Source organism: Gallintestinimicrobium sp. (assembly GCF_046968865.1).
GTDB lineage: Bacteria > Bacillota > Clostridia > Lachnospirales > Lachnospiraceae > Gallintestinimicrobium > Gallintestinimicrobium propionicum.
In genome coordinates, this window is record NZ_JBKVPW010000011.1 from 56,764 (window position 1) to 114,434 (window position 57,671).

A 57,671-nucleotide genomic window follows, 5' to 3' on the forward strand; every position below is an offset into this window, starting at 1 on the left:
AGATTTATCTAGGTAGGAACCGGGGGTATGGAGATAAAAGCCAGGAGGTGCTGTACGTGCAATATGAAAGCGAACGTATTGAATATAAATCCCAGATGATCGATGATATTTATAAAGAAGTGATCGCTTTTGCAAATACAGAAGGCGGCGTAATTTATATTGGAGTTGACGATCAGGGAAATCCTACGGGAATTGAGAACATAGATGAAACTTATACCCGTTTGACAAATGGAGTCCGGGATGCCATTGCACCGGATGTGACCATGTTTGTGCGGTATGTCCTTCGGGAGAATAAATTTATTCAGATTGAAGTTGGAGAAGGCTCTTATAAACCATATTATCTGAAAGCAAAAGGAATCAAGCCGTCAGGCGTATATGTCCGTCAGGGTGCGTCCTGTGCACAAGCGTCTCCGGATCAGATTCGTCAGATGATTAAGGATTCTGACGGAGATGTGTTTGAAGAGATGCGCACCGTTGAGCAAGGATTGACATTTCAGGAAGCAGAAGAGGCATTTGCACGATATCATGTAAATTTCACAGAAGATAAATATATTGCATTGGGCCTGCGAAATATCCATGACGATCAGTATACAAACCTGGCGTTGATCTTATCAGACCAATGTAAGCATACGACCAAAATCGCGGTATTCGGAGACGATGCCAATACGGTATTCAAGGATGCGAAGGAGTTTGGCGGTTCTGTTTTCAAACAGCTGGAGGAAAGCTATGCGTATCTGTCCCTCTGTAACCGGACGACAGCGATTTTTAAAGGGCTGGAGCGGATCGAAAAATCGGATTATCCGGAGGAAGCTTTGAGAGAAGCGTTGCTGAATGCCCTTGTTCATCGGGATTACAGTTACAGTGGAAGCATTATTATCAATGTCAATAATTCCTGTATGGAATTTATTTCGATTGGAGGGCTGTTGCCGGGGTTGTCAGCGGAAGATATCCGGAGTGGAATTTCCCAACCGCGCAACCGGAGACTGGCGGAAATTTTTCACAGATTAAAACTGATAGAATCCTATGGGACTGGCATTCGAAAAATATTTGCACTCTATAAGGGCTGTGCGGTGCAACCTAAAATTGACGTGACGCAAAATACGTTTAAAATGATCTTGCCAAACAGAAATGCAGACATGCCAGAGCAGGAAGCTTTGACAGTTGCAGCAGAGAAACCTTCGACGGAAATTACGTCGCAGATGAAAATTGTGCTGGATTATCTGGCGGAGTATCAGGAAATGACGGAGGAAGAGCTGCAGGAGCTGCTGAATATCAAAAAAACGAGAGCATATTTGCTTGCACGTCAGATGAGTGAAAACGGATTGATCGATATTATCGGACGAGGAGCGGAAAAAAAGTATAAACTGAAATAATCAGGAGCAGCGCGCCCGGCATCATTTCATCCACCGGACGCGCCAATACTTTTCGTTTTCCGGTTGACAAATCCGGAGAATTTTTTTATCATCAATAACAGATAGAAAAGAAGCGCAGAAAAGGAATAGTAGAGATGGGAGCGCACTTCAGAGAGGCTGCAATGGTGGAAGCAGCTGTGCAGAACATTTTGAACCGACCCTTGGAGCTTTGCCCCAATAAGGCAGCGTAGGTCCGGCGTTAACGGATGCAGAGCGAACATGCAGAGTGCATGTTAATTGGGGTGGTACCGCCGGATATCCGGTCCCTTTGGGGATCAGGTATCTTTTTTTTATTCATGGCAATAAAGTGTCCGCAGAGTGTGCATTCTATTGTTTTTGAAAAAAAATGAGGAGCCGCCAGTTTAGATTTACAGGGAAAAGGAGGAAATAACATGGCAGACAAAAAGATGGTAGAACAGATTACGTCCATGGAAGAAGATTTTGCACAGTGGTATACCGATGTGGTTCTGAAGGCAGAGCTGATCGGCTATACCAGCGTAAAGGGCTGTATGGCGATCAAACCAGCCGGCTATGCGATTTGGGAGCTGATCCAGAAGCAGCTCGACGAGAGATTTAAAGCGGCAGGGGTACAGAATGTATATATGCCCATGTTCATTCCGGAGAGCCTTCTGGAAAAAGAAAAGGATCATGTAGAAGGATTCGCGCCCGAGGTTGCATGGGTAACCTATGGTGGTTTGCAGAAGCTTCAGGAGCGTCTGTGCGTTCGCCCGACTTCTGAGACACTGTTCTGTGATTTTTATAAAAATGATATCCAGTCCTACAGAGACCTTCCGAAGGTATATAATCAGTGGTGTAACGTTGTTCGCTGGGAAAAAGAAACCCGTCCGTTTTTGCGTTCCAGAGAGTTTTTGTGGCAGGAAGGCCATACGGCACATGCAACTGCTGAAGAAGCAGAAGAGCGTACGATCCAGATGCTGAATGAATATGCGGATTTTGCTGAGCAGGTACTTGCGATTCCGGTGATCAAGGGACGCAAAACGGAAAAAGAAAAGTTTGCGGGTGCAGAAGCAACCTATACAATTGAAGCGCTGATGCATGATGGCAAGGCATTGCAGTCCGGTACGAGCCACAACTTCGGCGACGGCTTTGCAAAAGCCTTCGGCATTCAGTTTACGGATAAGGACAATAAGCTGAAATATGTGCATCAGACCTCCTGGGGTGTGACGACCCGTCTGATCGGTGCGCTGATCATGGTACACGGTGATAATTCCGGTCTGGTTCTGCCTCCTAAGGTTGCTCCGACACAGGTTGTGATCATTCCGATCCAGCAGAGAAAAGAGGGCGTACTGGATAAGGCATATGAATTAAAAGATCGTCTTTCCAACTTCCGCGTAAAAGTGGACGATACCGATAAGAGCCCCGGCTGGAAATTTGCAGAGGCTGAAATGCGTGGTATTCCGGTTCGTGTTGAGATCGGACCGAAGGATATCGAAGCAGGCAAATGCGTTCTGGCACGCAGAGATACCGGTGAAAAGCTCGAATGCACATTAGACGAGCTGGAAGCAAAGATTGCAGAGCTGATGGAAACGATCCAGAAGGATATGCTGGAAAAAGCAAGAAAGCACAGAGAATCCCATACTTATGTTGCAAAGAATATGGAAGAAATGGGTAATATCTTAAATAACACTCCCGGATTTGTAAAGGCGATGTGGTGCGGATGTCAGGAGTGCGAGGACAAGATCAAAGAGCAGTTTGCAGCAACAAGCCGCTGCATGCCGTTCGAGCAGGAAACATTGTCCGATACCTGTGTATGCTGCGGAAAGCCTGCAAAGAAGATGGTTTACTGGGGCAAGGCATATTAAATTCAATCAAAAGACAGGCGCTGCGTGCAACGAAAAAGGCATGCAGCGCCTTTTTCAGCGGTGTCATCGCATGGAAAATTGTGCTATAATGTGGATGAGAAAAACAAGCGACGCCAAAGGCGGCATTTAGAAATACAAAGTGGGGACAGGGTATGATATACGAATTATCAGATCTGACCAGGACGATTATGAATTTGGGGTTTTCTCTGATAGGGATCTATTTTGCACATACGTTTCAAAAGTCAAAACGAAAGCTGTGGCAATGTATTTGCACGTGGCTTCTGGTGTATTTATTCTGGATCACAGCCGGTGCATTCCTGGATGCCTGCTTTTTAAACCATTCGGCGTTTCCGAATATGACGCATGAAAGGATCGACATGTTCATCGCACCGCTTGCGATCTTTGCATACCGGTTTCTATATCCGGAAGCACGACTGCCGGCGTGCATTTTCTACTATTATATGGCGGATAACGTGCTGATTTTGCAGATCCTGTTTTCCAGGACGTTGGCGATGCTGCTGGTACAGTTATTTGGACTGCCGGATCAGGAGACGATCCTGTGTGTTTATGTTCTGTCTCTGGCAGTGGTGGTGGTGCTGTATCGCACTTGGGCCCGGGGAAAAATGCGATGTGTCCTGCGCGACTTTCAGGACAGGATGGGACTGCTGGCGGCCTTTGCCTTTGTCAGCTATTATGGTTCGCTGCTCTTGGTGGATGCCTGGGCACCCTGGCAGCCGCTGACAGGTGTAAATGCAGCACGGAACTTTGCGGCGATCATCATTCCTGCGTGTGGCTACGGTGTCTCTTTCCTGGGCGCGGAGGAGCATGTGCGGGCGGAAGAGATGCGAAAAAAAGCATCCATGGATCCGCTGACTGGTTTGAAAAACCGGCGTGCTATGCTGAATGATATTCAGGAAATGCTGGAAACACTTTCGGATCCTTTATGGCTGGTCTGTCTGGATCTGGACAATTTCAAATCGATCAACGATCAGTATGGACATGATATCGGAGATCAGTATCTGCGGCGCTTTGGGACGATGCTGGAAGAAATGACAGAGCAAAATGGCCAGGCCTACCGAACGGGCGGTGATGAATTTGCGGTGTTGTACAGCGGAGGCCCGGCAGAGAAAATCGAAGCTCTTCGGGAATGCTATCTGCAGAGCTTCCGGGATGGAGAAAAGCCGGAGTTTCTGGGTGTTAGCATTGGCTATGAGCAGGTACAGGATTTCGAGTCCCTGGCAGAAGTTATGAAACGGGCAGATGAAATGATGTATGTAGAGAAACGGGCAAAACAATATGCCCGGGGATACGCAGCAGAGGATACAAAAGAAGTTCTTACGAAATAAGCACAATGGGAGATAGGAAATCGATCTGTATATGAAAAAGAAAAAAATATCGTTAAGGAAAATCATTCTTCTGCTGATGATACTCGGAAGTCTGACGAGTGCAGTTGCTATTATACTGACCTCTTATTCCTCCCTGCAGCTGATGAATCAGAATAATATCGAAGATAATATGAAAATGAATCTGTATCAGTTTACAAAAGAATCGGATGAAGCATGTTATAAGCTTCTTCGTGTACTGAATCAGATGAGCGCAGACGGTATGGTTGGAAGCGCTGTGGACAAGTATCTGACACAGGAGGAGCATTACGATCAGTATGTCAATAAGAAAAACCTCCGCGCACAGCTTGTGAGTCTGAACAGCAGCTCGCCGAGTCTCTTAATTGCATTTTATTATGATCCGTATCGGAACCGTGAGCTTGTGCCGAACTATGCAAATGTCAAAATTTCCATGGAATATAAAAGAGCACCGGTTTTATTTGAGGTAACGGTAAATACCTTTCAGGGGATCCACGGATCTGTGTTTTATCAGAATCAGATGCCGGTTTATTCTGCATATAGAAGGGAACGCTTCGGCGACGGAACCTTGCTGGACTGTTATGCGGAGGTAAAGTCGGAATATGAGATCAGTCCGGCAATGAACCGACAGGGTTATGATTACAGTATTTTACAGCTGAATGAAAACGGAGTTGTGACCTATAGCACAAACCCCAAAGTGATCAAGGGGCAGAAGCTGCTTGATACAGCAATAGAAAAAGAAACCAGCAAGGTAATTGAAAAAGACGGCTACCGTTTTCTGATTTACAGGAGCAAGCTGGGATATATGAATGCCCTGTCGCTGCCCAAAGGAACTTATACAGATGAAATTTATGCATGGCGTTTTAAAACGATCCTGGTTGTTCTGATCATTTTTAGTCTGTTTATGTCCTTTGTGCTGTATTTATATCATTTAATTGGAAAGCCTATTCAGGAGCTTGGGACCCAGATAGAACGGATCGGTCAGGGCTCTTTGCAGGATGAGGTGATCCCGGAATGCGGAATCGCAGAATTTGATCAGCTGCTGGGAGATGTAGAGGATATGAAGCAGCAGATTCGGGAGCTGATCCAACGGTCAAGAGAGCAGGAAAAGGAAGCACAGCAGATGGAATACGAAAAGCTGGTTTACCAGATCAATCCGCATTTTCTGCTGAATGTGTTGAATTCGATCCAGTGGATGGCACAGATGAGTCATCAGAAGGATATCGGAGAATACACAAGTGCACTGAAAAAGCTGCTGTCGTATAATCTCGGAAAAGAAGGAAGGGAAACGACGCTCCGAAAAGAGATCGAGATGGTAAAAAATTATATCTTTTTGCAGCAGAAGCGCTATGATTTTGAGGTAGATATTGCGGTGGAGGAAGGCGAGTACCTGAATGTACCGACTGTGCGAATGATGCTGCAGCCTCTGGTGGAGAATGCAATCCGATATGGTCTTGGGGAGGAAGGAAAAATTGCCATCCAGACGTTTTTTGACAAAAAACGGAACCTGGTCGCTGTGACGATCGAAGATTTCGGACATGGACTGAGTCAAAAAGAAATTGATGAAATTAACGAACCCTTCGGCTATCGGTGGAATACAGGAAAAGAGAACAGGGGAATCGGGATCCGCTATGTCAAGGCGATGCTGAGTACATTTTATCAGGGAAACGCGGATCTGTTTGTAAACAGCAAAAGGGGAACAGGAACAAAGATCACAATTATCTTACCTGCAGCTAAAGAGGTGGACGAACATGAATGTTTTGATCGTAGATGATGATAAGCTTGCCAGAAAGGGACTGATCGCAGTGATCGACTGGGAACAGTATGGACTTTGTGTTGTCGGCGATGCGCAAAATGGGAAAAAAGCGTTGGAGTTTTTGGAAAATCATCCGGTGGATCTGGTTTTTACAGATATTGATATGCCGGAGATGAACGGGCTGGAGCTGATGAAAATCTGTAAGGAGAACTATCCGGAAACAGATTTTGTCATATTTTCTGTATATGAGGATTTTTCCTTTGCCAGACAGGCACTGCGTCTGGGAGCACTGGATTATATTTCCAAAATTGAATTTGATCCGGAGGAATGTGATGCGATTCTGAAAAAGATCGTGGAGAAATATCAGAATAAAAGACGGGAAAAGGCAGAACGAAATCTGCGGACAGAGGAAGACTGGGAAGGAGAAAACGTTCGAAAGCTGGAAGAAGAGTTTAAATCGGGGCGATGGATCTTTGATGAAAACGAGCTGGAAAAAATGTCAGAGCAGCTTTCAGAGCTGCCGCTGCGCTATGCGGAACGGATCCTGGTAAGCAGCTTTAACCACCTGCAGCTGTCGCAGCGGGATAAAATTCCGGCATTTGAAACAATGTCGGAGTTGTTAAACTGGATCCACAGCTGGCTGCAGGACAGCTATTTAAACAGCAACAGTAAAACAGATGATATCAGTCTTTGTATCCGTGCAGTTCAATACATTCAGGAGCATGTAACGGAAAGTATACGGGCGGAAGCTGCGGCAGATGTAGTAGGAATGAGCCGCGGATATTTCAGCACCAAATTCCGGGAAGTGACGGGAGAAACGTTTCATAATTGTGTGATAAGATATAAAATGAAAACGGCGGCAAAGGAAATCCGAAAAGGAGAGAAGAGTATGACCGAGATCGCGTTGGAGCTTGGGTACGATAATTTTTACTACTTTTCCAAGCTGTTCCGAAAAGAGTACGGATGTACACCGGGAGAGTTTTAAAAAGGAAGATGAAAAAAATGAGTGTATGAGAAAATCTCTGTAAATAAGATTCTTCTATGATAATTAAGGGCAATAAGCTTACGGATTAGGCTTATCGCCCTTGTTTTATATATAACAGTTGCTTACAGGCATGTCAAGGGCAGGCGGTTTCCCGCCTGTCTTTTTAAGCTGTCTTTTGATTATTCAGGTAAGCGTCCTTCGTACATAATACTCAGTTCTCCATAGACCTGGCCCCAATCCCGGATTGTGGTAGTCCACTTTTTCGTAGCCTCAAAAGTGGCCAAATACAGGGCTTTTAACAGGGCGGTATCGCTTGGAAATACGCTCCTTTGGCGATTCAGCTTCCGGTAGGTGGAATTCAGTGATTCTATCGCATTTGTCGTGTAAATGACCTTTCTGACAGTGGTTGAGAACTTAAAAATAGGGGAAACAGCATCCCAGTTGTCCTTCCAACGCTTCATGGAATTCGGGTATTTGGGAGTCCATTTTTCAGTTACACGGTCTAAGGCAGCCAGAGCTTTCTGCTCGTCAGCAGCCTGATAGATGGTTTTTAAGTCTGTAGCAAAGGCTTTTCTATCCTTATCCGGAACGTATTTCAGAGTATTTCTTACCTGATGAACAATACCTCTCTGGTATTCTGTTTTTGGAAACGCTGTTGCAATCGCTTCCTTAATGCCTGTAAGGCCGTCGGCGCAGATGATCAGGATATCCTTAACTCCTCGATTTTTCAGTTCATTTAAGACTGAAAGCCAGTATTTCGCACTTTCATTGTCACCGATTGTAATGGTCAGGACTTCCTTTTTGCCCTCTGTATGAATACCCAGAATGACATAAGCTGCAAGTTTACGAATGATTCCATTATCCCGTACAGAATAATGGATTGCATCGATGTAAAGGATCGGATATACCTCATCCAGTGGACGGTTCTGCCAGTCTTCAATCTGAGGAAGTATTTTATCTGTCACGTCAGATATGAAACTTTCTGATGCTTCAAAACCATAGATATCTTCGATTGTTTCCGAGATCTGGCGAGTGGTCATTCCCTTTGCATACATAGAAATGATCTTCTGATCAATATCAGAAATATCTTTCTGACGCTTTTTCACAATCTGTGGTTCAAAGGTCGATTTTCGATCCTGTGGGACTTCGATTTCCATAGAACCATACCGACTGTTTACCTGCTTATGTTTATAGCCGTTGCGATAATCATCGTTGTCAGAACGCTCGGACTTTTCGTATCCAAGGTGATCATCCATTTCGGCCTCCATCATTTCTTTAATGGTGCCACCTAAGAGATCTTTGAGAGCATCCTGGATGTCTTCTGCAGTCTCGATATCGTATTCTTCGAGAAGCTGCCGAATGATGTTTCTTTTACCATCGGTCATTTGTACTCTGTGTACAGGTTTCTTTTGTCTTGCCATAATAAAAGGCCCTCCTAATGATAATTATTTTATCATAGAAGGACCTTGCCTAGATTATTTTACAGAAAAAGTATCACAGACTCGAAATGTTGGCATATTCAAGGTCAAGCAAATCCGTGATACTATTCATATAGCCTCCTTTGTAAAAAATATTTCCGCAAAAATATCATAAGAGAAGAAGGCTAGAAGGGCCAATAGCACTTCAAAAAAGAAACAGGATTAACCAGCTAATAACTGATTAACCCTGTTTCTTATTATGTTTATAATGTTTAGCCCCTCACGAAGAACCCTCAAACCAGCCCCTCATGAAAGCCTCTCACGACAACCCCTCAAGTTGTACCCTCACGAAACTAGCCCCTCAACAACTTTGAATACCAAAAAATGTTCGATTTGATTCGGACATTTTTTTAAATTAAAAAAAAGACTGTAAAATCAGAAACAATATCGTCTAGTGAAAAATATGATTACAGGATAAACTGTCTATAAAAGAAGGGAGGTTTACTCATGTACATTAAAAGGTTTGTGAAACATTATTACATAATGCTGGTACCGGCTTTCCTGTGGCTGTTCTTTTTCAGTATCGTGCCTATGTTTGGAATCGTGATGGCTTTTCAGGATTATAATCCGGGACAGGGCATCCTGCATTCCAAATTTGTTGGTCTGGCTAATTTTGAGTATATGTTTCAGATGAGTGACATTGCGCAGGTTTTGCGTAATACAGTCACTATTGCTGTGGGTAAGATCATTGGAAATATTATTTTCCCGCTGATCTTTGCATTATTATTAAATGAACTGGCATTGAAAAGACTGAAGCGTCCGATTCAGACAATCGTATACTTACCGTATTTTCTGTCCTGGGTTATTCTTGCAAAGATCGTGCTGAACATTTTCGGTTATACAGGACCGATAAATCAGCTGATACAGCTGTTTGGTGGTGACCCGATCAATTTCTTCGGGGAAGCAAAGCTGTTCCAGCCGCTGGTGATTGGTACGGACATCTGGAAAGGGTTCGGTTATAATACAGTAGTTTATCTTGCTGCTATCCTGGGTGTTGATAAATCATTGTATGAAGCGGCAGCAGTAGATGGTGCCGGCAGGTTTAAGAGGATATGGCATGTGACGCTGCCGGGTATAAGGACGACAGTAGCACTTCTGGCTATCCTGTCTCTTGGCAATATATTAAATGCAGGATTTGACCAGATATATAATCTGTATAACCCATTGGTATATTCAACAGGAGATGTTATTGATACATGGGTATACAGGGCTGGTTTACAGAATCTGCAGTATTCTCTGGCAACAGCAGTCGGATTATTCAAGTCTGTGATTAGTGTCATATTGATTGCCCTGGGTTACTGGCTTGCAGATAAATTTACCGGTTATAAACTGTTTTAGGAGGTGATATCTATGATTGAGAATAAAAGCCTCGGATCCAAGATTTTCGATGTTTTGAATGTGGTGTTCCTTGTTATAGTTACGTTGATCTGTATTATGCCTGTATGGTATGTCCTCTGTGTATCCTTGAGCAGCAAGGAAGCCGTTAATGCAGGAAAAGTTGCTTTCTGGCCGGTTGGCTTCAATCTGCTCTCCTACCAGAAGATTTTGGGAGAAGGTGAATTTTTTGGTTCGTTCCTGATATCTATAAAAAGAGTAGTACTGGGTACTGCTGTCAGCATGGTATGTGTTCTTATGGCAGCGTTCCCGTTGTCAAGAACGAAAAAGCAGTTCCCCCTTAAAGAAATCTTCATGTGGATTCTTGTATTTTGTATGTTATTCAACGGTGGTACTGTTCCATGGTATATCACTATGAGAAACTACCATCTGATGGACAGTATCTGGGGACTGGTGCTGGGAACAGGACTACAGGTGTTTAATGTAATCCTTGCAGTGAACTTTTTTAAAAATCTTCCATCAGAGCTGGAAGAAGCATGTTTTATTGATGGCGGCGGACCGTGGAGGAATCTGATATCCATATACATACCGCTGGCAAAACCGATGGTGGCAACCATTGCACTTTTTACCATGGTCATGTACTGGAATGAATTCTTCCAGGGAATGGTCCTGAGTACAAGACAAAGCAGTTATCCACTGCAGACCTATATCCAGCAGATGGTTGTAACACTGGATTATTCTACAATGAACGTAGAACAGATCGCACAGGCGATGAAATTAAATAATCTCTCATTGGATGCAGCAAAGATATTTATAGCTATGATACCGGTACTGATTGTATATCCATTCCTGCAAAGATATTTTGTAGATGGTATTACACTTGGATCAGTAAAAGGATAAAAAAAGGAGGAAGAAGTATGAAACAGAAACAGATTATCGCACTTGTAAGTGCGACAGCACTGGTTGCGACTGCGCTGGCAGGATGCGGCAAAACATCAGAAGAAAACACACAGACAACAGCAGTAAGCACACAGACAACAGCAGTAAGTGAGGCAGAAGGAACAGCCAAGGAAGATCTTCCATTTTCAAAATATGCAGAGACAGTAACTGTCCATCTGGGCGGTTCATTGAATCCAAATGCGAAGGTTCCTAACGGAATGAGCATTGAGGATAACCCCTATACACGCTTCTTGAAGGATGATCTTAATATCGAGGTCGTATACGACTGGGTTGCATCCTCATCTGACTTTGATGAGAAAATGAACCTGTGTATCGGAAGCGGTACGATCCCCGAGCTGATGAAAGTCAATGCGGCACAGTACAGGGCACTTCTGAAATATGATATGATCCAGCCGCTTGATCAGTATTTTGATGACTATGCTTCTGATACACTGAAAGGATATGTGGAATCCGGTGGAGAAGAGCTGAAAAAATGTATCTCCAATGATAAGGGAGAGATGATGGCAATCCCAGCCCCGAATATCACAGCTGGCGGCATCAATGAAATGTGGATCCGTCAGGACTGGCTGGATAATCTTGGACTGGAGGTCCCAAGAACCTGGGATGAGCTGGTAACAGTAGCAGAGGCATTCGTAACCCAGGATCCGGATGGCAACGGAGAAGCTGATACCATTGGAATTCTTGGACCAAGCAATTCAGATCATATGAATGCAATTGGAAATAACCAGTATGGACTGGATCCATTGTTCAGCAGCTTCCAGTCTTATCCACAGTACTGGCTGCAGGATGAGGATGGAACTGTAAAGTATGGTTCAATTCAGCCGGAGACCAGAACAGCCCTAGAAAAAATACAGAAATTGTATACAGATAAACTGATTGATGCGGAAATGCTTGTCAGAAATGACAGTAAGGAACCTCTTCTGGCTGGAAAGGTTGGAATTTTCTTTGGACCATGGTGGTGTGGCTATACAGTGGGAGATGCCACAATGGCAGGCGAAGCAGATTGGAGAGCATATTTTACACCATTGGCTGAGGACGGAGACTATTATACGCATATGGCAGAGCCTACATCGATATATGTAGTAGCAAGCAAGAGCTGCAAGAACCCGGAAGCTGCATTTAAGATTATTAGCTATCTGGTTGCTAATGAACAACGGTGGGTAGCAGAGGGCATTGCCACCACAGAAATGAATGCTGCGGATTTATATCCGTTATGGAATGTCTACGACAATGCAGATGAGATTGAAGTATCCACTGAGACTCTTGAAAAATATCTTGCAGGAGAGATTACAATGGATGATGTCGATTTCTCACGGCACAAATTGTTAAAGAATGATATGGAAGCGGTTACTGAACTGAAAAAGGAACCTTATGATGATTTCAGCCTGGATAAATGGAATCTGGACAGTGACCTTGTACATACTAATCTTCCGAGACTTGTGTCACTTCTGGTTGGCGGTTATCCATTGGTAAATGATAAATATATACCGGTTTACAATGCATATAATGGTCAGACAGAAACCATGGAGACCAAATGGGCAAACCTGAAAAAAATGGAAGAAGAAACATTTGCAAAAATTGTTATGGGAAAAGCAGATATCAGCGAATTTGATACTTTTGTTGAAAACTGGAAGAAACAGGGCGGTGACCAGATTCTCAAAGAAATCAACGATGAATTAAGTAAGTAAAAGAGACAGCGGCTGATGGTGTTCATTAGCCGCTGTTCCTTAATTGGAGGTATAAAATGCGGGAAAACAAAGTAAGTATAATCAAAGTTGTTGAGGGTTCTTCGTGAGGGGCTGAGAAGAGGGGCTTTCATGAGGGGCTAACTTGAGGGTATGAGATAGGGCCTGGTATAACACCAGCCCCTTAAATAATATTTAGTCTATTTCGTATTCTTCCGGATAAGGGATTCCGTGCTCATCCAGGAGATGTCGTAGCTCTTGGATATATTTGTACTTGTGTTCAATCTCAATCCAGTTTCCGTGGCACAACGTGTGGCATTCTTCTAATTCTTATCTTGTAATTTCATAATCGAGCCAGAGTATACATTTATGATCTTTGCTAAAAGCGCAATAGTTTTCCATAGAACCCTCCTTAAAATTCATCTTCTTCAAAATATGTGACAGGATTATAATCAGATACTCCATTTAGAACCGGAGCTGACCGTGTGGCATAGAGGAAGCGATTTCTGAAATGTTCAAAATTTCGAAAGCCTCGCCCTAACCGCTTAAGATCTTTCACTTTTCTGTTGATTGATTCAATTGGACCATTGGATAATCGGCTGTCATATATCTTTCCATTACCAACCTTTTCAACCATTATGAATGAATTGATGATAGGGTCTTTATATTTTTCTAATAAGTTGGCGAAATCTCTGAACATTTCATATGATGATTTTTGGTAGACGACTATTAATTCGTCAATTTCAGTACGTACAGCAATCGGATTGCCGCCATTTCGTGAGTTGAATAACACGTGCTGTTCCTTAAGGTTGCGGAAATCTTTAAGGTTAGAATCAATGCGAAAAAGCCAATCCTCATAATCGTAAGTGTTCATTAGAACGTGAAAGTGCTGGTCCATGCGAGGGTCTGAGTGATAGCGGATGTTTGACTGATTTGACAGGATAAGCCGGCGATATTTCTGAAGGATATATACCTCGTCAGAGATGGACAGCTGAACAGGATGCATGGGGTCAGTAGTTAACTGTTCTTGAAGTTCCCTGTCACGTTGTTTGTATTTCTTAAGTAACTGTCGCATGTAGTTATCGATAGAGCGGGTAACCCATTGAAGCACATGGAAAGAATCCACAACCGGAACAGCATTTGGAAAGTACTTATCTACATAAGAAATGTATGGATTATACATATCTGATATAAGATACTTTACAGAATTACGTTCCTCGGGTGGAATTGATGTAAAGTATGGTTCGGTGACATTCATTCGTCTGCTTCGTAAAAGATCAATGGGCTCTCCAGTATGAAAATCCTGAATGACCAAAGCATACTTGCAGTTATCGTCCATATCCAGAAATACTTCATCAACAGAAATAGCATCTGTAAGAGGAAGTCGATCAAGTTTTACATACCGGTCAAATACATCATGCGCATATGTATCCGACACATGGAATCTTTTGCTTATAGATGCTGACGATTCAGCCAGGTTTCGATATGCATCAACAATAAGCATATCTGTTGCGTTTGTTGTCCTTCTGTTTTTGCTTACAAACTTGAATGAATCACTGATGTCGTAAAGGTAATCAGGATTGGTGCAACGCCATCGACGCTGCTTCAGGATTAAAACAAGTTTGTAGTTATCCTGAAGTATTGGATGATTGATTTTTCTATTCTTGGTTCCTCTGGAATGCATTCTGAAACCACAACAAGGACAGAAGTGCGCATCCGGAGCTGTTTCAAGATAGATTGTTTTTTGTTTGACCTTCAATGTCGATAGAGCTGATAGAAATGTTGGCATCTTCAAGGTCAAGCAAAATAGCCTCTGTAATATGTGTTTCCCTGAGCAGCAAGGAAGCGGTCAATGCAGGTCTGGTATCCTTCTGGCCGGTTGGATTTAACCTGTTCTCTTACCAGAAGGTCCTTGGGGAGTCGGATTTCTTCCGCTCCTTCTGGGTATCGATCCAGAGAGTGCTGTTGGGAACCGGAGTCAGCATGTTCTGTATCCTGCTTGCGGCATATCCCCTGTCGAGAACCTCTAAGCAGTTTCCAAAGAGATCCATTTTTATGTGGATTCTGGTATTCTGCATGCTGTTTAACGGAGGAACCGTTCCGTGGTATATTACAATGAAGGGCTATGGCCTGGTAGACAGCATCTGGGGTCTGGTGCTTGGTATGGGATTAAATGCATACAATCTGATCCTGGCAGTGAATTTCTTTAAGAATCTTCCGGCAGAGTTGGAGGAAGCGGCGCTGGTGGATGGTGCCGAACCCTGGAAGTGTCTGGTTTTGATTTTTATCCCGCTGGCAAAGCCGGTGATAGCGACCATCGCATTGTTTACCATCGTACAGTACTGGAACGAGTTCTTCCGGGGAATGGTACTGAGTGCAAGGCAGTCCAATTATCCGCTGCAGACGTATATTCAGCAGCTGGTTGTTACATATGATTTTTCAACGATGAACGTAGAACAGATCGCGCAGGTTCAGAAGCTGAACAAACAGTCCCTGGATGCAGCGAAAATTGTTGTTGCGATGATCCCGGTGCTGGCAGTATATCCGTTTTTACAAAAGTATTTTGTATCCGGTATTACACTTGGATCGATAAAGGGATAAGCGTGTTGTAATAAGGTTGTTGTGATTTCCGGCAGGCTTTGCCGGCGCAAATAAAAGAAAAGGAGAAGGGTATGAAAGCGAAAAAGTATTGGTATGGTTGTGTGCTGCAGCAATGCTGGTTTCAGCGGCAGGCTGTGGATCGTCCGCAGGAAGTACTGGAAGCGATGCGGCTGGTGGACAGGGAGTACAGGAAGCAGAGGGAACTGCGAAGGAGGATCTTCCTTTAGCAAAGTATCCGGAAGAAGTTACCGTGCATCTTGGCGGAAGCATGAATCCGAATGCAAAACTGCCGGAAGGAATGACGTATGAAGAAAATAGCTATATTGATAAGCTGAGAAATGATCTGAATATCAATGTAGTATATGACTGGGTTGCATCTTCCTCAGATTATAATGAAAAGATGAACCTGTGTATCGGCAGTAATACGATTCCGGAGCTGATGAATGTAAACGCAGAGCAGTATCGTGCGTTGTTAAAATACGATCTGATCCAGCCGATTGGAAAATACTATGAAAATTATGCATCGGACAAACTGAAAAGCTATATAGAATCCGGCGGCGAAGCACTGCAGAAGGTTATCTGCAATGAAGACGGCGAGATGATGGCGATTCCGGCGCCCAACATTACAGCAGGCGGTGTAAATGAAATGTGGATCCGTCAGGACTGGCTGGATAATCTCGGTCTGGAAGCACCCAGAACCTGGGATGAGATGGTTGCTGTTGCCGAGGCCTTTGTCAAAGAAGATCCGGATGGCAATGGTGAAAATGATACGATCGGTATCCTTGGGCCTGCGAATTCAGATTATGTAAACGGAAACGGCGGTAATCGCTATGGTCTGGATCCTCTGTTCAGCGCTTTTCAGTCCTACCCGAAATACTGGCTGAAGGATGACAGCGGAAATATTGTATACGGATCTATTACAGACGAAACCAGAACTGCACTGGAAAAGGTTGCAGGTCTGTATGCAGATGGTCTGATCGATACAGAGATCCTGGTAAGAAATGACAGTACAGAGCCTTTGCTTTCAGGAAAGGTGGGTATTTTCTTCGGCCCCTGGTGGTGTGGATATACAGTTGGCGATACGATTCTGGCACAGGAAGCCGACTGGCAGGCATATTTTACACCCCTTGCGGAGGACGGAAAATTCTATACCCATATGGCAGAGCCTACATCGAAATATGTGGTTGCAAGCAAGGAATGCAAAAATCCGGAGGCTGCCTTTAAGATCATCAACTATCTGATCGAATATCAGCAGAGCTGGATGGGAGAGGGAAATGGAAATGCCGGAGCACTTGGTACCTCGGATTTCTATCCTCTGTATAATGTATATGACAATGCAGATGAGATCGAAGTATCCTATGATTGTCTGAAAAAATATCTGGCAGGCGAAATCGAAATGGATGATGTGGATTTTAGTACCCATAAGCTTTTAAGAAACGATATGGAAACTATCACAAAGCTGAAAAACGAGCCCTACGATGACTTCAGCATGAAGTACTGGAATTTTGAAAATATGGATCTGGCAAAGAGCAATCTGTCCCGTCTGGTTTCCATTATGGTAGGAGATGCGCCCCTTGTAAATGAGGAGTATGTTCCGATTTACAGCAGCTATGACGGCAGAACTAAGACGATGGATTCCAAATGGTCGAACCTGACAAAACTGGAGGAGGAGACCTTTGCAAAGATCATTACAGGCAAAGCAGGAATCGAAGCCTTTGACTCTTTTGTAGAGGAATGGAAGGCATCCGGCGGAGATGAGATCACAAAGGAAATCCAGGATGAAGTAGACATGCAGCAGTAAATAACGGAATACGAAGTTCGGAGATTTGGTTGTCAAAAAATGCAGGTGGCGTCTCGAGCCCGGGACACCATTTGTTAAATAAGGTTAAACAGGAGGGAAAAAGAGACATGAAGGATTTTGAAAACGATTTAATTTATTATCCCAATCCGGATCCGATCGAGGAGCCGCGGTTTATTTTGAATTCCGTAGAGGAACTGGAAAAATCAACAAAATACAGTGTTATCTGCAATGGAACGGAGCGCGTGGTATATCATACAGACTCCTTTGATTATGTTATTGTAGTAGATGACGAAGCCTATGATCTGGAAATTTCGATTCATACACCCTTTGAGAAGCTGGCAATTCGTCCGACCAGCTTTGGAATCGTCCCTTCGGTAACAGGAGAGACTGTTCAGATTCATCTCGACGAGCCGAAGAAATTTACGGTAGAGACAGACGGCGGACTGCATGACGCACTGTTTGTGTTCTGTTCCCGTAGAATTGAGAAACCGGAAAATACGACGATCTGTTTTGAAAAAGGAAAAGTATACAATGTTGGCGTCCTGACCTTAAAGCCGAACGACACGGTTTATATCGAAGAGGGTGCCGTGGTATCTGGTTGTATTTATGCGGATCATTGTGATAATATATCTATTATAGGAAACGGAATCGTCAATGGAGCCTGCTGGCATCTGCCGGACAGTAATGCCCATCGGTTTTTTATCTATATCAAGTGGTGCAACAATGTTCTCTTAAAAGGCTTTACGGCAGTAGACGGGCCCTCCTGGCATGTGGTTCCGGCGGCATGCGATCATGTGGTCATTGATGATATGAATATCATGTCCAGAATTGTAACAGGAGATGGAATTGATATTACGAGCAGTCAGGATGTGGAGGTAAAGAATTGCTTTATCCGTTCGACGGATGACAGTATCTGTATTAAGGCGCATGGGCTGATTGCGGATACTTCGACTGTTCGGGATGTGACGAAGGTATATGTCCATAATAATGTGCTCTGGAATGCGGAGCCGGGCAATGCAATTGAATTAGGCTATGGGCTTCAGAGTGAAATTCACGATCTCGTATTTGAGGATTGTGATATCATTCACTGTCAGTACGAAGGAAATATGGGTGGCGCAGCGATTTCTATCCATCAGGCGGATGGCGGTCATGTGCATGACGTCCATTACAGAAATATCAGGGTAGAGCAGGCGGAACAGAAGCTGTTCGATATCAAGGTTCTGCTCTGCAAGTATACACAGCAGGTTGCCAAAGGGGAGATCAATGATATTCATTTTGACAACATTCAGGTATTAAACGGCGATATTCCGGTTTCCTTGATTCGAGGATACCAGACGCCGACGGAAGAAGTACGTGTCCATGATATTACCTTTGACAATATTACCTTTATGGGGAAAAAGTGTGAAACCTGGCAGGATCTTCGTTTGGTTACGGAGCTGGCAAACGATATTTATGTCAATGGCGTCAGAACGTGCAAACAGATGAAATTCTGAAAATGCAAACAGGCATTCCGTAACGGAAAGACAAAACTATTTCTATAAGGAGGAATTTATGACTGACACAGGTATTTTTTATGGAACAGGAGCAGCGGAGGGTGTGCCGAGTCCCTTTTGTGACTGCCCGATGTGCAATTATGCCCGTGAGCATGGCGGAAAGGATGTCCGCAAGCGTTCCTGCTTTCGACTGGGCAGGAATATTATGATTGATATGGGGCCGGATATTTTCACCCAGGCACTTCAATATGGTTCTATGTGTGACATTGAGCATGTTCTGATTACACATACCCATGATGATCATTTTAATTTTACGGCATTGGGCCTTATGAGCATGGCAACGCATCTTCGGACAACACCGGTGCATTTCTATTTTTCGGAAGAGGGCTATCGGTTCATTGAGCTTTTGCGTGACAGTGAGATCGCATTTGGAGGAACTCTCCGGGGAATGGAAAAAAAGGGGATTTATGCCTTTCACAAGCTGAAATATTTTGAGACCTATTCCATAGGGGAATATGAGGTTACACCGATCCGTGGAAATCACGGTGGGAATATGGCAAAAGAGCGCAGCGCAAATTATGTGCTGAAGGCAAAAGACGGAACAAAAATGCTGTATGGAATGGATACCGGACTGTATGAGGAAGAAACCCTTGATTTCATGAAAAATCAGAATCTTGACATTTGGATCTCAGAATGTACATTCGGAAATCTGAAGCTGCAGGAGGAATGGAATACCCATTTATGTGCGGATACTTTTCTGGAGCTGTTGGATACATTTGAAAAAAATAAAACGATCCGGCAGGATACCAAAATATATCTTTCCCATATAAATCAGTGTCATACGGCGCCTCATGAAAAGCTTCAAGGGATAATGACGGATGCAAAGCCGGAATATCAGATCGTTGTGGCATATGACGGATTGGAAATTCCCATAAGCCGGGATGGAAAATAACTTGCACAGATCAATTCCGAAATTTTCAGAAAAAAGAAAAAGTGTTATAATAAAAGGAGAAAATAAAAATGGATAACATGAATATTCGGAAAATTAACGGTTTTACAGTTCAGCTGGTAGCAGATGGAGTATATGCGATTGATGAATTCGGCATTGCGCTGATGTATCTGATCATCGGAAAAACACAGGCACTGCTGCTGGATACAGGCGTTGGTGCAGGAAATGTACATGCAGTTGTAAAGGAACTGACGGATCTGCCCTGTCTGGTAGTAAACTCCCACCATCATTATGACCATGCTGGCGGCAATGTCTGGTTTGATGAGGTTTATGCACATAAAAATGCGGTCAGCGTTTTAAAGGAGCAGAACTGTCAGGAGGTACGCCGCGCCTTTATCGAGAGACAGCTGGATAGAGAAGAATATAACGGAGAAGCGTCTGTAGCAGATACGATTTCTTATCTTCATGAGTATCGTGTGAATCCCATCGAGGAAGGAAAGGTATTTGATCTGGGGGGACGTAAGCTGGAGGTGATCGAGACCTTCGGACATACGAAGGATGGGATCTGCCTGCTGGATTCTGAAAACCGTCTGCTGTTTTCCGGCGATTCGGTAGTCAGCACACCGACTCTGATCATGGATCGCTGCAAATCGGATACGATGGAGCATTACGCAAAAGCGTTGAAGCATCTGGAGGGCAGAGAAGCTGAGTTTGATCTGATCTTCCCGGGGCATTATGTGCATCCGATTCCCAAAACCTATTTAAAAGAGCTGATCGTATGTGCAGAGAAAATCCTGGAGAATCCGCTGTATGGCACACCGGAGAAAAATCACATGTCAGATCAAATCGCATATCGAGCATTTTATAAAAAGGCATCCATTCTTTATACAATGGATCGCGTAACCGGAGAAAAGGCACCTCAGGAATAAAGGAAAAATGTAACTGTGAGGGTACTGAACAGTTTACAAAAAAATCTGCGGAGCAAAAAGGGCGGGCAGAAATAAAAAAAGGAGCTGAGATTACGTATGGAACAGAACAAAGGAACACAATGGGTACCCAAAAAACAGGAGGATCCGGGACTTCTTGCCCGTCTGAGCAGACCGACGGGACCGGTAGATGTTGTCCTGGATACTGATACCTATAATGAAATTGACGATCAGTTCGCTGTTTCGTATCTGATTTGCTCTGCAGAAAAACTCCATTTACAGGCAATCTATGCAGCGCCGTTTTTTAATGAAAAATCCACAGGCCCTGCAGATGGAATGGAGAAAAGCTATCAGGAGATCTTAAATATTCTGACGCTGATGGGAAAGGACGAGCTGAAAAAAAGTGTATACAAAGGCTCGGCAGGCTACCTGCCGGATGAAGAGACGGCGGTAGAATCTCCTGCAGCGGCAGATCTGGCGGCCCGTGCAATGAACTATACTCCGGAAAAACCGCTGTATGTGCTTGCAATCGGCGCCATCACAAATGTGGCTTCTGCAATTTTGAAAAATCCGGATATTATCGACCGGATCGTGATCGTATGGCTGGGCGGCAATGCACTGCACTGGCCGGAAAACAAAGAATTTAATCTGTATCAGGACGTTGCCGCGGCAAGGATCATTTTTGAGTGCGGAGCCGCATTGGTGCAGCTCCCCTGCTCCGGCGTTGTATCGGAGGTTACGACGACAGGACCGGAGCTGGATGCCTATCTGAAGGGAAAAAACCGATTCTGTGATTATCTGGTCAGCACGACAAAGACGGAGGGACGCCGGTGCAGTAACGAACTGGCATGGTCTCGTGTGATCTGGGATATCACAACCGTCGCATGGCTGCTGGATGAGCGCTTCATGGAGGATTATCTGATGCCCAGCCCGATCCCGGAATACGACGGGCATTATTCTGTGGATCCGAAGCGACATCTGATGCGTTATGTTTATCATGTAAACAGGGATAAAGTTTTTTCAGATCTGTTTACAAAGCTGGCGAATTTTGGCTGAAGAGGGACAGGTATGAAAAAAGAATATCTGGAGCGTATTTACGCAGGCTGGTTAGCCAAAATCATAGGTATCCGTTATGGAGCGCCGGTAGAAGGCTGGACATATGAAAAAATAAAAAATATCTATGGAGAACTGACAGACTATCCGGTGGACTATCGGGAGTTTGCAGCGGATGACGACAGCAACGGACCGTTATTCTATCTGAGAGGCCTTGAGGATGGCGGACATGGAGCAGAAATGACAGCACAGGATGTTGCAAATGCGCTGTTAAATTACGCACCCTATGAGCATGGATTTTTCTGGTGGGGCGGTTACGGAACGAGTACGGAGCATACGGCATATCTGAACCTGCGCAGCGGCATACCCGCGCCGCGAAGCGGCAGTATTGCGCAGAATGGAAGTACAATAGCGGAGCAGATCGGCGGACAGATATTTATTGATACCTGGGGACTGGTTGCACCGGGCAATCCAGCGCTGGCTGCAAAGCTGGCCAGCAAGGCTGCGAGTGTAACGCATGATGGCAATGCGTTATACGGCGGTATTTTTGTGGCTGTGTGCATCAGTGTCGCATTTGAGGAAAAAGAGATCAAAAAGATTCTGGAAACAGGACTTTCCTATATTCCGTCAGACTGTGAATATGCGAAGATCGTACGGACAGTAATGGAGTTTTATGAAGAGCATCCGCAGAACTGGAGAGACTGCTTTGCCTACATTCATGCAAACTACGGTTATGATAAATATCCGGGAAATTGCCATATTATTCCGAATATTGCAGTTATGATTCTGGCGCTGTTATATGGAAACGGCGATTTTTCAGATACCATCGCTATCGTTACAATGTGTGGATGGGATACCGATTGTAACGGTGGTAATGTGGCAACCATTATCGGTGTCCGAAATGGTCTGGAGGGGATTGATTATGACCGCTGGAGAAAACCTGTGCATGATCTGCTGGTCTGCTCCAGTGTGATAGGCTCCTTAAACATCATGGATATTCCCTATGGAGCATTGTATATCGGGAAAATGGCATATGAGCTTGCAGGGGAAGAGCTTCCGGAGCCGTGGAAGGAGCTTGCAGAGAAAAGAATTCACAGCTGTCATTTTGAATTTCCGGGATCTACGCATTCCATGCAGATTCGGGTGGACAGCGTGACGGATGAGAAGGATCCGATCACGAGAGAATGCTGTGTCTGCAATACAGACGAGTCTGCACATAGCGGCAGCAGAAGCCTGAAAGCGACGGCAGTTCCGGTAAATTCCGGAGAACGTGTTTTTGTATATCAGAAAACTTACTATGAGCCGAAGGATTTTCACGACAGCAGATATGATCCCTGTTTCTCCCCGCTGGTTTACCCTGGGCAGACGGTACATGGAAGCGTAATGCTTCCGGAGTATGCCGGGGAAGCGGACTGCAGCCTGTATGTGCGGGATCTGCGGAGTGGAAAAATTTTTACCGGCAAAAGCGTACGTCTGAAAAAGGGCTGTTGGCAGGAGCTGAGCTTCCAGATTCCGTCCTGGGAGGGCGCGCTGATCGGTGAGATGGGAGTCTGCTTTGATCTTTTGATGGGAACGGAAGCAACTCAGACCTTTGCAGGACTTTTGGATGATCTGTGGGCAGATGGAACACCGGATTATCGGATCGATTTTTGCCAGGAAACGACAGAAGTGTGGACTGGCTTACATAAAGAAGTCAGCCAGTTTACCAGACTGAAGGGACATCTGTATTTGGATCAGGGAGCATTGCATCTGTCCTGCGCAGATTTTGGAGAAGCGTATACCGGCAGATATGACTGGAAAGACTATACGGCGGTATTTGAAATGACTCCCCTGACAGGCGAAAACAATATGGTAAATGTGCGCGTACAGGGGGCGATCCGTTCTTATGCAGTTGCACTCCTTGCGGATTCTAAAATTGCACTCCTGAAAAATGAAAATGGATATCGTGTTCTGACAGAGACAGCCTTTGACTGGAAAGCTGGCAGGGATTATGAGGTTTCTGTTTGCGCACAGGGAGCAAGACTGCATGCAGAGATCAAAGAAGTGCCGGTTGGATGTAGACAAAACCAACAGCTGCAGACAGAGACTGCTGTACTGGAATATGAGGATACGGACCATCCTTATCTGCAGGGCGTGGTTGGCGTGTCTGTTCGAAACGGAAGCCATGCAAAATATTCTTCGATACGGATGAGGTGTGATTCATGAGCTTTCTTGTGATGGGCTCCTTAAATTATGACTATATTTATTCCCTGGATCATATTGTCGCACCGGGAGAAACGATTGCTTCTGTGAAGTTGGATAAGACCTGCGGAGGAAAAGGCTTTAATCAGGCTGCAGCCCTTGCAAAAGCTGGTGCCAAGGTGTATCTTGCAGGTTTGGTAGGCTCTGACGGAGGTGAGCTGCTGGAAACAGCACAGGAGTTTGGCGTGGACTGCAGGCTCGTGCAGGAACGGGACAATAGAACCGGGCATGCGATCATTCAGGTGGACAAAAACGGACAGAACAGCATCGTCCTGTATGGCGGTACGAACCGGATGTGGACGACGGAATATATCGATAGCGTTCTGGATTCCTTTGAAAAAGGAGATGTCCTGATCTTACAGAATGAAATCAATGGAATCGAAGATATTCTGGAAAAGGCCTATGCCAGAGGCATTTCGATCGTATTGAATCCATCGCCGTTTGAAGATTGCATTTTAAGCTGGCAGCTGGAAAAGGTTTCCCTGTTTTTCATCAATGAGGTAGAGGGCGAGCAAATGACCCAAAAAAGCGAGCCAAAAGACATTCTGGAGCAAATGCTGTTTCAGTATCCGAATGCTGCAGTTGTACTGACCCTCGGAGAAAAAGGTGCATGGTATGCAGACCGGGAAGAACGGTATTTCTGCCCGGCACAGAAAGTAAAGGCAGTTGACACCACGGCGGCGGGAGATACCTTTACCGGATATTTTCTGATGGCGCAGGAAAAGGGATTTTCTGCAGAACAGTGTCTTTCGATCGCTGCACAGGCATCCGCAATTGCAGTGTCGAGAAAGGGTGCATCGGTCTCTGTCCCGGTCTGGGCAGAGCTGCAGATGGACTTATAAATAATTCCAACAATAGAATGCACGCTCGACGAGCATTCTATTGTCATGAATCCAAAACCCCGGACGGAGTGATTTTTCAAACTCTGTCCGGGGTTGATTTTTATAACTTTGGATGGATGAGCGCTGCTACAATATTCGAAACATCCGTAATTTACGCAGGTTCCGGGCAGATCAGCAGTTTAGCCCATCACAACCGTAACGTCATAGTGCTGTTTGGCTTCGGTGAAAGGAACGACACAGCCGTCAACGGGGGTTCCGTCAACAAGAAGGGAAACAACGCCCTTTTCCACGTGGTTCGGGTTATGGATGTGGATATCATAGTCGGCATTGCGGTAGTGCCTGTGGATATCATATCCGCTGCAATCGGAAGGAATGCAGGGATCAATACGCAGACCGTTCCAGTCGGGGCAAATGCCAAGGATGTATTGGGAGATATTGACAAAGGTCCATGCCGCAGTACCGGTCAGCCAGCTGTTTTTTGCTTCACCGTGTCTGGGAGCGTCTGCGCCGGCAACCATCTGTGCATAAACGTAAGGCTCGGTGCGGTGGATGTCACTGATATCTTCCAGATAAGCGGGACAGGTTTTACGATATACCTCAAATGCGCGATTGCCTCTGCCAATGACGGTTTCTGCGATGGAAATCCAGGGATTATTGTGGCAGAAGATTCCGGCATTTTCCTTGTACCCGGGCGGGTAGGAGCTGACCTCTCCAAGCTCCAGGTGATATCTGGTATAGGCAGGCTGCAGGAGCATGACGCCGTATTTGGTATCCAGATGTTTTTGGACAGAGTCCATGGCTTTTTGCGCAAGCCCTTCCTGTACGCCAATGCCTGCGAGGACGCAGAAGCCCTGGGGTTCGATAAAGATCTGACCTTCTTCACATTCCCGGGAGCCGACCTTGTGGCTGTAGGCATCGTAGGCCCGGAGGAACCATTCCCCGTCCCAGCCGGAATCCAGGACTGCCTGATAGACTGCTGCAACCTCCTTACGGGCACGGACTGCCTCCACAGCATTGCCGAGAAGAGAGACAAGCTGCGCGTACTCTTCCCCATATTTAACGAACATTCCGGCAATAAATACGGATTCTGCAACAGGACCCTCACTTGGTCCAAAGGTCTGGAAGGATTCGCCGGGCTCTGCGGAAAAACAGTTTAAATTCAGACAGTCATTCCAGTCGGCACGACCGATCAGCGGAAGCCCGTGAGGTCCCTTATGCGTTGCAGTAAAGTCAAAGGAGCGTTTCAGATGCTCCAAAAGCGGCTGCTGAGTTCCGGGGGTGCTGTTAAAGGTAACTGGCTCTTTTAAAATGGAAAAATCGCCGGTTTCTTTGATGTAAGCAACCGTACCGGCGATCAGCCAGAGGGGATCGTCGTTAAAGCCTCCGCCGATATCTGCGTTTCCACGTTTGGTCAGCGGCTGATACTGATGGTATGCACTGCCATCCTCAAACTGAGTGGCTGCGATATCCAGTATTCGCTCGCGGGCGCGCTCCGGAATCAGATGGACGAAACCGAGCAGATCCTGACAGGAGTCACGGAACCCCATTCCACGGCCGATGCCGGATTCGTAATAAGAAGCGCTTCGGGACATATTGAAGGTAACCATGCACTGGTACTGGTTCCAGATATTTACCATGCGATCCACTTCCCTGGAGTCAGAGGAAATATGATATCGGGACAGAAGCGCTGTCCAGTAATGGCGAAGCGCAAGAAAAGCATCTTGTACCTGGTCGGGATTACTGTAGCGTGACAAAAGGGCATGGGCAGGCTTTTTATTGATGACACCCGGCGCTTCCCATTTTTCTTCAACGGATACTTCGACATATGCAGTGACAAAAATAAAGGTTTTGCTTTCGCCCGGCTGAAGTGTCAGATCAATCTGATGGGCTGCAATAGGAGACCAGCCGCTGGCTACGGAATTGGAGAGCTGGCCTTTTTCAACAGCGGAAGGATTCTGATTGCTGCGGTATGGACCAAGAAAGGAATCCCGGTCTGTCTCGAAGGCGGTTATCGGTGTGTTGACAGAAAACAGAGCGTAGTGATTCCGACGTTCCCGGTATTCTGTTTTGTGATAAAGAATGGAACCTTCTATTTCCACCTCTCCGGTGCTGAAGTTACGCTGGAAATTCTTCATATCATCATCCGCATTCCAGAGACACCATTCCAGATAAGAAAACAACTGAATCGTTTTCTCCCGCTCAGAATCATTGGTAAGCGTAAGCTGATTGATCTCGCAGGAATCCTCAAGAGGTACGAAGGTGAGCAGGGAGGCCTTCAGATGGTTTTTCTGCCCGGTAAAGCGGCTGTATCCCATTCCATGCCGGCATTCATAAAAATCCAGAGGGGTCTGGGTCGGCTGCCAGCCGGGATTCCAGATGCTGTTTCCTTCTTTGAGATAGAAATATCTGCCATTGGAATCCGCAGGGACGTTGTTGTAGCGATAGCGGGTCAGACGGAGAAGCTTTGCATCTTTATAGAAAGAGTAGCCGCCGCAGGTGTTGGAAATAAGACTGAAAAAATCGCGGCAGCCAAGATAGTTGATCCAGGGAAGCGGCGTTGCAGGATCTGTGATGACATATTCCCGGTTGATATCATCAAAGTAACCGTATTTCATAAAACCCTCCATTCTACAGACGCCTTTGTGCCGAAGAAGCTCTGCGCAGATCCTCTTTTGAAATGAGGTTTCAGGATGCTTTGGGGCGTCTGCTGTACAAGAAAGCCTGTGCCAGGCAACTGCAGTTTAAACGATTAAGTTAAACGCAGAGCTATTATATATTTCGAATTATATTGAAAAAATGCGATAAAATCAATGAAAATGAAAAGGAACAGCTTACGAAAATGAAAGCGTCAAAGGACGATTTTCTGGGTTATGTTGACGAAACTGCAGCGAAACTATGATGCGTAAGTAAAAGAGAAGGATAAAATATAAAAATACAACAAAAAGTTGATTTTCAAATTGTATAAAGTGGCAAAATGATTAAAAATAATAAAAAGATATTGAAATATATGTGCATGGCGCATATAATGCAATTAAAGAAAACGTTTAAGTATATCGTTTACGTAACAAACTGCTGCGTGAAAGAAAGCAGCAGGATATAAGGATAAGACGCAAAGAAAAAACGGAGGTGTCGAAGGCAGGAGGTAGGCGATATGGTTTCCTTAAAAGACATCGCAAAGGAATGTCAGGTTTCCGTTGCAACAGTCAGCAAGGCGCTGAACGATCATGCAGACATCAGCGAGGAACGCAAGAAGATGATTCGTGAGAAGGCAGAAGAAATGGGATATCGTCCGAATCTGTTTGCGAGGACATTGAAGACGAATCGCAGTTATAACATCGGAGTTCTTTTCACGGATGCAGAGCATAATGGTCTGACACATGATTATTTCGCAGCAGTATTGGATAGCTTCAAGGTAGCTGCGGAGGCAAGAGATTATGATCTTACATTTGTCAATTGCGGAGGCTCCGGCGGAAAGCGGATGACGTATCTGGAGCATGCCAGATATCGGGGATTTGACGGAATTATGATTGCATGTGTTGATTTTTCAGAGTCGGAGGTGCTGCAGCTTGCACTGAGTGATATTCCGGTTGTGACCATCGACTATATCTTCAATGATCGTCTGGCAGTTGTTTCGGATAACGCAAAGGGAATGGAAGATCTGTTCACTTATATTTATCAGATGGGACATCGAAGAATTGCATATATCCACGGTACAGATTCCGCAGTTACAACAAACCGTCTGTCCTCTTTTTACAGGACAGCAGAAAAGTTTGGAGTGGAGATCCCGGATGAATATGTGATGATGACAAGATACCGTGATACCAAGGGCGCGGGAGAAGCGACAGAGAAGCTTCTTGATCTGAGAAGACCGCCGACTTGTATTTTATATCCGGACGATTTTGCAGCATTGGGAGGCATCCATGTGATCCGGGAACGGGGAATGTCTATCCCGGAAGATATTTCCATTGCAGGCTATGATGGAATCCGGTTGGCAAAGCTGACTGTTCCGAATCTAACGACACTCTGTCAGGATACACAGCATCTTGGACAGTACGCAGCAGAGAAGCTGATCGATCTGATCGAAAAGCCCAAAACTGCAATGCGGAATATCACGATAGTACAGGGAAAATTGTATGAGGGTCAAACAGTTTTAAAGCTGGATGGCAGCAGAGGGTAGTACGGTAATGGCTACTTCGGAAACAACGGTAAAGGATGCAGGATACTGAAAGCTCCGGAGAATGCTTAAATTTTATAAACTTTATAAACTCATAGGAGGGTTTGGGGTATGAAAAAGAAAATGCTTGGTTTGTTACTTTCAACAGCAATGCTGGCAACGACAGTAGCAGGGTGCGGATCCACAGCAGCAACTACTGCTTCTGCACCGGCGGCAGAAGAGACCGCTAAGACAGAAGCGGCAGAATCTACAGCTGCAGATACTGCGGATACAGAAGCTGCCGCAGGCGACAGTTCCGAACTTGCTTATACAGGCGAGCTCGAGATTATGCATTACTCTACTTCCGAAGAATCTGAAGGAAATGGCGGCTCTGATGGCTTCCGTACCGTACTGGGTGAGTGGGATGACGCACATCCGGATATTACGCTGACGCAGACTGTTCTTGCAAATGCAGAGTATAAGACACAGATCGCAACACTGGCTGCAGCAGATGACCTGCCCGATGTATTCCTGCTTCAGGGCATGAACACCATCGACTGGGCAAAACAGGGTCTGGTTTATGATCTGACAGATGATATCAAAGCATCTCCGTATTATGCAGATTACAATACCGCGTATTTCGCACCGTTTACTTATGAAGATTCCATGTACGGCTTCCCGGCACTGACCGGCGGTACCTGTACTGTTGTGATTTATGATAAGGCAATGTGGAAAGAAGCAGGATACGATCAGTTCCCGTCTACCTGGGAAGATGTAGAAAAAGCTTCCGAGTACTTTAACGGCAAGGGTATTACGACAGTTGCATTCGGCAACGGCGGCAAGTGGCAGGCAAACTCCGATTTCCTTTCCACACTGGGCAATCGTTACACCGGTCCTGACTGGTTTATGAGCCTGGTGGCAAAGAGCGGCGCAGCATTTACAGATGATACATTTGTAAGCGCCCTGACAGAGATGCAGAGACTCTTTACCGATACCAAGATCTTCAACGAAGACTTTAACGTTGTTACCAACGAAGATGCGCGTGAATATTACATTTCCGGCGATGCAGCAGCATTCATCGGCGGTAACTGGGATGAATCCTACATCTGGGCAGCCTTAAAGGATGCTGACGAAGAGAAATTCAACAACATGGGCTTTGCGGTTCTGCCTCAGCCTGCAGATGCAACACAGGCTCCGAATTCCCAGAATATCGGTCTTGGATACGCAGTTGCAATCAACTCCAAGCTGGCTGACGATCCTGAAAAACTGGCAGCAGCAATTGACCTGGCTGAGTACATTACCGGTCCCGCATTTGCAAGCTATGTAGCTGAAAATTATGCACTGGGCGGCCTGACCAAGGTTGCAGACGTTGACCTGAGCGCATTTGATCAGATCACACAGGATTTCTACAACTGGTCTTATGTGGACACCGATACCTGTGAAATTTATGATTCTTACATTACCAATGCAGTTTGGGATGTTTTAAATACTGACCTTCAGACCATGATGAATGGTGATATCACCCCTGAAGAAGTAGCCCAGAACGCCCAGGACGCATACGAAGCCAACTACTAAGGAAAATGCCCTGCCCCGCAGAGCAGGGCATTTTCTGCTACTTCTCAAGGTGCGAAGTGCCTTGAGAAGGTACCGAAGGGGCCGCTACTTCTCAAGGGGCGGAGCGCCTTGAGAAGGTTCCGAAGGGGCTGCTACTTCTCAAGGGGCGGAGCGCCTTGAGAAGGTTCCGAAGGGGCTGCTACTTCTCAAGGGGCGGAGCGCCTTGAGAAGGTTCCGAAATAGGAAAGTACAGAGCCGTTCTGCCTGCCATCAGGCGGGACGGCTTTTGCGCAAAATAAGGGAGGGATCCTTGATGCTGACTGCGATCAAACCAAAAAAAAGAACGATTCTCCTGTATCTGCTGGTGCCGGTGGCGATGTTCGTATTTACTGTTTTTGTACCATTGGTTACAGCACTTGTATACAGTTTTTATGAATGGAAGGGCGGCCCGCAGAAGACCTTTACAGGGCTAACAAACTACATCACTCTGTTCCATGACGGTACCTTCTGGCAGGCCTTCGGACATAATATCTATCTGGTTGTGGCGTGTATTATTGGGCAGATCGGTATTGCCTTTATTTTAGTACTGATGGTAAATTCCAGAGTTGTCAAATTAAAGGGGATCCATCGAACCTTTGGCTTCTTTCCAAGCACAATTTCTGCAGTTTGCCTTGGTTTGATCTGGAACATGATCTACCATAACCAGTATGGAATCATCAACTGGTTTTTGAGAACGATCGGCAGACCGGATCTTTGTAAGGTATGGCTCAACGAAACAAAGCTGGTCATGCTGCTTGTCTCCATTCCGCTGATCTGGCAGTATATCGGATACTATATGGTGATCATCCTTTCCGCGATTTCCTCCATCAGCACCGAAATCTTTGAAAGCGCGGAAATTGACGGTGCGAACGGTATACAGAGTGCACTCTACATTACACTGCCGCTGATCAAGAATACGATGCTTGTCTGCATTACGCTGTGTATTGCAGGTAATATGAAAGCCTTTGACAATATTTATGTTATGACAAAGGGCGGTCCCGGAACAGCCTCTATGGTAATGGCGATGTACGGATATCAGGTGTCCTTTAACCAGAGTAATATGGGATACGGCAGCTGTATTTCTGTCGGCATTTTTGTATTATCGCTCCTTGTGATCGGCGGAGCACAGGGGCTGATCAAACGGCTCACCAGAGAAAAGGAGGCGTAGGACATGAAAAAGGATAATGGAACACATCGTATCCGCAAAGGAATCCTGGCAGTATTTATGAATCTGATCCTGATCGTTTTCTCCCTGTCCTGTATTTTTCCGATGATCTGGATGCTGTACTCTTCGTTAAAAGAAAAGAGGGCATTTAATGCAGATATTGTAGGGCTGCCCAAAAATCCGACTCTGATCAATTACATCAGGATTCTGAGCAATTCCGATTATCATCTGGGAGAATCCATGTTCAACAGTGTACGTACAACTACGCTGTCCATTATTTTGATCGTATTATTTTCGTTTATTGTGGGTTATATTTTGGCAAGGGTCCATTTTAAGGGAAACCGCGCACTGTATGTCATGTTTTTGATGGGAATGCTTATTCCGATCCATTCGCTGCTGGTGCCGATCTATGTGGTTTTCAAAAATTGCGGAATTTCCGACCAGTGGTATACGCTGCTTTTACCCTATGTGTCCTTCGGGCTTCCGATGGGAATTTTTCTGGTAGAAGGATATGTCAAGACCATTCCGGTTTCGCTGGAAGAGGCAGCTGCAATTGATGGAAGCAGCTTTTCAAATACACTTTGGAGGATTATTCTGCCGATCACCAAACCGATCCTGGTGACAGTTGCGATCATACAGATCTTTAGCTGCTGGAATGAGTTCTCCTTCGCATTGGTACTGATCAAAAATGTTTCACTGCAGACAGTACCGCTGGCACTGACACAGTTTAAGGGACAGTTTGCATCAGATTATCCGAAGCAGATGGCGGCAATGCTGATCACCATGTCTCCTATCGTAATTTTGTATTTTGTGTTTAGTAAGCAGATTATTGAAGGAATGGTTGCAGGTGCGGTAAAGGGATGATCACACAGCTATTTGTGCCGCAGGCGTCACAAAATAGCTGGGATCGCAGAGCCGAACTGGATGTTCGCCTCGCGATTTCTTCGGCGTAAGCGTCTGCGGAATGGAGAATAACATGAAATTTACAGAAGGATATTGGTTATTGAGTGAGAGGACAAACGGACAGTTCGCATCACAGGCATACCATATAGAAGCAATGGAAAACGGACTGCGGGTAGTGGCTCCGACATCACCGGTATTATCCAGAGGCGACACATTAAATCGACCGACCATTACAATAGAATTTCTCGCGGTTTCTCCGGAGGTGATTTCGGTTCGTGCCTGGCATTATGAGGGCTACAGGACGGGAGAGGCCCGATTTGAGAAAAAGGAGACGACCTGCGATGCAGTTGTGACAATAACGGAGAATGAGGCAGTTTTGGATGCCGGACGCGTGAGTGTGCATGTTGACCGGAAAAACTGGGGCTACAGCTTCTGGGCAGATGGAAAACTGCTGACGTCCTCCGGATTCCATAATCTCGGCTATGTCCGCTGGGACAAAAGAGTCTCCAGCATGCTGCCGCAGGATAATTATATGAAGGAGCATGAGTACACCCCTTATATGACCCAGGATCTTTTGCTTGCACCCGGAGAAAATGTATATGGCTTCGGAGAACGCTTTACTGCGTTTGTCAAAAATGGTCAGGCAGTAGAAACCTGGAACGAGGATGGAGGTACAGCTTCACAGGTAGCCTATAAAAATATTCCGTTTTATATGACCAACAGAGGCTATGGTGTATTTGTGGATCATACAGGCAATGTGTCCTTTGAAGTAGCAAGCGAGAAGGTGGAGTATGTCGGATTTTCTGTACCCGGGGAAGAACTCCGGTACTATCTTTTTTACGGACCGACTCATAAGGAAATTTTAAAAGCCTATACGGGTCTGACCGGACGTCCGGCGCTTCCTCCGGCATGGTCTTTTGGACTGTGGCTTTCTACCTCCTTTACGACGGATTATGATGAGCAGACAGTTACCTCTTTTCTGGAAGGCATGGAGGAGAGGAAGATCCCCCTGAGCGTATTCCATTTTGACTGCTTCTGGATGAAAGGACTGCAGTGGTGTGATTTTGAATGGGATCCGGAGACATTCCCGGATGTAAAGGGAATGCTGCAGCGTTATCATGAAAGAGGGCTGAAAATCTGTGTATGGATCAACCCGTATATTGCGCAGGGAACAAAAACCTTCCGGGAAGCTGCAGCAGGCGGTTATCTGTTGAAGCGCGCAGACGGACACGGTATCTGGCAGACCGATAACTGGCAGAATGGCATGGGAGTTGTGGATTTTACAAATCCGAAAGCCTGCAAATGGTATCAGGGCAAGCTGCGCAGCCTGTTGGAAATGGGTGTGGACTGCTTTAAAACGGATTTTGGCGAGAGAATCCCGATCGATGTTGTGTACCAGGATGGCAGCGAGCCGGTCAGCATGCACAATTACTATGCATTTCTTTATAACCGCTGTGTTTTTGAACTGTTGAAAGAAGTAAAAGGTCAGCAGGAGGCGGTTGTTTTTGCAAGAAGTGCGACAGCAGGAGGACAGCAGTTCCCTGTGCACTGGGGAGGTGACAGCAGCGCATCTTACATTTCCATGGCAGAGACGCTGCGTGGAGGTCTGTCGTTTGCGATGTCTGGATTTTCCTTCTGGAGTCATGATATCGGTGGCTTTGAAAATACTGCTCCTGCAGATGTATACAAACGATGGCTTGCATTTGGATTGCTTTCCTCTCACAGCCGTCTGCATGGATCGGGAAGCTACCGGGTACCGTGGGCATTTGATGAGCAGGCCTGTGATGTGGCGAGATATTTTGTGCAGCTGAAATGCAGCCTGATGCCGTATCTGTATGCAAAAGCGGTGGAAGCGCATGAGGACGGTACGCCGGTAATGCGTCCTATGGTATTTGCGTTTGAAGACGATCCGGCCTGCCAGACTCTGGATATGCAGTATATGCTGGGGGAAAGTCTGCTGACAGCACCGATCTTTTCGGAGGATGGCAGCGCAGCCTGGTATCTGCCGGAGGGCACGTGGACAAATTATCTGGACGGTACAGTCAAAGAGGGCGGAAGGTTTTACAAGGACAGATTTGACTATTTCTCCCTGCCGCTTTATGTGCGGGAAAATACCCTGCTGGCAGTCGGCAGCGTGACAGAGCGCCCGGATTATGATTATGCGGCAAGCTCTGTGCTGCATCTGTTTGCATTAAAGGATGGAAAAGAGGCAGTCTGCAAAATCCCGGATATCCACGGACAGATTGTGGAAACCGTAAAAGCGATCCGCAGCGGTAAAAAAATTGTCGTAACGGCAGATGGTAAAAACAGGGAAGAGGATGCTGCTTTTGCATTGGTGATGCATGACGAAAACGGCAATATGCAGGAAATTTCGGTTCCGGCAAAGGGAGAGGCTGTGCTGGAGCTGATCTGAAAAGTCGAAACCATATCCGTGATATCTGCAGCTTTGGATGGCAGGGCTGACGGATAACAGCATGAAATCCGGAATCAGAACAGGGGCGGACGAAAATAGTCTGTCCCTGTTTTTTATCTCATAGGAAAATGCATCCTATGAAATAAAAACGCTCCGCGAGGATGCGCACTCGGCGCAAGGGTGGATGGTTGCCGAAGCAACCGCGCCCCGGCGCGAGAATGTGCCAAGGCACATTCTTTTTATAGCTGCGGGACTGGTTTTTTACCGTGTGAAATGGTACAATAAAAATGTATGCGGTGCAAAAACAGCCTCCGGTGTGATCGGAGACTGTCAAAATAGAAAACAGGAGGATTTATTTCCATGAAAGTGCTTGTAATCAACTGCGGCAGCTCCTCTTTGAAGTATCAGCTGATCGACAGCCAGAGTGAAGAGGTCCTGGCAAAGGGACTGTGTGAAAGAATCGGAATCGAAGGCAGCAGCGTAACCCATCAGAAAGCCGGCGAAGGCAAAAAGACGGAAGCGGTTCTGATGAAGGATCATACCGATGCAGTAAAGGTTGTGATCGAGAAGCTGACAGATCCTGCAGAGGGCGTGATCGCATCTTTGAAGGAAATTGATGCAGTAGGTCACAGAATCGTACATGGCGGAGAAAAATTCAAGGGATCTGTTGTGATTGATGACAGTGTACTGGAGGCAATTGCGGAGTGCAATGACCTTGCACCGCTTCACAATCCGGCAAACCTGATCGGTATCAGATCCTGCCAGAGGGTAATGCCCGGCGTGCCGATGGTAGCTGTATTCGATACCGCATTTCATCAGACGATGCCCGGCAAAGCTTATTTATACGGTCTGCCGTATGAATATTATGAGAAATACAAAGTACGTCGTTACGGCTTCCATGGAACCAGCCATGATTTCGTTTCCAAACGTGTCGGAGAACTGCTTGGAAAAGACAGAAAGGATCTGAAAATTATCGTATGCCATCTTGGCAACGGTGCTTCCGTATCCGCAGTTGACCACGGTAAATCCGTGGATACCTCCATGGGTCTGACGCCCCTGGAAGGCCTGATGATGGGAACCAGAAGCGGCGATATGGATCCTGCGATCGTTGGTTTTATCGCAGAAAAAGAAAATCTGACAGCTGCAGAGGTCATCAATATCTGCAACAAAAACTCCGGTGTGCTTGGCCTGTCCGGTATTTCCAGCGACTTCCGTGATCTGGTAGAAGCTGCGGCAGCAGGCAACGACCATGCGCAGACGACGCTGGAAGCATACGCTTATCGTGTCGGCAAATATATCGGTGCATATGCGGCTGCTATGAACGGTGTGGATGCCATCGTATTTACAGCAGGAATTGGTGAAAACAACGCACAGGTTCGTGCTCTGATCAGTCAGTATACAGGCTTCCTTGGCTGCGAGATCGATCTGGAAAAGAATAAGGCGGCAGTCGGTGTGGAGGCTGTTATTTCCACTCCGGAATCCAAAGTAACAGCCCTGGTGGTTCCGACCAATGAAGAGCTTGCCATTGCGCGGGAAACAGTTCGTCTGGTGAGCGCGTAAAGGAAACGATAATTTGCAACAGGTACGGGCGTTGTCCTGCCGGGGAACCGACGGACAGCGCCCGTGGTAGAATGTATGGAAAAGATCATTGTACTGAAAGGGATTGCAGTCCCTTATGAACTGCAGCGGAAAAATATCAGGAGAATGAACCTGCGCGTCCACAGAGATGGGCGCGTTTTGGTTTCTGCGAGCAGAGATACAGCGCAGTGGGAAATAGAGGCGTTTCTTCTGGAAAATGCGGATTTTGTCCTGCAGAACCGGGAACGCTGTCTGAAGCTGATTGAAGCCGGAGATGGAATCAGCGCCGGGAAAAATCGACGTTATGAAGATGGGGATGTGCTTTATCAGTGTGGAAAAGCCTGCCGCCTTTGTGTTGTGGAGGGCAGGAAAGAGTCGGTGGAGCGGATCGGCCGTGTGATTTTAGTGACACAGAAAAATCCATCCGATGCAGACAGACGCAGACGGATGCTCGAAGGGTATCTGACACAGTGCTGCCTGGAGCAGATGGAAGAAATCTGTGAGAGGATTTATCCGGTTTTTTCCCGGATGGGGGTAGCATGGCCCCAGATTAAAGTGCGCAGTATGGTGTCCCGATGGGGAAGCTGTCAGCCGAAAAAGAAGATCGTGACTTTTTCCAGACAGCTTGGGGAGACGCCGCCTGCGTGCATGGAATATGTTGCAGTACATGAGTTTTGCCATTTTATCCAGCCGAATCACTCTGCAGCATTTCATCAGCTTATGACGGAGCTGATGCCGGACTGGAGGCAGAGAAAGCAGCTGTTGAACAGCCGGGCATGGGTTGATGTCGGGGAGACATAATATGGCTGGAAGCCTGCGCTTTCCATTGAAAAAATGCGTCTGTCATGGAGAAAAGATTCCGTGCGGCAGGCGCATTTTTGTTCGTTTTTATCTATATATGCCTGAAACGATAAACGATTGTGGATGTTTCGAAAAATTGCATCGGGACTGTTTGGAGAATCGCAGGCGCTACCGCGCCAGTTCTGTGCACACTTCACGGACACTGTCGAAAATCCAGGTTGGTTTGGTGTCGCTCTTTTCCAGGTCATCAAGTGTTGCCTCGCCGGAGAGGACACAGATCGTATCGACTCCTGCATTGACACCGCAGGCGATGTCTGTGTAGATGCGGTCACCGACGATCACGGTGTCCTCTTTGGAGATGCCGAGCTTTTTTAAAACACAGTCGATCATGATCGGTTCTGGCTTGCCGATGAAAAACGGTGTTTTGCCGGTCGCATTTTTGAGCATGATGCTCATGGAGCCGCAATCCGGGATGTAGCCGAAGCTGACCGGACAGACAAGATCCGGATTGGTTGCAAGATAAGCAACCTCACGCCCGAGCATGATGCAGGTGTCACGTACCTTTTCAGAGGTATTTTCTGTATCAAAGCCGATTAAAACGACAGAGGCGGAATCCTCCGGCTTCGTGACAACGCGGATGCCGTTTTGCTCCAGCTCTGCGACAAGAGAACGGGTTCCCATACAGAAAACGGTCTGTCCGGGATAATTCTCCTGAAGATAAAAAGCGGTTGCCTGGCTGGAAGTATAGAAATGCGAAGCATCGGCGGTAATTCCCATCCGGTTTACCTTTTCCACATAGTCCTTTACGGATTTGGAGGAATTGTTGGTGATGAAAATATAGCGTCCTCCATTTTTTTCAATCTGGGAAAGAAAATCCAGCGTTCCTTCAAAAATTGAATTTTCATTATAGATCGTGCCGTCCATATCCAGCAGGAACAGCTTTTTATGCCGGAGTGCATCCGCGTTTTTTTTAAATTTATCTGTAAGCATTTCGGATCAGTTCTCCCTGAAACCGGTGGCAACCGGAATATTTTTAGTGGCGACGATATCCGCACCCGTACCTGCCGCGTCGCGCAGCAGGACATCTCCGATTTGAACCGGGGCGACAGCGTGGATCTGACGGATCGCTTCCATGACATCCTTTATTTTACCTTTGGGGATATCGGAGGCAGTCTTAACGGAAACGACAGGCAGGACGCCGCCGGAAACCAGCGCTGTAGAAGTTACGATACGGGTTGGATTGGTGACCTCCCTACGACCGTAAGCAGCGCCGCGGGGGCAGGTATTGCCGGTGACGGATACAACCTCGCCGTTTTCAAGCGTAACAGTAAGCGGGCAGCCCAGAGGGCAGCAGATGCAGATTAGATTTTTTTCTTCCATAACAAATCAGCCCTCCTCTTTTGCAACACAGATTGTGATGGATTGTGCGTCGGCGGGAATTGCAGATTTTTTCAGGATGATCTGCTGCATTTCGCCGGGCGCGAGCTTCTTCTTTTTCTGGCGCAGCAGACAGGTATCACCTGCTGTAACAGTCAATACTGCGTCTGTGAATACGCTTCCGACGCGGAAACGAACCAGAAGCGAGTCCTCCATATGGGACAGCCGAATGGACTGCGGAACCGTGTATCGGACGCCGCCCGATGGAATAAGCGGGATGCCGGTGGAGCCGTCCGCAGCAGCGGCGTTGTGAGCGTTATTGTTAGCCTTCACGCCGGTTGAACCTTGCCCGGCGGAAGCGCTGCTCGCGCCGCTGTCAGCCTGTGTGGTCAAATTCTGTTCAGCGGAAGCAGTGCCCGCGCGGTCATCCGCTGTCTGCCGGATATATTCTGCCGCGAATTTTCCGGCACGTCCGGCTTCTTCGGAAACGTAATCGACCAGATCATGTACGTGCAGAACATTGCCGCAGGCGAATACGCCGGGAACGTTCGTTTCGAGGCTTTCATTCACCAGTGGACCGCCTGTGACGGGGGATAAGGATACACCGAGTTTGGTGGAAAGTTCGTTTTCGGGGATAAGTCCACAGGAGAGCAGCAGTGTATCGCAGGGGATATTTTGCTCGGTTCCGGGGATCGGCTTGCGGTCAGGACCGACCTGTGCCAGTGTAATGCCGGTTACGCGATCTTTTCCCTGAATATCGATGACTGTATGGGAAAGCAGCAGCGGAATGTCAAAATCCTCCAGGCACTGGACGATATTTCGCTGCAGACCGCCGGAATAGGGCATCAGCTCGGCAACGGCTTTGACTTTCGCACCTTCGAGGGTCATTCGACGCGCCATAATCAGACCGATATCGCCGGAGCCGAGGATTACTACCTCTTTACCCGGGAGAAAGCCTTCCATATTGACGAGACGCTGGGCTGTACCGGCGGTGTAAATGCCTGCCGGACGGAAGCCGGGGATGTTTAAAGCGCCTCTGGGGCGTTCACGGCAGCCCATCGCGAGAATTACACTGCGGCAGGGCAGCTGCAGGAGTCCGTCTGTGCGGTTCATGGCTGTAACACAATGCAGGCCTGTGGAAGCGTCTGTGCTGATATCCAGAACCATTGTGGAGAGCTTATAGGGAATTTCCAGTGCGAGCGCTTCGTCGATGAAACGGGAAGCGTATTCTGGTCCGGTCAGCTCTTCCTGAAAGGTGTGCAGACCGAAGCCGTTGTGGATACACTGATTTAAAATGCCGCCCAGCTCCTGATCGCGTTCGAGGATCAGAAGATTGGAAACTCCGTTTTTATGGGCGGCGATAGCGGCAGCAAGTCCGGCAGGACCTCCGCCGATGACGATCAGATCATATTGTTTCATAAGCCCGATTCCTCCCTTGTAGTGCCGGTAAGCAGTTCAGAGCCTTGCCCGTGTTTGGTGACAGAAAGTGGGTTCATGGAAAGCTCGCGTTCGAGGATTTCCATGACTCTGGGAGAACAGAAACCTGCCTGACAGCGTCCCATTCCGGCACGGGTGCGTCGTTTTACGCCGTCTAAGGAGCGTGCGCCGACCGGACGGCGGATTGCATTTATAATTTCTCCCTCTGTAACGGTTTCACAGCGGCAGATCACATTGCCGTATGCAGGATCTTCTGACAGAAGCTCTTTTAATTCCTCCGGGGAAGCAGAAGCGACACAGGGAATGCCCTTGCGGGTCGCAATAAAGTTGTCCTTGCAGGAAGCCCCCAGCTTATGGGAAACCAGCTCTGCAACATATTCCCCGATTGCGGGAGCGGAGGAAAGACCGGGAGATTCGATTCCGGCACAGTCAAAGAAGCCGGGAGCATCCTCTGCCTCACCAATTACGAAATCACCGCCTGCTTCGGAGGCGCGCAGACCTGCAAACGAGGTAATTGTCAGATTACCGGGCAGGGACGGAACGCTGAGCCGTCCTTTTTCCATAACGTCAGCAAGTCCTGCCTGGGTGGTATTGACGGCCTCTTTATCGGAAAGGTTTTCGGCGGTGGGACCGACTAACAGGTTTCCGTGGACGGTAGGGCTGACCAAAATGCCCTTGCCCATCTTTCCGGGAAGCTGAAAGATCGTATGGGAAACGAGGGTTCCGGCTTTTTTGTCCAGAAGCTGGTATTCTCCGCGGCGGGGCGTGATAGAAAGCTTGTGGGCGCTGACCTGATTGTGCAGCTCGTCCGCATAGACACCGGCGGCGTTGATGATACAGCGCGCTTCAAAGGTGTCGCCGGCAGCGGTTAAAACGTTCCAGTGACCGTCAGAAGCGTTGCGGGAAAGGGCTTTTACTGTAGTGTCAAAGCGGAACGAAACGCCGTTTACGGCAGCGTTTTCCGCCAGGGCGATCGTCATCAGGAACGGACATACAATTCCACCGGTCGGGCAGACAAGCACTGCCTTTACGTCGTCGGAAAGTGCTGGCTCGAGGGACTTGATAGCCTCACCGGTCACGATGGAAAGACCGGGAACGCCGTTTTTGCGTCCGCGGTCTGCCAGCTCTTCCAGTTCCGGAATCTGGGATTCTTCAAAACAAAGTACCAGGGAGCCGTTTCTGGTAAAGGGAAAATCGAGGTCAGCGGAGAGCTGATCCATGAGTTCGTTCCCTCTCACATTAAAACGGGCTTTTAAGGAGCCGGGCTTTGCGTCGTGTCCGGCATGGATGATGGCGCTGTTTGCTTTGGAGGTTCCGCAGCAGACGTCCTCTTCTTTTTCCAGCACCAGGATATTTAGTTGATAACGGGAAAGCTCCCGTGCAATCGCGCATCCGGTCACACCGGCACCGATTATGATTGCATCATACATGGTAAATTCTCCTTTCGGAAAAATGAAAGTCAGGCACTTGTAAATTACGGCAGAATGTGTCCGGCAGCAAGATAGAGACGATACCATTCCTCACGGGTTAGCGTAATATCGCAGGCGGCGCAGATCTCGCGGAAGCGGGAGGGCTTTGTCGTGCCGGCGATCAGCTGCATGTGTGCAGGGTGACGCAGAATCCATGCAGCTGCAATTGTTGTCGGAGTCGTGCGGTATTTGTCTGCAATTTCCTCCAGACAGTGGTTCAATTCGGGATACTTGTCGCTGCCGATGAAAACGCCTTCAAAAAAGCCGTACTGGAACGGTGACCAGGTCTGGATGGTGATATCGTTGAGACGGCAGAAATCGAGAATGCTGTCGTCGCGGTCAATTGCACCGGCGGTTGTCATGTTGACTTCCATGCCGCTCTGGATCATGGAGGAGTTGGGCAGGGAAAACTGCAGCTGGTCGGTTACGAGGGGCTGGCTGATATATTTCTGCAGCAGCCTGATCTGGCTTGATTTGTGGTTGGAAACACCGAAGTTGCGGACCTTGCCGCTTTGCTGCAGCTGGTTGAAGGCTTCTGCCACTTCTTCCGGCTCCATCAGGGCATCCGGACGGTGCAGGACAAGCACATCCAGATAGTCAGTGCGCAGACGTTTCAGAATGCCGTCTACAGAAGATAAAATGTGTTCTTTGGAAAAATCATACATAACGCCGGAAACAATGCCGCATTTGGACTGCAGAAGGATCTTGTCGCGGACAGAGGGGGACATGTGGATCGCGTCTGCAAACGCTTCCTCGCAGGTGCCCTGACCGTAGATGTCGGCGTGTTCGAAAAAGTTGCAGCCAAGCTCCAGCGCCGTTGCAACGAGTTCCTCGGCTTCTTTAGCGGAAACGTCGCGGATGCGCATGCAGCCGAGGGCAACGGAAGGGACTGTCAGTCCACTTTTTCCAAGTTGAATATATTTCATATACCTATACCTCCACCGGGTAAATTTCACTGCTTTCAGTATACCTCATAAGACGGGAAAAGGAAAGAAAAAGAGATGTCCGGAAGCGTTCAAAAAACGATACCAGAAGAGAAAATTTTGTGTATAGAGAGGGAGCTTCCTGCACGCAAAAACCGGCGGAGATTTTTCAAAAATCTCCGCCGGCTGAAAAAGCCAGGTGTGAAGCAGCCGGTGGCGGTTGCCGTTGTCGGTCAGTTGCCGGAAGCTGCGGAATCCGCCGCTGCGAGCTCAGGCTTGCGCATCAGAATCGTCATAAATTCTTCGCCTGTAATCGTTTCATGCTCGTACAGGTATTTAGCGATTTCATGAAGCTTTGGCAGGTTATCCTGCAGAAGCTGGATCGCTTTCTGGTGCTGTGCTTTTACAAGGTCGACGGTCAGGGTATCGATCTGGGTCTGTGTCTCGGGTGAGCAGGAAAGGGAGGAATCGCCGCCCAGATACTGGTTTGCAACGGTTTCCATTGCAACCATATCGAAAGTATCGCTCATGCCGTAGCGGGTGATCATTGCACGGGCGAGCTTGGTTGCCTGCTCGATATCGTTGGAGGCGCCGGTTGTGATGGAGTGGAAGATGATTTCTTCTGCTGCGCGGCCGCCGGTCAGCGTTGCAATCTTATTTGCCATTTCTTCTTTGGACATCAGGAAACGTTCGCCTTCCTCGACCTGCATGGTATAACCAAGTGCACCGCTGGTACGGGGAATGATCGTGATCTTGTGTACCGGTGCGGAGTTCGTCTGCAGGGCGGCGACAAGGGCATGACCGACTTCATGATAGGAAACGATCAGTTTTTCTTTTTCGGAGAGCACGCGGCTCTTTTTCTGGTAGCCTGCGATAACAACCTCGATGCTTTCTTCGAGGTCTGCCTGTGTTGCAAAACGACGACCGTCGCGGACTGCACGCAGAGCAGCTTCGTTGACGATGTTGGCGAGTTCAGCGCCGGAGGCACCGGAAGCAGCTTTTGCGATTTCATGGAAGTTTACATTATCTGCAATCTTGATCTTACGGGCATGTACCTTCAGGATATCTTCGCGGCCCTGTAAGTCAGGCAGCTCAACCGGAATTCGGCGGTCGAAACGCCCTGGTCTGGTCAGCGCAGGATCAAGGGAATCCGGGCGGTTCGTCGCTGCCAGGATGACAACGCCTTTGGAACCATCGAAACCGTCCATTTCTGTCAGCAGCTGGTTTAAGGTCTGTTCCCGCTCGTCGTTGCCGCTGATCTGTCCATCACGCTTTTTACCGATTGTATCGATCTCATCGATGAAGACGATACAGGGAGCCTTCTCACTCGCCTGCTTGAACAGGTCACGTACCTTGGCTGCGCCCATGCCGACGAACATTTCCACGAATTCAGAACCGGAAATGGAGAAGAAGGGAACGTCCGCTTCACCGGCGACTGCCTTGGCAAGCAGGGTTTTACCGGTTCCGGGAGGGCCTACGAGCAGTGCGCCTTTGGGCATTGTTGCGCCGATTGCGCGGTATTTTTCAGGGTTATGCAAAAAGTCTACGATTTCGGTCAGAAGCTCTTTTGCCTCATCTTCACCTGCTACATCGGAAAACTTGATGCCGGTGGAGGATTTGACATAAACCTTGGCGTTACTCTTGCCGAACGACATCGCGCCGCCGGGACCTCCGGTCATGCTGTTGGTCATCTTTTTAAAGAGCAGCTGGCCTAAAAAGATGAAAATAATAGTAGGCAGGATAAAACCGATCAGCATATTCATCAGAGGGGACTGCTGAGTCGGAATCTCTCTGGTCAGAGCCGCACCGGAGGAAGTGATCTTATCGATCAATTCGCTGTCGGTGTTGATCAGACCGGTCTTGCAGACCTGAGTTTTGCCATCCTGTTTGATGGTGTAATAAATGATAGAATCCTGGACGTCGAACTGGACCTCCTGAATCTGTTTGCTGTCGATACCTTTTAAAAAGTCACTGTAGGTCGTTTCCCTGATGCTTCGTTCCATGATCCCCGGAAGAACAAAAATATTAAGCAGGAACATAACGATCAGAGCGACGACGGCATACGTGGCAAGCACTTGTTTTGGTTTTTTGTCATCGGGATTGGTTGTCATAGGTGTCTCCATTCTGTGCGCTGTCTGCACGGCACGGACATGTCGGGATGTCCGGGAAAAATAGTGTCTTAAAAACGTTTCAGATTAAGTTTATTATGCGTCCGGCCTGGGAAATTTACAAGAAAAGAATTGAAAAGAAATTCTAAAAGAAATATAAACTGAAAAGGAATCGGAGAGGGTATCATGTTCTTATGCGCAGCTGAAAACAGGAGAACAAAAAAACACCGTCCCCGAAAGTCAAGCTTTCAAAAACAGTGCTTCTTAGTGCACCGCCAGGGGCTCGAACCCTGGACACCCTGATTAAGAGTCAGGTGCTCTACCAACTGAGCTAGCGGTGCATTTTCTTTTGTTTCGCTGAATCTCTGTATCGCTCAGCGACAAGATATATTATATGGCATGGATCGAGTTTTGACAAGTGTTTTTTGAAGAAAATTTAAGAAAAATATGCATAAAAAATGAAATATAAAAACGAGGTAATGCAGCAAAATAAATAAATAAGTCGAAAAAACGATAGACACGAATATGGAAAAAAGAATATAACAGGAAATAGCTATAAAAATCAGAAAAGGCAGAAAATTTAAAATGGGTCAAAAATTGGAATGATTGCCGGGCTTTTTTGCAAAACGCTTTTCCTGGTGGCGGCTTTGGAACGGATATGGTAGAATAAACTGAATTGCGCATGCGAGGCAGAATCTTAGATTCTTATCTGCCAAATGGAGACAAAATGCAAAAGAAAGCAATAACGTTGATTTATGGAACAGGGAACGCCGGGAAGCTCGATCTGATGCGCCATTACCTGAGCACGTTGCAGGAGATTCGCCTGCTCGGTTTAAAGGATTTGCCATTTTGCTGGGGAGAGATAGAAGAATGTGGGAAGGACCCGCTGGAGAATGCGCGGCAGAAAGCCCTCGCATATTACCGAATCTGCGGGCAGCCGGTTTTTTCACAGGACAGCGGTCTTTATATAGAAGGACTGCCCAAGGAGCGTCAGCCGGGCGTGCATGTACGGCGGGTAAACGGTGTCAACCTGACGGATGAGCAGATGCGGAAATATTATAAGAAGATTGCCGCAGAGTTTGGCGGGCGGTGCGTCGCACAGTATCAGAACGCGATTTGCCTGGTTTTTTCTGAGAATGAAATTTACGAAGCCAGAGGCGGTGCACTGAACTGGAAAAAATTCTGGTTGATGACAGAGGAGCGGCCACAGCGGATGGAAGGCTTTCCTCTGGATGCGATCTGTGCAGATTACCGGACAGGCAGACACTTTTATGATGGAGAAGCTACAATGCCGGAGGAAGAGGGAGACGGCGTGCGCGATTTTTTCCGGAATGCATTAAAGCAGCACGAAATGAGGAATAAGATTGAAAAATAAACTTTTTCAATCGCGAGATTTGTGTCTGCGCGCACTTGACACAAACTCGACATGCGCAAAAAGCGTGCGCAGAAATGAGCGAGAAAGATGACAGAAAAATTATATGATGTGAATGCGTATCTGACAGAATTTGATGCGGCGGTCGTAAGCTGCCAGGTGTTGAAGGAAGGCACGGAGCGAGACATGAATGGTCAGCTGGCAGTTGGCGAAGCAGCGCGGCCGGATGCGCCACTCTGGGAGGTTGCTCTGGATCGAACAGCCTTTTATCCGGAGGGCGGCGGTCAGCCCTGCGATTTCGGTGTACTCGGCGGCGCCCGGGTGACAGATGTACAGGAAAAGGACGGCATAATTTTCCATTTGTGCAGCGCCCCGCTGGAGGTTGGAAGCTGCGTGCATGGAACCATTGACTGGGACAGAAGGCTGATGCATATGCGGGAGCATTCCGGAGAACATATCATTTCCGGTATCATCTGCCATACCCACGGCTATTCGAATATCGGCTTCCATATGGGAAAGGACTGCGTGACGATCGATTTTTCGGGACCGCTGACGGCAGAACAGATTCAGGAGGCGGAAGACCTGGCGAACCAGAAGGTACTGGAGAATATAGAAATTCTGGCGGAGTATCCGGACAAGGAGACCCTTGCAACACTGGATTACCGCAGTAAAAAAGAGCTGACCGGGGCGATCCGCATCGTTACGATTCCGGGTGCGGATGTGTGCGCCTGCTGTGGAACGCATGTGAAATACACAGGTGAGGTCGGACCTATCAAGGTCATTTCTGCAGAGCATGCAAAGGGTGGAAGCCGTCTGGATATTCTGATCGGGGAAAAAGCGCTGGCAGATTATAAGTGCCGATTCGAAAACACGCAGAAAATCTCGGCATTGCTGTCTGTAAAGCCGGAGCAGACCGCGCAGGCAGCCCAAAAGCTGCTGCAGACGGTGGCTGATCTAAAACAGGAGCTCGGCGCGTTAAAGCTGCGCCTGCTGGAAGAAAAGGTGGATGCCGTAGAGACCGGAAGCAGCGCCTACGTGCTGTTTGAGCAGGGACTGAGCACAGTAGACGTCCGTAAGCTGGCGGATAAGCTGGCACAGAAGGTCTTATTTGCAGCAGTGTTTAATGGCAGCGATACAGATGGTTATCAGTATGTGATCTGCGCATCTGACCGGGATGTTTCGGCGTTTGGCAAGGCGTTCAACAAGGCACTTTGCGGGCGCGGCGGCGGGAAAAATCCAATGATCCAGGGACAGGTAAAAGCAGAGCAGAAAGCAATTTGGGAATACCTGACAAAAGGAGGAGTTTTGCAGGATGGAAAATAAAGACAGAAAGCTGGTATTTTTTGATATTGACGGAACTCTGGTCGATGGACCGACCCATCAGATTCCGCAGAGTGCAGTGGAGGCGATCCGTAAACTTCGCGAAAATGGACACCTGGCATTTATCAATACGGGACGGACGTTGGTGAGCATTGAGCCGAGAATCCGCGAAATCGGATTTGACGGCCTGGTATGTGGCTGCGGAACACATATTTATTATGAAGGAGAAACGTTGTTTAGCCACAGCATTTTGCATGAAAAATGTACGGAAATCGTATATGAGCTGCGCAGACTCGGCATCCCGACATTTTTTGAAGCGGAGGAGCATGTGTATTATGACAGCCGCTGTATGAGTCCGGAGCTTGGCAATTCGGTTTCCAATTTTAAGAGTCTGAACTGCTCTGTGCCGGATATGCCGGAGCGGCCAGAGGACAGTGATGTGGTGTTTGATAAATTTTTCTGCCTGCTTCGTCCGGATGATCCGGTGGATAAGCTGAGAAGTTTTATCGGAGACGAATTTACTGCAGTGCCCCAGGGAGAGCATTATCTGGAAATCGTTCCGACAGGCTGCAGCAAGGCGGAGGGGATCCACATTTTACAGAAAAAACTGGGAATCCCCAAGGACAACTGTTATGCCATTGGGGACTCTGAAAACGATATTCCGATGCTGGAGGCTGTGCCCCACAGCATTGCGATGGGTGTCTGCTCCAAAACGATCCTGCCGTATTGCAGCTACCGGACCACGCCGGTCCTGGAGGACGGAATCGCAAACGCGTTAAAGCACTACGGGCTGATCTGAGCCGTCTGCGCGGGCGCGATTGAACTGCAGGAACTGTTAACGGGTACTGGACGCATGATACAGGATGAGATCCTCCTGTAGATTTTTTATGAAATGATGATAAAACAAAAAAGACGGGAAGAAAATCCTGTCTTTTTTTGTTCTGAGTGCTTATAGGTTTATAAATAAAACCCTTTCGTTTGCCATAGGCTCCTCCCACTACCTTTAGGTGGTGGGAGGAGCCTTGTAAATCTTTAATCGTTAACCCTGATTCTCAATATATTTTTGTATGGTAGTTGACGATACTTCTCCAATGCTGCAAGCAAAATATCCGTCTGACCAAAATATTTTTTTCTTCCAATACTGTTTAGACAGAAACGAACCATATTTGTGCCATAAGTATTAGCAATATCGTTAACATCATCAGCGATAGAATCTTTGAGTAATTGTTTACGATATTTGGTTACTAGAACTATATGTACTTTAAGGCTGTATTTCCGTCTGTTATGACGATTGTATCTATTATCCATAATTCACCTCAAAACATTGATTTTCACTAATTGTTATTATATAATATATTTAGTGAAATATCTACGAAAGGAGTACATCTATGGAACAGATAACTATTACAGCTAAAATTCAAATAGTCGCAACGGAAACGGATAAAGTTTTGCTTGATGAAACTATGTCTGTTTATCGTAATGCCTGCAATTATGTTTCAGACTATGTATTCCGTACTCATGACTTAAAGCAGTTTTCGCTCAATAAGGTTTTGTATTCTACTTTACGAGAAAATTTTAACCTTAAATCGCAAATGGCTCAGTCTGTTTTGAAGACTGTTATCGCCAGATATAAGACCATTCTTGAGAATCAAAACGAATGGATGAAACCCTCGTTCAAAAAGCCTCAGTATGATTTGGTTTGGAACAGAGATTATTCCTTAACACAAAACTGCTTTTCAATCAATACGCTAAACGGTCGTGTGAAGTTATCTTATTTTGCAGACGGAATGTCTAAGTATTTCGACCATACGATTTATAAGTTTGGTACAGCTAAACTTGTAAATAAGCATGGCAAGTATTATCTTCACATACCAGTAACCTACGATGTCGAAGAAAGTAATGTTTCTGACATCTGTAATGTTGTGGGTATAGATAGAGGTATTAACTTTGTTATTGCCACTTATGACAGCAAAAACAAGTCTGGATTTGTTAGTGGTAAGGCTATGAAGCAAAAACGTGCTAATTATTCCAAACTTCGTAAAGAACTCCAAATGCGACAGACCTCATCTTCAAGACGAAGAATAAAAGCTATTGGTGGGCGAGAAAACCGTTGGATGCAGGATATTAACCATCAGGTATCAAAGGCACTCGTCAAAAATAACCCCAAGCACACTCTCTTTGTATTGGAAGATTTATCAGGTATTCGTAATGCTACAGAACGTGTTAAAACAAAAGACCGTTATGTTTCTGTATCATGGTCTTTCTATGACCTTGAACAAAAACTAATCTACAAAGCAAAACAGAATCAGTCTTCTGTTATTAAGGTAGACCCTCGCTATACAAGTCAGTGTTGCCCTTGTTGTGGGCACGTTGAAAAGTCTAACCGCAATAAGAAGATACACCTGTTTACTTGTAAAAACTGTGGTTACAAATCTAATGATGACCGCATTGGAGCTATGAATCTGTATCGTATGGGAATAGACTATCTTGCAGATAGCCAAGTACCTAATACAGTTGTAACAGAGTAAACTCTGCTACAAAGGGTGCTGTCAACCACCCTATGATGTAACGCCACTTTAGATAGCAATATCTATCGGGGATTAAAGGTCGGAGGTGTAAGCCGTTAGTACGACTGGGCAGTTACAAGCCCATGACCTTTAGGTCGTGGGTAGTTGACACAATGAAGTACGATATGGATTTAACCCTTAATGCCGGATGTGGCCACGCTTTCGATAAACTGCTTCTGGAAGATGAAGAAGATTACAACCAGCGGGATAACGGCTAATACGGCGCCTGCCATCTGCATCGGGTACTGTGTCGTGTACTGACCCTGCAGAGTGGACAGTGCAGGACCTAAGATCAGCTTATCCATGGAGTTGTTGACGATCAGAGGCCACATGAAGTCGTTCCATGCGAACTTGAAGGTGAAGATGGTCAGCGCTGCGATACCAGGCTGGATTAACGGAACCATAATACGTCCGAAAATCTGGAACCGGTTACAGCCATCTACGATTGCGGCATCTTCCAGCTCCTGAGGCATGGACATAAAGAACTGCCGCAGCAGGAATGTACCGAAGGCACTGAACAGGTTCGGAAGAAACAGCGCCGGGATGGTGTTCAACAGTCCCATCTTCTGGATTAACTGATACTGGGGAAGCAGGAAAATCTGTCCGGGAACCATCAGGACGGATAACAGCAGTACGAAAATAAAGTTTTTGAACGGGAACTCAATTCTCGCAAAGGCATATCCTGCCATGGAACAGAACACGATCTGTACAACTGTAGTAATGAAAGCGGAAAGGATGGATTTCTGGGAATTTTTATATGTAGATAAAGGAAATATTCTTGTACGCGCAGCAGATGATTTTGCTGAATCTGGAGCTGTTTTTGCTGACGCTGCGCAGGGAGCGGGAAGAAAAGGCAGACGATTCCAAACGGTTTGAGCTGACGGAAGAGACAGCACATCTGAAAAGTTCCCGACTGATTCAGGTCGTCCACTATATGCAGGAGCATGTTCAGGAGCAAATCGATATGAATACACTCTGTGATGTTTTTTATATGAGCCGGTCTACGCTGCAGCATCTTTTCCATAAGGAGTTCGGATGCGGACCAATGGAATATTTCAGCAGAATGAAGATCCGGCGTGCACGGGAAATGATGCGGGAAGAAAATTGCAACATCACAGAAATTGCTGCACGTCTGTCCTATGGATCGGTACAATATTTTTCCAGACAGTTTAAAAAAGAAATGGGAATGTCTCCAATGGAGTATTTGTCGTCGGTGAAGGGAATCACACAGGCACTTCGATGAAAAAATATGCAATTTGTATAGAATATACAAGTTCTTAAAAAACAAACATGCAATCTGAATAAATTGATATTGCCGCATGGTGTACCTCGTGGTAATATACAACCATAGCATCCGGAAACGTTTCCGGAAGCGTTCCCGGGAGCATTACCGGGACAACAACAGACAGGAATTGCGCTGAGAAAAGCGCCTGTCACCAATAAAAAAGAGAGGTAGAGCTATGAAAAAGAAACTGATCAGTGTATTACTGAGTGCGGCAATGGCAACAACGATGCTTGCAGGCTGCGGAAGCACTGCCGCAGATACCGGAGCTGCTCCGGCAGAAACGAAAGCAACTGAGGAAAAGACCGAGGCTGCAGATACCGAGGCAGAGACTGGAACGGAAGAGGCTGCTGCCACAGGCGAAGGCAAGGTTTATTACTTAAACTTCAAACCCGAGCAGGCAGATGACTGGGTAGATCTTGCAGCAGAGTACACCGCTGAAACCGGCGTACCGGTAACTGTTGTAACTGCAGCAAGCGGAACCTATGAATCTACTCTGAAGTCCGAAATGGCAAAGACAGAAGCACCTACCCTGTTTCAGGTAAATGGTCCCGTTGGTCTGGCTTCCTGGAAGGATTATTGCTATGACTTAAAGGACAGCGAGGTTTATAAGAACGTACTGTCAGACGATTATGTGTTAAAGGATGGCGACGCTGTTCAGGGTATTGCATATGTAATTGAAACATATGGTCTGATCTACAACAAGGCACTGTTAAATGACTATTTTGCATTGGATGATGCAGAGATCAAATCCATCGATGAGCTGAACAACTTCGAAGCACTGAAGAAAGTTGCAGATGGCATTCAGGCTCACAAGGATGACCTTGGCGTAGAAGGTGCATTCGCTTCAGCCGGTTTTGATTCCTCCTCTGACTGGAGATTTAAGACACATCTGGCAAACCTGCCTCTGTACTATGAATATAAGGCAGATGGAATTACCTCTTCTCCTGCTATCAAGGGAACCTATCTGGACAACTACAAACAGATCTTCGATCTTTACATCACAGATTCTACCTGTGATCCGGCTCTGCTGTCCGGTAAGACTGGTGAAGATGCTGCCAGCGAATTTGCACTTGGCGAAGCTGTCTTCTATCAGAATGGTACCTGGGCTTACAACGACATCAAGGATAACGAAGTAGCAGATGAAGATCTTGGCATGCTTCCTATCTATATTGGCGCAGAAGGCGAAGAAAATCAGGGCCTGTGCACCGGTTCCGAGAACTACTGGTGTGTAAACAAGAATGCAGATCCTGCTGATATCCAGGCAACTCTGGACTTCATGGAATGGGTTGTAACCAGCGATACCGGTCGTGACGCTCTGGCAAACACCATGGGCTTTGTAACACCTTTCAAGACCTTTGAAGACGGTTATCAGTCTCAGAACCCGCTGGTACTTGCAAATGATGAGTACACCAAAGCTGGTAAGACACCTGTATCATGGAACTTCACCACAATGCCTTCTGAAGAGTGGAAAAACGGCGTCGGCAGCGCACTGCTTGAGTATGCTCAGGGCACCGGCGACTGGGATGCTGTTGTAACCGCATTCGTAGATGGCTGGAAGACAGAGTATGACGCAGCACATGCGGAATAATTCAGCTGCATAAGAGTCCTGCACCAAAAATCGGTATGCAGGTAAACAAAGAGGATCATAATCAGAGGGCGGGCTATGTGCCCGCCCTTTCCCTTTCACGCACGGGATTTTTGCATTCCGTGCAGTGAGTACAGATTTTTTGAAACAATGCCGCCTGTGCGGATGCAGAGAACACGAAAGCGGCAGAATGAGAGGAAATTATGGAGAAAGCAATCAGACGGTATTGGCCGATTTTTGTTCTGCCCACATTTCTTGCATTTATCCTTGGATTTATTGCGCCTTTTGCGATGGGCGTATATTTGTCCTTCTGCAAGTTCACGACGGTAACAGATGCAAAGTTTATCGGTTTTTCAAACTATCTTAAAATTTTTACAGATGCTTCATTTGTACACGCCCTGTGGTATACAGCGATTTTCACAGTTGTGACGGTTGTGCTGATCAATGTGCTTGCATTTGCGGTAGCGCTGCTTTTGACAAAGGGATTTCGGGGGACAAATATCTTCCGGACAGTATTTTTTATGCCGAACCTGATCGGTGGTATCATCCTGGGTTATATCTGGCAGCTTCTGTTAAATGGTGTACTGCTGTACATGAACCGGACACTGACCTATTCCTCCGTCTATGGCTTCTGGGGACTGGTTATTCTGATGTGCTGGCAGCAGATCGGCTATATGATGATCATTTACATTGCCGGAATTCAGAATATCCCCGGGGATCTGATCGAGGCTGCAAAGATTGACGGTGCGACCTCCGGACAGATTTTGAAAAACGTGACAATTCCGATGGTAATGCCCTCCATTACGATCTGTACATTCCTGACCCTGACCAATTCGTTTAAGCTGTTCGACCAGAACCTGGCGCTGACAAACGGCGAGCCCTCCAACATGTCCGAGCTGCTGGCGCTGAATATTTTCCGTACATTTTATGGACGTACCGGCTGGGAGGGCGTCGGTCAGGCGAAAGCGGTCGTATTCTTCCTGCTGGTAGCAGCGATCGCATTGACGCAGAACTGGCTGACACGTAGAAAGGAGGTACAGCAGTAATGAATGTGAGAAAAGCAAAGCATGGCTGGATCTTTACGCTGGTCTTTACCCTGATTTCCATTGCCTATGTATTTCCGATCGCGCTGGTTGTGATTAACTCTTTTAAAAAGAAGGCTTATATCAGTAAGAAACCCTTTGCCATTCCGACGGACAAGATGTTTGTCGGCATCGAAAACTATATCAAGGGAATCCAGAGAACCGGCTTTATTGACGCGTTCTTTACCTCTCTCTTTATTACGGTGCTGTCTGTTGGCGTGATCATCCTGTGTACCTCCATGTGTGCGTGGTATATCAGCCGTGTAAAGAATCGTTTTACAACTGCGCTGTATTTTCTGTGTCTGTTTTCGATGATCGTTCCGTTCCAGATGGTAATGTTTACCCTGTCCAAGCTTGCGGATATGCTGAAATTAAATAATCCGCTTGGTATCGTCATTGTATATCTGGGATTTGGCGCAGGGCTTTCCGTCTTTATGTTCTGTGGTTTTGTAAAGAGCATCCCGTTGGAAATTGAAGAGGCTGCGATGATCGATGGTTGTACGCCGCTGCAGACCTTTTTCGGAATTGTTATGCCGATTATGAAGCCAACCTGTATTACGGTTGCAATCCTGCAGACGATGTGGATCTGGAACGACTATCTGCTTCCGTATCTTGTACTGGATATGACGAAGTATAAAACAGTTCCCATCGCAGTTCAGTATCTGAAGGGCGGATATGGCTCTGTCGACATGGGTGCGATGATGGGCGTCCTGGTGCTTGCCATCATTCCGATCATTGTATTTTATCTGGCATGCCAGAAGTACATCATCGAGGGTGTTGTAGCTGGTGCTGTAAAAGGATGAGCTGCGTACCGGAATAAAAATACATATTTAGAAAAAAGAATAAAGCCGTTCGGCTACTGCAAACAGCCGGGCGGCTTTTTATAATTTTGTGATAATTTTGTGATTGTTTTGACTTTACGGGGGTTTTCCTATAAAATGTCGGAGGAAACGCGAAACTTTGACAATTGCGGTCGAAACAATAAGTATGGTAGGGCAGAGAAGCAATGGAGCAGGAAAACAGAGAGTTGGAAGAGATCACAATTAAAGATATTGCACGGATGTGCGGCGTTGGAGTAAGCACGGTATCCCGGGCGATCAATAACCATCCGGATATCAATCCTGAAACGAAGCAGAAGGTAATGGATATCATTCAGAAGTATGGGTATATTCCGAATAACAGTGCGCGGTATCTGAAGCGGACGGACGGAAAGTGTATCGCTGTGCTTGTGAAGGGATTAACAAACCCGTTTTTTGCCGGAGCGATCAAGGTCATGGAGGATGAGATCAAAAAGAAAAAGTATTCCATGGTGATCCGGCACGTTGAATCGGATGAGGATGAGGTTGATGTGGCGTTGGAGCTGGTAAAGGAAAAACGTCTGGCAGGTCTGATCTTTCTTGGGGGACATTTTGTCCATTCAGAAGAAAAGCTGAGTAAGCTGCGGATACCGTTTATTCTCTCAACAGTCGGAGAAGGACCGGACGGAATCCAGCACGATAATTACTCCACCTTGTCTGTTGACGATGAAAAAGAAGGATATCGGATGACAGATTACCTGATTCGACTGGGACACCGCAAAATCGCGGTGCTCGCTGCGGGAAAAGAAGATGTCAGCATCGGTCGGATGCGTCTGATGGGATATTTGCGGGCACTTCGGGAACAGGGAATCGAGCCGGATGAGGGACTGATCTGCTATATGAATCCGAAGCTTCCGTCCTACAGTATGGAAAACGGTTATGTTCTGACCCGACAGCTGCTGGATGAAGGAAAAGAGTTTACGGCAGTGTTTGCTTTTTCAGATACGATGGCAGTGGGAGCCTGTCGGGCGATCGCAGAGGCGGGGAAACGGATCCCACAGGATTATTCTGTTGCGGGCTTTGACGGAATTGAGCTGTGCAGCTATTACAATCCGACCCTGACGACGATCCGTCAGCCGATCCAGGAAATTGCAGAAGAATCTGTCCATCATCTGTTTGATCTGCTGGATGGCAAAAGCAGCCATCAGCATAAGATTTTTCCGGGAGAATTGCTGGAACAGGAATCGACGCGGGCGCTGTAAAGGAATCTGTACTCTGGGAATATATTACAGTTCACTCGTACCCTTCTTAACTCAGATTTTCGTGCAAGCACGGAATCTGAACTCAGAAGGGTACGAGTGAACTGTAACGGGAATATGTTACCGGTTGATATTTTACGAAATAATATTTATAATACTAGTGGGAGAGGAATATTCCTGATTTGAAATGGAGTGTAGAGACAGAAAATGGCAACCTTAAAGGATATCGCCCAGAGGGCGGGTGTAACGGCAACAACAGTATCTCGTGTTATAAACAACAGGGGATATATCAGTGAAGGGACGCGGAAAAAGGTATATGCAGCAATGGAAGAAATGCACTATCAGCCAAATGAGCTGGCACGTGCATTCTCCAAACAGTATACCAATACGATCGGACTGATCGTGCCGCATATTTCGCATCCCTTTTTTATAAAGGTGATCAGTAATTTAGAATCCTCAGCAGCGGAAAAGGGCTTTAAACTGCTTTTGTGTAATTCAAAGGAGCAGCCGGAAAAGGAACAGGATTATCTGGATATGTGCATATCAAACCGTGTGGCGGGCATTGTGCTGTGCAGCAAATATGTTCAGACACGGGAATTTCGCAAAATGAACATCCCAGTCGTGAATCTGGAGCGGGGAGGGGACGATGATACGATTTCCGTACAGTGTGACAACTATCAGGGCGGCAAGCTGGCAGCAGAGCATCTGATTGAATGCGGCTGTAAGAATCTTTTGCATTTCGGCGGCGTCGCCGGTAAGGACATGCCTGCGGACCGGCGTGCGGATGGATTTTCCGATGTCTGTAAAAAGGCAGGAATTCCGTACCGCATATTGGTGAGCGACAGACTGCAGTACGGCTCCATGCATTATGAAGACTTTATCCGCAGGGCACTGCAGGAGTTCCCGGACGTGGATGGAATTTTTGCCAGCAGTGATCTGATCGCTTCTCAGGTGATCCAGGTTGGTGCACAGATGGGCAAGCGGGTGCCGGAGGATATCCAGCTGATCGGCTTCGATGACGTGATGATATCGACGGTAACAACACCACAGATCACGACGATCCATCAGCCTGTGGAAGAAATGACAGAATTGTGCGTGGAATATATTGCGAAGAGTCTGAAGAATGAGTCTGTCCCCCAGAAGATTGTACTGCCGGTACGGCTGGTGCAGCGCGGGACTACGGTTTTGAAGACAGAAATATAGAAGAAACTGGTATAAAAAAGAATCCTGCGAAGCAGGATTCTCCGCCTGCGGCGGGTCGCGCAAGCGACATTCTTCCATTCCGCTGCAGTGCGATCCGCGCGGAGCGCTTTTATTTCATAGGACGCATTTTCCTATGAAATGAGAAAACGCCGGAGCATAAAAAGCTCCGGCGTTTTAACGTTCCGGGGCCTTTGGTTTTGATACCTGCGGATTATTCCGTGCTGCGACTCCCACAATCCTGCCCGATAGTCGCATATCGTATGTCATCGGTAACACAATATGTATTTCGGAAACACATTTGATATACTACATAATGAGAAAAATAGCATAAATAGTATAAAATTGGAACTTCTGCGTAGCTGACAATAGAAAATGGTTTCGTGAAACTGTACAAATATTGCATTTTAAATTTGTAAAAAGGGACAAAAGTATAAAAGATGCACATGTTATCGGTTGACATACATATAGGACGGTGATATGATGACCTCATCAGGAAACAAGAGCTCCGTACATTAGGCAAGAGCTCTAAAAGGATTCCAGGATGCAGCGGGTTTGCAGGACAACTTCTACAAACCACAGC

General features: G+C 46.7%; 42 protein-coding genes, 1 tRNA gene, 3 pseudogenes and 1 other annotated feature. Of the genes and pseudogenes, 33 read left to right on the forward strand and 13 right to left on the reverse strand.

Annotated elements, in window-relative coordinates:
* Nucleotides 1-56: 56 nt before the first annotated feature.
* From ACLTOQ_RS10735 to ACLTOQ_RS10755, 5 genes are all read left to right on the forward strand, one after another.
* Nucleotides 57-1,373: an RNA-binding domain-containing protein gene (locus ACLTOQ_RS10735; RefSeq protein WP_337426646.1), complete on the forward strand. Its 1,317-nt coding sequence runs from the start codon at nucleotides 57-59 to the stop codon at nucleotides 1,371-1,373.
* 106 nt (nucleotides 1,374-1,479) lie between these two features.
* Nucleotides 1,480-1,683: a binding site (T-box leader), on the forward strand.
* Between the two features lie 121 nt (nucleotides 1,684-1,804).
* On the forward strand, nucleotides 1,805-3,235 hold the full coding sequence (gene proS, locus ACLTOQ_RS10740) for a proline--tRNA ligase (protein ID WP_412319378.1): 1,431 nt from the start codon (nucleotides 1,805-1,807) through the stop codon (nucleotides 3,233-3,235).
* A gap of 152 nt (nucleotides 3,236-3,387) precedes the next feature.
* Nucleotides 3,388-4,581 (forward strand): GGDEF domain-containing protein, encoded by a 1,194-nt coding sequence (locus ACLTOQ_RS10745; RefSeq protein WP_412271318.1) that lies wholly within the window; start codon nucleotides 3,388-3,390, stop codon nucleotides 4,579-4,581.
* Between the two features lie 31 nt (nucleotides 4,582-4,612).
* Complete coding sequence (locus ACLTOQ_RS10750; protein WP_412319379.1) at nucleotides 4,613-6,370, forward strand: sensor histidine kinase; 1,758 nt, start codon at nucleotides 4,613-4,615, stop codon at nucleotides 6,368-6,370.
* Nucleotides 6,348-7,337 carry a response regulator gene (locus ACLTOQ_RS10755; RefSeq protein ID WP_412319380.1) on the forward strand — a complete coding sequence of 330 codons (990 nt, stop codon included), beginning with the start codon at nucleotides 6,348-6,350 and terminating at the stop codon, nucleotides 7,335-7,337. Before ACLTOQ_RS10750 ends, ACLTOQ_RS10755 begins: the two co-directional genes overlap by 23 nt.
* A 179-nt stretch (nucleotides 7,338-7,516) precedes the next feature.
* On the opposite strand, the gene ACLTOQ_RS10760 is transcribed toward ACLTOQ_RS10755, so the two are convergent.
* Nucleotides 7,517-8,758 carry an IS256 family transposase gene (locus tag ACLTOQ_RS10760; RefSeq protein ID WP_412319381.1) on the reverse strand — a complete coding sequence of 414 codons (1,242 nt, stop codon included), beginning with the start codon at nucleotides 8,756-8,758 and terminating at the stop codon, nucleotides 7,517-7,519.
* 504 nt (nucleotides 8,759-9,262) lie between these two features.
* Here ACLTOQ_RS10760 and ACLTOQ_RS10765 point away from each other — a divergent pair.
* Genes ACLTOQ_RS10765 through ACLTOQ_RS10775 form a run of 3 tightly spaced genes read left to right on the forward strand, consistent with a single transcriptional unit; the run spans nucleotide 9,263 to nucleotide 12,798 of the window.
* Nucleotides 9,263-10,153, forward strand: a complete 891-nt coding sequence (locus tag ACLTOQ_RS10765; protein WP_412319382.1) for an ABC transporter permease — start codon at nucleotides 9,263-9,265, stop codon at nucleotides 10,151-10,153.
* A 12-nt stretch (nucleotides 10,154-10,165) separates the two neighbouring features.
* Nucleotides 10,166-11,050 carry a carbohydrate ABC transporter permease gene (locus ACLTOQ_RS10770; protein ID WP_412319383.1) on the forward strand — a complete coding sequence of 295 codons (885 nt, stop codon included), beginning with the start codon at nucleotides 10,166-10,168 and terminating at the stop codon, nucleotides 11,048-11,050.
* 17 nt (nucleotides 11,051-11,067) lie between these two features.
* Nucleotides 11,068-12,798 carry an extracellular solute-binding protein gene (locus ACLTOQ_RS10775; protein WP_412319384.1) on the forward strand — a complete coding sequence of 577 codons (1,731 nt, stop codon included), beginning with the start codon at nucleotides 11,068-11,070 and terminating at the stop codon, nucleotides 12,796-12,798.
* Nucleotides 12,799-12,990: 192 nt separating this feature from the next.
* Here the strand turns inward: ACLTOQ_RS10775 and ACLTOQ_RS10780 are convergent.
* Both ACLTOQ_RS10780 and ACLTOQ_RS10785 read right to left on the reverse strand, forming a co-directional pair.
* Nucleotides 12,991-13,113, reverse strand: a pseudogene (locus ACLTOQ_RS10780) (mobility-associated LCxxNW protein); the annotation flags it as partial.
* 94 nt (nucleotides 13,114-13,207) lie between these two features.
* Complete coding sequence (locus tag ACLTOQ_RS10785; protein ID WP_412272416.1) at nucleotides 13,208-14,596, reverse strand: ISL3 family transposase; 1,389 nt, start codon at nucleotides 14,594-14,596, stop codon at nucleotides 13,208-13,210.
* On the opposite strand from ACLTOQ_RS10785, the gene ACLTOQ_RS10790 reads away from it, so the two are divergent.
* From ACLTOQ_RS10790 to ACLTOQ_RS10825, 8 genes are all read left to right on the forward strand, one after another.
* Nucleotides 14,575-15,396, forward strand: a complete 822-nt coding sequence (locus ACLTOQ_RS10790; RefSeq protein ID WP_412272417.1) for a carbohydrate ABC transporter permease — start codon at nucleotides 14,575-14,577, stop codon at nucleotides 15,394-15,396. The two genes, ACLTOQ_RS10785 and ACLTOQ_RS10790, sit on opposite strands and share 22 nt — an antisense overlap.
* A gap of 88 nt (nucleotides 15,397-15,484) precedes the next feature.
* Entirely contained in the window at nucleotides 15,485-17,197 is a 1,713-nt protein-coding gene (locus ACLTOQ_RS10795; RefSeq protein ID WP_412272418.1) for an extracellular solute-binding protein, read from the forward strand.
* A 107-nt stretch (nucleotides 17,198-17,304) separates the two neighbouring features.
* On the forward strand, nucleotides 17,305-18,690 hold the full coding sequence (locus ACLTOQ_RS10800; RefSeq protein WP_412319385.1) for a glycosyl hydrolase family 28 protein: 1,386 nt from the start codon (nucleotides 17,305-17,307) through the stop codon (nucleotides 18,688-18,690).
* 58 nt (nucleotides 18,691-18,748) lie between these two features.
* Nucleotides 18,749-19,642 (forward strand): MBL fold metallo-hydrolase, encoded by an 894-nt coding sequence (locus tag ACLTOQ_RS10805; RefSeq protein WP_412272399.1) that lies wholly within the window; start codon nucleotides 18,749-18,751, stop codon nucleotides 19,640-19,642.
* Nucleotides 19,643-19,710: 68 nt separating this feature from the next.
* Nucleotides 19,711-20,568 (forward strand): MBL fold metallo-hydrolase, encoded by an 858-nt coding sequence (locus ACLTOQ_RS10810; protein WP_412272398.1) that lies wholly within the window; start codon nucleotides 19,711-19,713, stop codon nucleotides 20,566-20,568.
* A 96-nt stretch (nucleotides 20,569-20,664) separates the two neighbouring features.
* A complete protein-coding gene (locus ACLTOQ_RS10815; RefSeq protein ID WP_412319386.1) occupies nucleotides 20,665-21,621 on the forward strand; it encodes a nucleoside hydrolase in 957 nt (318 codons plus the stop codon).
* 12 nt (nucleotides 21,622-21,633) lie between these two features.
* Nucleotides 21,634-23,823 (forward strand): ADP-ribosylglycohydrolase family protein, encoded by a 2,190-nt coding sequence (locus ACLTOQ_RS10820; RefSeq protein WP_412319387.1) that lies wholly within the window; start codon nucleotides 21,634-21,636, stop codon nucleotides 23,821-23,823.
* Nucleotides 23,820-24,701, forward strand: a complete 882-nt coding sequence (locus ACLTOQ_RS10825) for a ribokinase (RefSeq protein WP_412319388.1) — start codon at nucleotides 23,820-23,822, stop codon at nucleotides 24,699-24,701. The genes ACLTOQ_RS10820 and ACLTOQ_RS10825 overlap by 4 nt, the downstream gene beginning before the upstream one ends.
* A 179-nt stretch (nucleotides 24,702-24,880) precedes the next feature.
* Here ACLTOQ_RS10825 and ACLTOQ_RS10830 read toward each other — a convergent pair whose 3' ends face one another.
* On the reverse strand, nucleotides 24,881-27,316 hold the full coding sequence (locus ACLTOQ_RS10830; RefSeq protein WP_412319389.1) for a GH36-type glycosyl hydrolase domain-containing protein: 2,436 nt from the start codon (nucleotides 27,314-27,316) through the stop codon (nucleotides 24,881-24,883).
* A gap of 536 nt (nucleotides 27,317-27,852) precedes the next feature.
* Between ACLTOQ_RS10830 and ACLTOQ_RS10835 the strand changes: the two genes are divergently transcribed.
* The 7 genes from ACLTOQ_RS10835 (at nucleotide 27,853) to ACLTOQ_RS10865 (ending at nucleotide 37,307) form a co-directional block, all read left to right on the forward strand.
* Entirely contained in the window at nucleotides 27,853-28,878 is a 1,026-nt protein-coding gene (locus ACLTOQ_RS10835) for a LacI family DNA-binding transcriptional regulator (protein ID WP_412319390.1), read from the forward strand.
* 108 nt (nucleotides 28,879-28,986) lie between these two features.
* Nucleotides 28,987-30,429, forward strand: a complete 1,443-nt coding sequence (locus ACLTOQ_RS10840) for an extracellular solute-binding protein (protein WP_262585225.1) — start codon at nucleotides 28,987-28,989, stop codon at nucleotides 30,427-30,429.
* 292 nt (nucleotides 30,430-30,721) lie between these two features.
* Complete coding sequence (locus ACLTOQ_RS10845; RefSeq protein WP_412319391.1) at nucleotides 30,722-31,615, forward strand: carbohydrate ABC transporter permease; 894 nt, start codon at nucleotides 30,722-30,724, stop codon at nucleotides 31,613-31,615.
* 3 nt (nucleotides 31,616-31,618) lie between these two features.
* Nucleotides 31,619-32,476, forward strand: coding sequence for a carbohydrate ABC transporter permease (locus tag ACLTOQ_RS10850; RefSeq protein ID WP_021915580.1), 858 nt, complete (start codon nucleotides 31,619-31,621; stop codon nucleotides 32,474-32,476).
* A gap of 112 nt (nucleotides 32,477-32,588) precedes the next feature.
* Nucleotides 32,589-34,928 carry an alpha-xylosidase gene (gene yicI / locus ACLTOQ_RS10855; RefSeq protein WP_412271329.1) on the forward strand — a complete coding sequence of 780 codons (2,340 nt, stop codon included), beginning with the start codon at nucleotides 32,589-32,591 and terminating at the stop codon, nucleotides 34,926-34,928.
* A 360-nt stretch (nucleotides 34,929-35,288) separates the two neighbouring features.
* Nucleotides 35,289-36,488: an acetate/propionate family kinase gene (locus tag ACLTOQ_RS10860; protein WP_412271331.1), complete on the forward strand. Its 1,200-nt coding sequence runs from the start codon at nucleotides 35,289-35,291 to the stop codon at nucleotides 36,486-36,488.
* A 75-nt stretch (nucleotides 36,489-36,563) separates the two neighbouring features.
* Complete coding sequence (locus ACLTOQ_RS10865) at nucleotides 36,564-37,307, forward strand: M48 family metallopeptidase (RefSeq protein ID WP_412271333.1); 744 nt, start codon at nucleotides 36,564-36,566, stop codon at nucleotides 37,305-37,307.
* A gap of 168 nt (nucleotides 37,308-37,475) precedes the next feature.
* Here the strand turns inward: ACLTOQ_RS10865 and ACLTOQ_RS10870 are convergent, their stop codons facing one another.
* From ACLTOQ_RS10870 to ACLTOQ_RS10900, 7 genes are all read right to left on the reverse strand, one after another.
* Entirely contained in the window at nucleotides 37,476-38,297 is an 822-nt protein-coding gene (locus ACLTOQ_RS10870; protein ID WP_021915576.1) for an HAD-IIA family hydrolase, read from the reverse strand.
* Between the two features lie 6 nt (nucleotides 38,298-38,303).
* Entirely contained in the window at nucleotides 38,304-38,687 is a 384-nt protein-coding gene (locus ACLTOQ_RS10875) for a DUF1667 domain-containing protein (protein ID WP_021915575.1), read from the reverse strand.
* A 6-nt stretch (nucleotides 38,688-38,693) separates the two neighbouring features.
* Nucleotides 38,694-40,103 (reverse strand): NAD(P)/FAD-dependent oxidoreductase, encoded by a 1,410-nt coding sequence (locus tag ACLTOQ_RS10880; protein WP_349174680.1) that lies wholly within the window; start codon nucleotides 40,101-40,103, stop codon nucleotides 38,694-38,696.
* Nucleotides 40,100-41,551, reverse strand: coding sequence for an NAD(P)/FAD-dependent oxidoreductase (locus ACLTOQ_RS10885; protein ID WP_262585238.1), 1,452 nt, complete (start codon nucleotides 41,549-41,551; stop codon nucleotides 40,100-40,102). The genes ACLTOQ_RS10880 and ACLTOQ_RS10885 overlap by 4 nt, the downstream gene beginning before the upstream one ends.
* Nucleotides 41,552-41,595: 44 nt before the next feature.
* Nucleotides 41,596-42,516: an aldo/keto reductase gene (locus tag ACLTOQ_RS10890; protein WP_412319392.1), complete on the reverse strand. Its 921-nt coding sequence runs from the start codon at nucleotides 42,514-42,516 to the stop codon at nucleotides 41,596-41,598.
* 230 nt (nucleotides 42,517-42,746) lie between these two features.
* Nucleotides 42,747-44,624, reverse strand: a complete 1,878-nt coding sequence (gene ftsH, locus ACLTOQ_RS10895) for an ATP-dependent zinc metalloprotease FtsH (protein ID WP_412319393.1) — start codon at nucleotides 44,622-44,624, stop codon at nucleotides 42,747-42,749.
* A 265-nt stretch (nucleotides 44,625-44,889) separates the two neighbouring features.
* Nucleotides 44,890-44,962: transfer RNA gene (locus ACLTOQ_RS10900), tRNA-Lys, on the reverse strand.
* A gap of 386 nt (nucleotides 44,963-45,348) precedes the next feature.
* On the opposite strand from ACLTOQ_RS10900, the gene ACLTOQ_RS10905 reads away from it, so the two are divergent.
* The 3 genes from ACLTOQ_RS10905 (at nucleotide 45,349) to ACLTOQ_RS10915 (ending at nucleotide 48,112) form a co-directional block, all read left to right on the forward strand.
* Entirely contained in the window at nucleotides 45,349-45,996 is a 648-nt protein-coding gene (locus ACLTOQ_RS10905) for a non-canonical purine NTP pyrophosphatase (RefSeq protein WP_337425577.1), read from the forward strand.
* A gap of 87 nt (nucleotides 45,997-46,083) precedes the next feature.
* The gene (locus tag ACLTOQ_RS10910) at nucleotides 46,084-47,316 is read left to right on the forward strand and encodes an alanyl-tRNA editing protein (RefSeq protein ID WP_412319395.1); all 1,233 of its coding nucleotides are present in this window, start codon (nucleotides 46,084-46,086) and stop codon (nucleotides 47,314-47,316) included.
* Nucleotides 47,306-48,112, forward strand: coding sequence for a Cof-type HAD-IIB family hydrolase (locus tag ACLTOQ_RS10915; RefSeq protein ID WP_021915568.1), 807 nt, complete (start codon nucleotides 47,306-47,308; stop codon nucleotides 48,110-48,112). Before ACLTOQ_RS10910 ends, ACLTOQ_RS10915 begins: the two co-directional genes overlap by 11 nt.
* Nucleotides 48,113-48,352: 240 nt before the next feature.
* On the opposite strand, the pseudogene ACLTOQ_RS10920 reads toward ACLTOQ_RS10915, so the two are convergent.
* Nucleotides 48,353-48,621: pseudogene (locus ACLTOQ_RS10920) on the reverse strand (transposase).
* An 80-nt stretch (nucleotides 48,622-48,701) separates the two neighbouring features.
* Here ACLTOQ_RS10920 and ACLTOQ_RS10925 point away from each other — a divergent pair.
* On the forward strand, nucleotides 48,702-49,841 hold the full coding sequence (locus ACLTOQ_RS10925) for an RNA-guided endonuclease TnpB family protein (protein WP_412319021.1): 1,140 nt from the start codon (nucleotides 48,702-48,704) through the stop codon (nucleotides 49,839-49,841).
* A 170-nt stretch (nucleotides 49,842-50,011) separates the two neighbouring features.
* Here the strand turns inward: ACLTOQ_RS10925 and ACLTOQ_RS10930 are convergent.
* A pseudogene (locus ACLTOQ_RS10930) lies at nucleotides 50,012-50,611 on the reverse strand (carbohydrate ABC transporter permease); the annotation flags it as partial.
* A 47-nt stretch (nucleotides 50,612-50,658) separates the two neighbouring features.
* On the opposite strand from ACLTOQ_RS10930, the gene ACLTOQ_RS10935 reads away from it, so the two are divergent.
* The 6 genes from ACLTOQ_RS10935 (at nucleotide 50,659) to ACLTOQ_RS10960 (ending at nucleotide 57,091) form a co-directional block, all read left to right on the forward strand.
* Nucleotides 50,659-51,123: a helix-turn-helix domain-containing protein gene (locus ACLTOQ_RS10935; protein ID WP_021915634.1), complete on the forward strand. Its 465-nt coding sequence runs from the start codon at nucleotides 50,659-50,661 to the stop codon at nucleotides 51,121-51,123.
* Nucleotides 51,124-51,340: 217 nt separating this feature from the next.
* Nucleotides 51,341-52,753 carry an ABC transporter substrate-binding protein gene (locus tag ACLTOQ_RS10940; RefSeq protein ID WP_021915635.1) on the forward strand — a complete coding sequence of 471 codons (1,413 nt, stop codon included), beginning with the start codon at nucleotides 51,341-51,343 and terminating at the stop codon, nucleotides 52,751-52,753.
* Between the two features lie 200 nt (nucleotides 52,754-52,953).
* Entirely contained in the window at nucleotides 52,954-53,796 is an 843-nt protein-coding gene (locus ACLTOQ_RS10945) for a carbohydrate ABC transporter permease (protein WP_117959897.1), read from the forward strand.
* Complete coding sequence (locus ACLTOQ_RS10950) at nucleotides 53,796-54,635, forward strand: carbohydrate ABC transporter permease (RefSeq protein WP_117959898.1); 840 nt, start codon at nucleotides 53,796-53,798, stop codon at nucleotides 54,633-54,635. The genes ACLTOQ_RS10945 and ACLTOQ_RS10950 overlap by 1 nt, the downstream gene beginning before the upstream one ends.
* A 224-nt stretch (nucleotides 54,636-54,859) precedes the next feature.
* Nucleotides 54,860-55,891: a LacI family DNA-binding transcriptional regulator gene (locus ACLTOQ_RS10955; protein ID WP_412271349.1), complete on the forward strand. Its 1,032-nt coding sequence runs from the start codon at nucleotides 54,860-54,862 to the stop codon at nucleotides 55,889-55,891.
* A gap of 204 nt (nucleotides 55,892-56,095) precedes the next feature.
* The gene (locus ACLTOQ_RS10960; protein ID WP_337560895.1) at nucleotides 56,096-57,091 is read left to right on the forward strand and encodes a LacI family DNA-binding transcriptional regulator; all 996 of its coding nucleotides are present in this window, start codon (nucleotides 56,096-56,098) and stop codon (nucleotides 57,089-57,091) included.
* Nucleotides 57,092-57,671: the final 580 nt, after the last annotated feature.

Bases quoted from the DNA above. Each gene is read 5' to 3' on its own strand.
- ACLTOQ_RS10835 (WP_412319390.1), top strand. From the start codon at position 27,853: ATGGTTTCCTTAAAAGACATCGCAAAGGAATGTCAGGTTTCCGTTGCA.
- ACLTOQ_RS10910 (WP_412319395.1), top strand. From the start codon at position 46,084: ATGACAGAAAAATTATATGATGTGAATGCGTATCTGACAGAATTTGAT.
- ACLTOQ_RS10865 (WP_412271333.1), top strand. From the start codon at position 36,564: ATGGAAAAGATCATTGTACTGAAAGGGATTGCAGTCCCTTATGAACTG.
- ACLTOQ_RS10755 (WP_412319380.1), top strand. From the start codon at position 6,348: ATGAATGTTTTGATCGTAGATGATGATAAGCTTGCCAGAAAGGGACTG.
- ftsH (WP_412319393.1), bottom strand. From the start codon at position 44,624: ATGACAACCAATCCCGATGACAAAAAACCAAAACAAGTGCTTGCCACG.
- ACLTOQ_RS10815 (WP_412319386.1), top strand. From the start codon at position 20,665: ATGGAACAGAACAAAGGAACACAATGGGTACCCAAAAAACAGGAGGAT.
- ACLTOQ_RS10960 (WP_337560895.1), top strand. From the start codon at position 56,096: ATGGCAACCTTAAAGGATATCGCCCAGAGGGCGGGTGTAACGGCAACA.
- ACLTOQ_RS10860 (WP_412271331.1), top strand. From the start codon at position 35,289: ATGAAAGTGCTTGTAATCAACTGCGGCAGCTCCTCTTTGAAGTATCAG.
- ACLTOQ_RS10790 (WP_412272417.1), top strand. From the start codon at position 14,575: ATGTTGGCATCTTCAAGGTCAAGCAAAATAGCCTCTGTAATATGTGTT.
- ACLTOQ_RS10745 (WP_412271318.1), top strand. From the start codon at position 3,388: ATGATATACGAATTATCAGATCTGACCAGGACGATTATGAATTTGGGG.
- ACLTOQ_RS10925 (WP_412319021.1), top strand. From the start codon at position 48,702: ATGGAACAGATAACTATTACAGCTAAAATTCAAATAGTCGCAACGGAA.
- proS (WP_412319378.1), top strand. From the start codon at position 1,805: ATGGCAGACAAAAAGATGGTAGAACAGATTACGTCCATGGAAGAAGAT.
- ACLTOQ_RS10800 (WP_412319385.1), top strand. From the start codon at position 17,305: ATGAAGGATTTTGAAAACGATTTAATTTATTATCCCAATCCGGATCCG.
- ACLTOQ_RS10945 (WP_117959897.1), top strand. From the start codon at position 52,954: ATGGAGAAAGCAATCAGACGGTATTGGCCGATTTTTGTTCTGCCCACA.
- ACLTOQ_RS10845 (WP_412319391.1), top strand. From the start codon at position 30,722: ATGCTGACTGCGATCAAACCAAAAAAAAGAACGATTCTCCTGTATCTG.
- ACLTOQ_RS10905 (WP_337425577.1), top strand. From the start codon at position 45,349: ATGCAAAAGAAAGCAATAACGTTGATTTATGGAACAGGGAACGCCGGG.
- yicI (WP_412271329.1), top strand. From the start codon at position 32,589: ATGAAATTTACAGAAGGATATTGGTTATTGAGTGAGAGGACAAACGGA.
- ACLTOQ_RS10940 (WP_021915635.1), top strand. From the start codon at position 51,341: ATGAAAAAGAAACTGATCAGTGTATTACTGAGTGCGGCAATGGCAACA.
- ACLTOQ_RS10880 (WP_349174680.1), bottom strand. From the start codon at position 40,103: ATGAAACAATATGATCTGATCGTCATCGGCGGAGGTCCTGCCGGACTT.
- ACLTOQ_RS10870 (WP_021915576.1), bottom strand. From the start codon at position 38,297: ATGCTTACAGATAAATTTAAAAAAAACGCGGATGCACTCCGGCATAAA.
- ACLTOQ_RS10950 (WP_117959898.1), top strand. From the start codon at position 53,796: ATGAATGTGAGAAAAGCAAAGCATGGCTGGATCTTTACGCTGGTCTTT.
- ACLTOQ_RS10770 (WP_412319383.1), top strand. From the start codon at position 10,166: ATGATTGAGAATAAAAGCCTCGGATCCAAGATTTTCGATGTTTTGAAT.
- ACLTOQ_RS10810 (WP_412272398.1), top strand. From the start codon at position 19,711: ATGGATAACATGAATATTCGGAAAATTAACGGTTTTACAGTTCAGCTG.
- ACLTOQ_RS10875 (WP_021915575.1), bottom strand. From the start codon at position 38,687: ATGGAAGAAAAAAATCTAATCTGCATCTGCTGCCCTCTGGGCTGCCCG.
- ACLTOQ_RS10805 (WP_412272399.1), top strand. From the start codon at position 18,749: ATGACTGACACAGGTATTTTTTATGGAACAGGAGCAGCGGAGGGTGTG.
- ACLTOQ_RS10890 (WP_412319392.1), bottom strand. From the start codon at position 42,516: ATGAAATATATTCAACTTGGAAAAAGTGGACTGACAGTCCCTTCCGTT.
- ACLTOQ_RS10765 (WP_412319382.1), top strand. From the start codon at position 9,263: ATGTACATTAAAAGGTTTGTGAAACATTATTACATAATGCTGGTACCG.
- ACLTOQ_RS10760 (WP_412319381.1), bottom strand. From the start codon at position 8,758: ATGGCAAGACAAAAGAAACCTGTACACAGAGTACAAATGACCGATGGT.
- ACLTOQ_RS10885 (WP_262585238.1), bottom strand. From the start codon at position 41,551: ATGTATGATGCAATCATAATCGGTGCCGGTGTGACCGGATGCGCGATT.
- ACLTOQ_RS10820 (WP_412319387.1), top strand. From the start codon at position 21,634: ATGAAAAAAGAATATCTGGAGCGTATTTACGCAGGCTGGTTAGCCAAA.
- ACLTOQ_RS10915 (WP_021915568.1), top strand. From the start codon at position 47,306: ATGGAAAATAAAGACAGAAAGCTGGTATTTTTTGATATTGACGGAACT.
- ACLTOQ_RS10850 (WP_021915580.1), top strand. From the start codon at position 31,619: ATGAAAAAGGATAATGGAACACATCGTATCCGCAAAGGAATCCTGGCA.
- ACLTOQ_RS10825 (WP_412319388.1), top strand. From the start codon at position 23,820: ATGAGCTTTCTTGTGATGGGCTCCTTAAATTATGACTATATTTATTCC.
- ACLTOQ_RS10840 (WP_262585225.1), top strand. From the start codon at position 28,987: ATGAAAAAGAAAATGCTTGGTTTGTTACTTTCAACAGCAATGCTGGCA.
- ACLTOQ_RS10775 (WP_412319384.1), top strand. From the start codon at position 11,068: ATGAAACAGAAACAGATTATCGCACTTGTAAGTGCGACAGCACTGGTT.
- ACLTOQ_RS10750 (WP_412319379.1), top strand. From the start codon at position 4,613: ATGAAAAAGAAAAAAATATCGTTAAGGAAAATCATTCTTCTGCTGATG.
- ACLTOQ_RS10830 (WP_412319389.1), bottom strand. From the start codon at position 27,316: ATGAAATACGGTTACTTTGATGATATCAACCGGGAATATGTCATCACA.